The 57,671-nt window shown below is 56.0% G+C and carries 45 protein-coding genes and 3 pseudogenes (1 of these 48 running past the window's edge); 27 read left to right on the top strand and 21 right to left on the bottom strand.

Annotated features, from left to right (window positions below; translation table 11 throughout):
• Positions 1-271, top strand: partial view of a carbon starvation CstA family protein gene (locus PGY33_RS09205; protein ID WP_270478343.1) — the end only. It extends 1,235 nt beyond the left edge of the window; the window shows 271 of its 1,506 coding nt (coding positions 1,236-1,506); its start codon lies off the left edge, out of view; it ends in the stop codon at positions 269-271.
• Between the two features lie 83 nt (positions 272-354).
• Entirely contained in the window at positions 355-1,362 is a 1,008-nt protein-coding gene (locus tag PGY33_RS09200) for an ATPase P (protein ID WP_270478342.1), read from the top strand.
• Between the two features lie 54 nt (positions 1,363-1,416).
• Here PGY33_RS09200 and PGY33_RS09195 read toward each other — a convergent pair whose 3' ends face one another.
• The 4 genes from PGY33_RS09195 to PGY33_RS09180 form a co-directional block, all read right to left on the bottom strand.
• Positions 1,417-1,680 (bottom strand): nitrilase-related carbon-nitrogen hydrolase, encoded by a 264-nt coding sequence (locus PGY33_RS09195; protein ID WP_270478340.1) that lies wholly within the window; start codon positions 1,678-1,680, stop codon positions 1,417-1,419.
• Between the two features lie 204 nt (positions 1,681-1,884).
• Positions 1,885-2,754, bottom strand: a complete 870-nt coding sequence (gene sdaAA, locus PGY33_RS09190) for an L-serine ammonia-lyase, iron-sulfur-dependent, subunit alpha (RefSeq protein WP_215705365.1) — start codon at positions 2,752-2,754, stop codon at positions 1,885-1,887.
• 15 nt (positions 2,755-2,769) lie between these two features.
• Entirely contained in the window at positions 2,770-3,438 is a 669-nt protein-coding gene (sdaAB, locus tag PGY33_RS09185; RefSeq protein WP_110435608.1) for an L-serine ammonia-lyase, iron-sulfur-dependent subunit beta, read from the bottom strand.
• 12 nt (positions 3,439-3,450) lie between these two features.
• Entirely contained in the window at positions 3,451-4,671 is a 1,221-nt protein-coding gene (locus PGY33_RS09180; RefSeq protein ID WP_270478336.1) for a dicarboxylate/amino acid:cation symporter, read from the bottom strand.
• Positions 4,672-5,051: 380 nt separating this feature from the next.
• Here PGY33_RS09180 and PGY33_RS09175 point away from each other — a divergent pair, with 380 nt between their 5' ends.
• The gene (locus tag PGY33_RS09175; protein WP_270478335.1) at positions 5,052-5,942 is read left to right on the top strand and encodes a LysR family transcriptional regulator; all 891 of its coding nucleotides are present in this window, start codon (positions 5,052-5,054) and stop codon (positions 5,940-5,942) included.
• 162 nt (positions 5,943-6,104) lie between these two features.
• On the opposite strand, the gene PGY33_RS09170 is transcribed toward PGY33_RS09175, so the two are convergent.
• Positions 6,105-6,248, bottom strand: a complete 144-nt coding sequence (locus PGY33_RS09170; protein ID WP_158557367.1) for a hypothetical protein — start codon at positions 6,246-6,248, stop codon at positions 6,105-6,107.
• Positions 6,249-6,308: 60 nt separating this feature from the next.
• On the opposite strand from PGY33_RS09170, the gene hcp reads away from it, so the two are divergent.
• The 4 genes from hcp (at position 6,309) to PGY33_RS09150 (ending at position 11,090) form a co-directional block, all read left to right on the top strand.
• Positions 6,309-7,880, top strand: a complete 1,572-nt coding sequence (gene hcp, locus PGY33_RS09165; protein ID WP_270478334.1) for a hydroxylamine reductase — start codon at positions 6,309-6,311, stop codon at positions 7,878-7,880.
• Between the two features lie 95 nt (positions 7,881-7,975).
• The gene (locus tag PGY33_RS09160) at positions 7,976-8,383 is read left to right on the top strand and encodes a flavodoxin family protein (RefSeq protein ID WP_270478332.1); all 408 of its coding nucleotides are present in this window, start codon (positions 7,976-7,978) and stop codon (positions 8,381-8,383) included.
• A gap of 384 nt (positions 8,384-8,767) precedes the next feature.
• Positions 8,768-9,208 (top strand): L-2-amino-thiazoline-4-carboxylic acid hydrolase, encoded by a 441-nt coding sequence (locus PGY33_RS09155; RefSeq protein ID WP_270478331.1) that lies wholly within the window; start codon positions 8,768-8,770, stop codon positions 9,206-9,208.
• Positions 9,209-9,437: 229 nt separating this feature from the next.
• Positions 9,438-11,090 (top strand): putative manganese-dependent inorganic diphosphatase, encoded by a 1,653-nt coding sequence (locus PGY33_RS09150; RefSeq protein ID WP_270478329.1) that lies wholly within the window; start codon positions 9,438-9,440, stop codon positions 11,088-11,090.
• Between the two features lie 51 nt (positions 11,091-11,141).
• Here PGY33_RS09150 and PGY33_RS09145 read toward each other — a convergent pair whose 3' ends face one another.
• Positions 11,142-13,958: a hybrid sensor histidine kinase/response regulator gene (locus tag PGY33_RS09145; protein WP_270478326.1), complete on the bottom strand. Its 2,817-nt coding sequence runs from the start codon at positions 13,956-13,958 to the stop codon at positions 11,142-11,144.
• A 418-nt stretch (positions 13,959-14,376) separates the two neighbouring features.
• Between PGY33_RS09145 and PGY33_RS09140 the strand changes: the two genes are divergently transcribed.
• From PGY33_RS09140 to PGY33_RS14490, 10 genes and pseudogenes are all read left to right on the top strand, one after another.
• Positions 14,377-15,282 (top strand): DUF4349 domain-containing protein, encoded by a 906-nt coding sequence (locus tag PGY33_RS09140; RefSeq protein ID WP_270478324.1) that lies wholly within the window; start codon positions 14,377-14,379, stop codon positions 15,280-15,282.
• A gap of 538 nt (positions 15,283-15,820) precedes the next feature.
• Positions 15,821-16,765, top strand: coding sequence for a substrate-binding domain-containing protein (locus tag PGY33_RS09135; protein ID WP_118479903.1), 945 nt, complete (start codon positions 15,821-15,823; stop codon positions 16,763-16,765).
• Complete coding sequence (locus PGY33_RS09130; protein ID WP_118753651.1) at positions 16,758-18,194, top strand: sensor histidine kinase; 1,437 nt, start codon at positions 16,758-16,760, stop codon at positions 18,192-18,194. Before PGY33_RS09135 ends, PGY33_RS09130 begins: the two co-directional genes overlap by 8 nt.
• A complete protein-coding gene (locus PGY33_RS09125; protein WP_270478322.1) occupies positions 18,191-19,750 on the top strand; it encodes a response regulator transcription factor in 1,560 nt (519 codons plus the stop codon). Before PGY33_RS09130 ends, PGY33_RS09125 begins: the two co-directional genes overlap by 4 nt.
• A gap of 313 nt (positions 19,751-20,063) precedes the next feature.
• Positions 20,064-21,230 (top strand): ABC transporter substrate-binding protein, encoded by a 1,167-nt coding sequence (locus PGY33_RS09120; protein WP_270478320.1) that lies wholly within the window; start codon positions 20,064-20,066, stop codon positions 21,228-21,230.
• A gap of 181 nt (positions 21,231-21,411) precedes the next feature.
• On the top strand, positions 21,412-25,002 hold the full coding sequence (locus PGY33_RS09115) for an S-layer homology domain-containing protein (RefSeq protein ID WP_270478318.1): 3,591 nt from the start codon (positions 21,412-21,414) through the stop codon (positions 25,000-25,002).
• Between the two features lie 239 nt (positions 25,003-25,241).
• A pseudogene (locus PGY33_RS09110) lies at positions 25,242-25,733 on the top strand (IS3 family transposase); the annotation flags it as partial.
• A 227-nt stretch (positions 25,734-25,960) separates the two neighbouring features.
• On the top strand, positions 25,961-26,890 hold the full coding sequence (gene pfkB / locus PGY33_RS09105; RefSeq protein WP_270478317.1) for a 1-phosphofructokinase: 930 nt from the start codon (positions 25,961-25,963) through the stop codon (positions 26,888-26,890).
• Positions 26,891-26,938: 48 nt separating this feature from the next.
• Positions 26,939-27,230 (top strand): annotated as a pseudogene (locus tag PGY33_RS14495) (alcohol dehydrogenase catalytic domain-containing protein); the annotation flags it as partial.
• Between the two features lie 26 nt (positions 27,231-27,256).
• Entirely contained in the window at positions 27,257-27,469 is a 213-nt protein-coding gene (locus PGY33_RS14490; RefSeq protein WP_442865571.1) for a hypothetical protein, read from the top strand.
• Between the two features lie 676 nt (positions 27,470-28,145).
• Here the strand turns inward: PGY33_RS14490 and rmuC are convergent.
• Together rmuC and PGY33_RS09090 are read right to left on the bottom strand one after the other, a co-directional pair.
• Positions 28,146-29,609 (bottom strand): DNA recombination protein RmuC, encoded by a 1,464-nt coding sequence (rmuC, locus tag PGY33_RS09095; protein WP_270478315.1) that lies wholly within the window; start codon positions 29,607-29,609, stop codon positions 28,146-28,148.
• Between the two features lie 11 nt (positions 29,610-29,620).
• Entirely contained in the window at positions 29,621-30,286 is a 666-nt protein-coding gene (locus tag PGY33_RS09090) for a GTP pyrophosphokinase (RefSeq protein WP_117492072.1), read from the bottom strand.
• A 357-nt stretch (positions 30,287-30,643) separates the two neighbouring features.
• Here PGY33_RS09090 and PGY33_RS09085 point away from each other — a divergent pair, with 357 nt between their 5' ends.
• Positions 30,644-31,357 (top strand): M23 family metallopeptidase, encoded by a 714-nt coding sequence (locus PGY33_RS09085; RefSeq protein WP_270478313.1) that lies wholly within the window; start codon positions 30,644-30,646, stop codon positions 31,355-31,357.
• Positions 31,358-31,374: 17 nt separating this feature from the next.
• A pseudogene (locus PGY33_RS09080) lies at positions 31,375-31,692 on the top strand (MobA/MobL family protein); the annotation flags it as partial.
• A gap of 295 nt (positions 31,693-31,987) precedes the next feature.
• Here the strand turns inward: PGY33_RS09080 and PGY33_RS09075 are convergent.
• The 12 genes from PGY33_RS09075 to csaB form a co-directional block, all read right to left on the bottom strand.
• Positions 31,988-32,512 (bottom strand): hypothetical protein, encoded by a 525-nt coding sequence (locus PGY33_RS09075; RefSeq protein WP_270478311.1) that lies wholly within the window; start codon positions 32,510-32,512, stop codon positions 31,988-31,990.
• 142 nt (positions 32,513-32,654) lie between these two features.
• Positions 32,655-33,905: a phosphoribosylamine--glycine ligase gene (gene purD, locus PGY33_RS09070; protein WP_270478309.1), complete on the bottom strand. Its 1,251-nt coding sequence runs from the start codon at positions 33,903-33,905 to the stop codon at positions 32,655-32,657.
• The gene (locus PGY33_RS09065; protein WP_270478307.1) at positions 33,906-34,439 is read right to left on the bottom strand and encodes a hypothetical protein; all 534 of its coding nucleotides are present in this window, start codon (positions 34,437-34,439) and stop codon (positions 33,906-33,908) included.
• Complete coding sequence (locus PGY33_RS09060; RefSeq protein ID WP_270478305.1) at positions 34,439-35,614, bottom strand: phosphoribosylaminoimidazolecarboxamide formyltransferase; 1,176 nt, start codon at positions 35,612-35,614, stop codon at positions 34,439-34,441. The genes PGY33_RS09065 and PGY33_RS09060 overlap by 1 nt, the downstream gene beginning before the upstream one ends.
• Positions 35,615-35,644: 30 nt before the next feature.
• A complete protein-coding gene (locus PGY33_RS09055; RefSeq protein ID WP_270478303.1) occupies positions 35,645-36,358 on the bottom strand; it encodes an IMP cyclohydrolase in 714 nt (237 codons plus the stop codon).
• Between the two features lie 17 nt (positions 36,359-36,375).
• Complete coding sequence (purN, locus tag PGY33_RS09050) at positions 36,376-36,999, bottom strand: phosphoribosylglycinamide formyltransferase (RefSeq protein WP_118360631.1); 624 nt, start codon at positions 36,997-36,999, stop codon at positions 36,376-36,378.
• A gap of 150 nt (positions 37,000-37,149) precedes the next feature.
• Complete coding sequence (gene purM, locus PGY33_RS09045) at positions 37,150-38,190, bottom strand: phosphoribosylformylglycinamidine cyclo-ligase (protein ID WP_117492082.1); 1,041 nt, start codon at positions 38,188-38,190, stop codon at positions 37,150-37,152.
• 161 nt (positions 38,191-38,351) lie between these two features.
• The gene (gene purF / locus PGY33_RS09040) at positions 38,352-39,824 is read right to left on the bottom strand and encodes an amidophosphoribosyltransferase (RefSeq protein WP_118753664.1); all 1,473 of its coding nucleotides are present in this window, start codon (positions 39,822-39,824) and stop codon (positions 38,352-38,354) included.
• A gap of 42 nt (positions 39,825-39,866) precedes the next feature.
• Complete coding sequence (purC, locus tag PGY33_RS09035; RefSeq protein ID WP_110435883.1) at positions 39,867-40,577, bottom strand: phosphoribosylaminoimidazolesuccinocarboxamide synthase; 711 nt, start codon at positions 40,575-40,577, stop codon at positions 39,867-39,869.
• 136 nt (positions 40,578-40,713) lie between these two features.
• Positions 40,714-41,205 (bottom strand): 5-(carboxyamino)imidazole ribonucleotide mutase, encoded by a 492-nt coding sequence (purE, locus tag PGY33_RS09030; protein ID WP_110435884.1) that lies wholly within the window; start codon positions 41,203-41,205, stop codon positions 40,714-40,716.
• 277 nt (positions 41,206-41,482) lie between these two features.
• On the bottom strand, positions 41,483-42,670 hold the full coding sequence (locus PGY33_RS09025) for a glycosyltransferase (RefSeq protein WP_270478298.1): 1,188 nt from the start codon (positions 42,668-42,670) through the stop codon (positions 41,483-41,485).
• 62 nt (positions 42,671-42,732) lie between these two features.
• Positions 42,733-44,955, bottom strand: coding sequence for a polysaccharide pyruvyl transferase CsaB (csaB, locus tag PGY33_RS09020; protein WP_270478362.1), 2,223 nt, complete (start codon positions 44,953-44,955; stop codon positions 42,733-42,735).
• 184 nt (positions 44,956-45,139) lie between these two features.
• Between csaB and PGY33_RS09015 the strand changes: the two genes are divergently transcribed.
• The 5 genes from PGY33_RS09015 (at position 45,140) to PGY33_RS08995 (ending at position 51,760) form a co-directional block, all read left to right on the top strand.
• Positions 45,140-46,585 (top strand): lipopolysaccharide biosynthesis protein, encoded by a 1,446-nt coding sequence (locus tag PGY33_RS09015; RefSeq protein ID WP_270478296.1) that lies wholly within the window; start codon positions 45,140-45,142, stop codon positions 46,583-46,585.
• Between the two features lie 108 nt (positions 46,586-46,693).
• Positions 46,694-48,019 carry an aspartate--tRNA(Asn) ligase gene (aspS, locus tag PGY33_RS09010; protein ID WP_270478294.1) on the top strand — a complete coding sequence of 442 codons (1,326 nt, stop codon included), beginning with the start codon at positions 46,694-46,696 and terminating at the stop codon, positions 48,017-48,019.
• A gap of 368 nt (positions 48,020-48,387) precedes the next feature.
• On the top strand, positions 48,388-49,179 hold the full coding sequence (locus PGY33_RS09005; protein WP_270478292.1) for an HAD-IIA family hydrolase: 792 nt from the start codon (positions 48,388-48,390) through the stop codon (positions 49,177-49,179).
• A gap of 155 nt (positions 49,180-49,334) precedes the next feature.
• A complete protein-coding gene (locus PGY33_RS09000) occupies positions 49,335-50,012 on the top strand; it encodes a response regulator transcription factor (RefSeq protein WP_270478291.1) in 678 nt (225 codons plus the stop codon).
• Positions 50,009-51,760 (top strand): sensor histidine kinase, encoded by a 1,752-nt coding sequence (locus PGY33_RS08995; RefSeq protein ID WP_118753667.1) that lies wholly within the window; start codon positions 50,009-50,011, stop codon positions 51,758-51,760. The genes PGY33_RS09000 and PGY33_RS08995 overlap by 4 nt, the downstream gene beginning before the upstream one ends.
• A gap of 57 nt (positions 51,761-51,817) precedes the next feature.
• On the opposite strand, the gene rny is transcribed toward PGY33_RS08995, so the two are convergent.
• On the bottom strand, positions 51,818-53,362 hold the full coding sequence (gene rny / locus PGY33_RS08990; protein WP_117752096.1) for a ribonuclease Y: 1,545 nt from the start codon (positions 53,360-53,362) through the stop codon (positions 51,818-51,820).
• 506 nt (positions 53,363-53,868) lie between these two features.
• Here rny and pgeF point away from each other — a divergent pair.
• From pgeF to PGY33_RS08975, 3 genes are read left to right on the top strand one after another with little or no spacing between them, the layout of a single operon-like run.
• On the top strand, positions 53,869-54,669 hold the full coding sequence (gene pgeF / locus PGY33_RS08985; RefSeq protein WP_117492101.1) for a peptidoglycan editing factor PgeF: 801 nt from the start codon (positions 53,869-53,871) through the stop codon (positions 54,667-54,669).
• A gap of 17 nt (positions 54,670-54,686) precedes the next feature.
• A complete protein-coding gene (locus tag PGY33_RS08980; protein ID WP_270478288.1) occupies positions 54,687-56,555 on the top strand; it encodes an ABC transporter substrate-binding protein in 1,869 nt (622 codons plus the stop codon).
• 30 nt (positions 56,556-56,585) lie between these two features.
• The gene (locus tag PGY33_RS08975; RefSeq protein ID WP_110435895.1) at positions 56,586-57,482 is read left to right on the top strand and encodes a DMT family transporter; all 897 of its coding nucleotides are present in this window, start codon (positions 56,586-56,588) and stop codon (positions 57,480-57,482) included.
• Positions 57,483-57,671: the final 189 nt, after the last annotated feature.

Genomic DNA, 57,671 nt, shown 5'->3' with positions numbered 1-57,671 from the left:
CGTTCTGTGGGCAGCAGCTATGTACCTGTTTACCGAAAAGAAGAACTTCTGGATTGCAGCTGTTCCGGCTACGTTCATGAGTGCAGTTTCCTGCACCTATTTCATCCTTGCACCGGAGTGCCTCGGCAGCCTGCTGAACAGCAAGACAGTAGCCGGCACGGTAATTTACAATACCGCAGTGGCGTACCCGATCGGTATTGTATTCGCGGCACTGCTGCTCGCACTGTTCATACGTGCGACCAAGAAGCGCGGCGCAAAGAAATCTGCTTGAATATAATAGCATTGCTGCAGCCGGCCGTTCCTTTGTGCGGTCGGCTGCGGCCATCCATAACGATAATTGCGGGGTGACGGAAAATGTTGAAACCTTATCCGCTCAGCGCGGGACGTATTGATGACGCGTCGCTTGCTGAGGATAAAAAAACCTGTCGGAAAATCGGTCCGTGCGGCATCGGCAGGCATGCCCTTTATTTGAACAGCTTTTTTATTGACCGGCGGTATTATGTTCCGTTTTCCGTGGTAACGCGTGTGTACAAGCGCGTTGCGATGAGCAAGGGCGGCTTTTCCGGCAAGGGCATTTTCGCCACGCTGTCCTATCTGGTCGTGGAGTTCGACGGCGGACAGAAGGTGTGCAATTTCAAGTATGAGCAGCAGGTCGATGATTTCCTGAGCGTTATCCGAGCTGAGCACCCGTCTATTCCGTGTGTCAGCGCGGCGGCCGAGCAGCGCATTGCCGAGGAGAAGACCCGCCGGGAGGAAGAGGAGCGCAATCGTCCGCCGATGAGCGCACAGGCGGAGAAAACCGTGCAGGCACTCGATAACGCAATCGACTATCTGGAGCGCCGTCCTGAGCTGACCGAACGACTGAGCGCAGCCGCAAAACGCCGCCGGAACTTTCAGTGTACGAACGGCAGCTACCGCTGGGCCGCTATGGCGATCACACTGCTTGGATTTGCGGCGCTGGCTTACGGTATCGTTTCCTTCATGCGTCACGGCTCGTTTTCGATTTATTTTACGCTGTTCGGCCTTGCCGCGATATTCACGTTTGCAGGTTTCAGCGTCCTGCCGACAGCACGCAACAACCGTGCCTCCATCATGCAGAATGATGCACAGGCACAGGAGAAAATGCAGGCTTACCTTGCGGACTATCTGAATTTCCCGCTGCCGGCTCGCTATGCACATCCGGTTGTGCTGCGCCGCATGCAGCGTGCCGTCATGGATGGCCGCGCAGTGACCGCTGCGCAGGCGCTCGACGTTGTGAAGGCTGACCTGAAGGCGCTGAATGCGGATGTCACCGTCTCGCAGGCGGAATACGATGAGGTTGTCGCCATCAAGCCCATGTTCCTCAATGCGGAGTATCAGTGATAATCAAATGATACAAAAATCCCTCCCGGTTTATGATCGGGAGGGATTTTTGGCTTATATGATGTACATATCCGGTCTGCGGAGCGGCAGATAGTCCGGATTCCTGCGGATTTTTTGCACCTCCTGCAGATTGATATCGCAGAGGAGCAGCTGCTCCGTGTCGTTTGCTTTGACAAGCACCTTGCCGCTCGGATGAATGACGAGCGATTCGCCGGCAAACTGCATTTCGCCTTCTGTGCCGACACGGTTGCACATGGCGGTCGAAGCAGATGACAATGCCGACGTTGCCGAACGGCGTGCGGAACACCTTGAAGCCATCGTTGGACGGCGTGTAGTAATCCTGCTCGTAGAAGTTGATATTCTGTGCGATGTGTACCATTTTTGCAACATCCTGCACGGTTCCGTCCGGCATTACCCATAGAGATGCGTCATTATATCATTTCATTTGGCAAATGAAATGCGAAAAGGACATTCCCGAGGGGTGGGAATGTCCTGCGAAAAAGAGTATCGATATGATCTGATTTAAGAGCACAGTCCGCATTTCGCGCATGCAGACGGTGTGGCAGCGCAGCCGCCGAGGGCAGTCTCGCGCAGCTCGATGGGGATGCGGCGGCCGACCGCGTACATGGTATCGAGCATTTCATCGAACGGGATAAACTGGTGAATGCCCGCGAGCGAGAGCTCAGCGGCAACGAGCGCGTTGGCTACGCCTGCCGCGTTGCGGTTCTGGCACGGATACTCGACCAGACCGCCGACTGGATCGCAGACCAGACCGAGCATGTTCATCAGCACGGTGGAGGCCGCGTCAAGGCACTGCTCAGGCTTGCCGCCCATGAGCTCGACAGCTGCGCTGGCCGCCATTGCGGAAGCGATGCCGACCTCAGCCTGACAGCCGCCGACCGCGCCTGCAACGGTTGCGTTGCGCATGGCGAGGTAGCCAATCGCACCGGCGTTGAACAGGGCGTCAATCAGCCGTTCGTCCGAGATGTTGTAGCAGTCCTGCAAGGCAAACAGCATGCCCGGCAGAACACCGGCGCTGCCTGCGGTCGGCGCGGCCACGATAAGGCCCATCGAGGCGTTGACCTCGAGCACGGCCATCGCGTACTGCGCCGCCTTGTGCAGTACATCCCCGCAGATGGAGCGGCCTTTGGCCGCGTGCTGCGCCAGTTTTTTGGCTTCGCCGCCAATCAGGCCGCCCATGGACTTGACCGGCGTTTTGAGCGGTGTCAGCGCGGATGAGCGCATGATTTCGAGCGCCCTCTTCATACGGTGCGTGACCTCATCACGCGTGGTTTCGCCCAGCTGGCACTCGCGGCGGCGCATGATCTCGGAGATGGGGAGCTGCTGCTGCGTGCAGAGTGCAAGCAGCTCGGATGCGTTTTTGAAATCCATAATCTGCTCTCCTCCTTACGGTTCGATGATCATGACGTCGTGGACGTTGGGATTGTTTTTGAGCGGTTCCTCAATGCCCTCGGGGAAATGACCGTCCGACTCGACGATCGTATAGGCGGTGTTGCCCTTGGACTCGCGGAACAGGCGCATGAATGCAATGTTTACACCCTTGTCGCTGAGCACCTTGGTGATGTGCGCCACGACGCCCGGCTTGTCCTGCTGAACGACGATGACCGTGCTGTATTCACCGGTAAAGTCAACCTCAACGCCGTTAATGCGCGCGATGCGGCACTTGCCGCCGCCGAGCGACTCACCGCGGATAGTCATCACCTGACCGGCGGCATTCTCCATGCGGATGTCCACGGTGTTCGGATGAACATCGGTCTCGGTCTCACACGGCGTGAATGAGTAGGACAGACCGCGCTCGGTCGCAATCGAAAACGAATTGCGGATGCGGGTGTCGTCGGTCGAAAAGCCCATGATGCCGCCGAGCAGGGCGCGGTCAGTGCCGTGGCCGTGGTAGGTCTTGGCGAACGAGCCGTACAGGGTGAAATCCACCTTTTTAAGCGGCGGCGCGATCATCTTGTGCGCCAGATACGCGATAACGGCTGCGCCGGCGGTATGGGAGCTAGAGGGACCGATCATATTCGGTCCCAGCACATCAAAAACACTGATAAAGGACATAGGGGATTCTCCTTACTGAGCGGAGGATTTGCAGATAAACCTGCGGTAGATGGTCTCCACGATCACGCCGATCGCGTTGTCGCCGGAAACATTGCATGCGGTGCCGAACGAGTCCTGCGTGATGTACAGTGCAACCATGATGGCGCAGATCGGGCCGCTCGGGTCGCCGGCCTCGGTGCCGAAGATCATGTACAGGAACGGCAGGGCGGTCATAATGGAGCCGCCCGGCGCACCGGGAGACGCCACCATGGCAATGCCGAGCGTCATGATGAACGGGATAACGGTGCCGATGGAGATCGGCAGCTGGTTCATCAGGCAGACGGCAGTCGCACAGGCGGTAATGGTAATCATCGAGCCTGCCATGTGGATGTTTGCGCACAGCGGAACCGTAAAGTTGCGGATTTCCGAGGAAACGCCGTCTGCTTCAGCGCACTGCAGGTTGACCGGAATGGTAGCCGCAGAGGACTGGGTGCCCAGTGCGGTTGCGTAGCCCGGAATCTGGTTGCGGATGAGCGTAAGCGGGTTCTTGTGGCTGACCAGACCTGCAATTACGAACTGGATGCAGATGCAGATCAGGTGCATGATGATAACAACGATGAATACCTTCCACAGAATACCGAGGATGGCAAAGGTCTTGCCGGACTTGGTCATATCGGTGAACGTGCCGCAGATGTAAAGCGGCAGCAGCGGAATGATGACCTTGTGCAGTACGCAGTCAATGATGCCGGAGAAGTCGGAAACGCCGTTGTACAGCGTGTCGCCGATGGTCTTGCCGCGCAGGCTGGACATGCACAGACCGAGCACAAACGCCGTAACAACAGCGGACAGCGTGTTCATCAGCGCCGGAATTTCCAGGCTGAAGTACGGCTCCAGCGAGTTGCCTGCGGTTGCGGCGATCTTGTCGAGCGCGTCCGCACTCATGAAGTGCGGGAACAGGGTGTCGGCTACAAAGAACGAAGCCGAGCCTGAGATCAGGGTCGAGCAGTAAGCGATGGCAACCGTGATGAGCAGCAGCTTGCCCGCGCCGCTCTTGAGGTTAGCAATGCCCATGGTAACATACGCGAGGATCATCAGCGGGATGATAAACGACAGGAACTGGCTGAAGAACGACGAGAGCGTTACCACAAAGCGGCAGAAGCCTTCCGGCAGGAACTGGCCGAACAGGATGCCGACAATGATGGCGATGATGAGCTTGGGCAGTAATCCGAGTTTGAATTTTTTCTTTTCTTTCATTTCTTTTTCCTCCTTTTTGGCGGGCAGCACCACACAATTTGAACTGCGGCACTTTGCGGAAAGTGCACCTGTTCGGTTATGCGATGTTACCCTTTGCGGTGCAGACCGTTTGTTTGCCCCTCTTTGGTCTGCTGCCGTGGAAGTCTGCCGAGATTTTTGCCTCCGGACACAAAAAGAACCGCTTATTTTAGGCGAAATGCTGTAAAATAGGACGCGGTTTTTGTGTAAAAAGGATAAATAAAAAATCGGTGGTAAACCTCCAATTTCTTTCTTGACCTCTTTGCAGATTTAGTATATTCTGTTTAATGGGTTAAGTCAAATTCATATATTTTATCATTTCGATTTAAAATATTGATAATATAGGGGAGAGAGGGAAATTCATGGAGCTTCGGCAGCTTGCAACCTTTATTCGGGTAGCACAGTTTAAGAGTTTTTCACGCGCAGCAGAGAGCCTCGGCTACTCACAGTCGGCGGTAACGGTGCAGATACGCCAGCTGGAGGAGGAACTGGACACGCGTTTGTTCGACCGCATGGGCAAGCGTATCGCGCTGACCGACACAGGCGAGCGTTTTCTCAGCCATGCGTGCGATGTGATGAATCAGGTCAATCAGGCGCGCATGTCGGTCACATCCACGGCAGAGCTGCACGGTTCGCTGCATATCGGCACGATTGAGTCGCTTGCATGTCTCAAGCTGCCGACGGTGCTGCATCTGTACCGTAAATTCAACCCGAAAGTGTCTATCCGCATCACGGTCGGTGAGCCGGAAGAATTGATTGAGCATATGGAACGCGGCGAGCTGGACATGATCTATGTGCTTGATGAGCCGCTGTACAGCAACAACTGGAACAAGCTGATGGAGCAGCGCGAGGAAATCGTATTTGTGGCGTCTGCATCGCTGCGCGAGGAGCTGGGCGGAAAAGAGCTGACGATTGAGGAACTGCTCACGCAGCCTTTTTTCCTTACCGAGCAGGATAATTATCGCCGTGTACTCAACCGCCGTCTTGCCGCGCGGCGGACCATCCTTACGCCGTCGCTCGAGTGCGGTGATACCTCGCTGCTCATTCGCATGCTTGAGATTGATCGCGGTGTATCCTTTCTGCCGTGGTACGCAGTCGAGAACAGCGTAAAAGAGGGAAGGCTGATCCGTTTGTCGGTCGAGGACTGCTATATTTCGCTCTACCGCCAGATTTTCAGCCATAAGGAGAAATGGCGCACACGCGAAATGGATGAATTTGTCCGCGTGGCCAAGCTGGCGGACGAGGATGAATAGGAGCATATAACAACATCCCACTTGCTGAAGCACAGCAATGATATGTACCCCCAATACTGGGTGTCCAGTATTGGGGGTACATATCAAAATCCGGTCAGCCTTTTTATCTCAGTAGACGATGCAGGAATGTGATTGTCCTGGTGCACGAATGATTTTGGAAGATTACCCAAACCAATCCCACCGAAACGCTTCGGTGGACAGAGTAGATGCCTTGCCGTCGAGTGCAATCTCGCTGAGCAGGATACCAACGATCGGTGCGATACCGAACCCATGTATCTGGAGGCGCAGAAGCAGCTGAAGAAACAAAAAACAACGCATACCTTCTGACAAATTTGGCAACACTACTCGTAAAAGGAGTGTGTTTTCATGTCAGATATGTTTTGCTTTCAGTGCCAGCAGACCGCAGGCAACAAGTGCTGCGTGAGCGTGGGTGTCTGCGGCAAGCAGCCGGATACGGCAGCGCTGCAGGATGAGCTGGTGTACGAACTCATTCGCTTGGCCGAGGCGGCAGTTGCGGCCGGTCAACGCACACAAATCGTCGACCGACTGCTGATGGACGGCCTGTTCATCACCTTGACCAATGTCAATTTTGACAATCAGGCGATTGCGGAATTCACCGAGCGGGTACGCGCGGAACGAGAGAAATTCGGCGGAAAACCGTGTGCGGTCGTGGAGCTGTGGAAGGGCGACACGGATACGGTTTCGCTGCGTTCCACGCTGCTGTTCGGCATGAAAGGCATGGCCGCCTATGCACACCACGCGATGAATCTTGGCTACACGGATGACGAGGTGAGCGCGTGGTTTTACAAGGGCCTGTGCGCGGTCAATCGCCCGCATTCGATCGAGGAATGGCTGGCGCTGATCGTCGAGTTCGGGCAGGTGAATTTCCGGTGCATGGAGCTGCTCGATGAGGCCAATACGGGCACATTCGGCACGCCGCAGCCCGCAAAAGTGCCGACCGACATCAAAAAAGGCCCGTTCATCGTGGTTTCCGGGCACGACCTGGGCGACTTAGCGCAGCTGCTCGAGCAGACGGCGGGAAAGGGCATCAACATCTACACGCACAGCGAAATGCTGCCTGCGCACGGCTATCCGGGACTGAAAAAACATCCGCACCTTGCGGGCAATTTCGGCACGGCATGGCAGAGCCAGCAGACGGAGTTCGAGAACATTCCCGCGCCGGTGCTGTTCACCACCAACTGTCTGATGCCGCAGCGCCCAAGCTATCAGGACCGCGTGTACACGACTTCGGTGGTGGGCTATGCGGGTCTGCGCCATATCGAGGCGGATGCGTGCGGCCGCAAGGACTTTTCGCCCATCATCGAGCAGGCGCTCGCGCTCGGCGGGTACGAGCACGACCACAGCATGAGCGGCATCAACGGCGGGCATATGCTGATGACGGGCTTTGCACACGGCGCGGTGCTGGCTCACGCGGAGGAGATCATCTCGCTCATCAAGAGCGGCAAGGTGCGGCATATCTTTCTGGTCGGCGGCTGCGACGGCGCGCATCCGGGCAGAAATTACTACACCGAGTTTGTCAAATCCACGCCGATGGATACGCTGGTTCTGACGCTTGCGTGCGGCAAATACCGCTTCAATGACCTCGATCTGGGCGAAATCGGCGGCCTGCCGCGCATTCTGGATATGGGCCAGTGCAACGATGCGTACAGCGCCATCAAGGTTGCGCTTGCACTGGCGGATGCGTTCGGCTGCACGGTCAACGACCTGCCGCTCACGCTCGTGCTCTCGTGGTACGAGCAGAAGGCGGTGTGCATCCTGCTGACGCTGCTTGCGCTCGGCGTGAAGAATATTTACCTTGGACCGACGCTGCCGGCGTTTCTGTCGGAAACCGTGGTCAAAACACTGGTGGAGACCTACGATCTGCACCCGACCACCAATCCGCAGCAGGACCTGGATGCGATTTTGGGAAGGGGATAAACCGGCGAGCTTTTTGGACGCTACGGAGCGTTCCTTGTTTCCCTCTCGTTTGCTTGCTGCAATAGGTTTCAGCAAACGAAAGAGGAAAGAAAACAATGAAATTTACGGCATTCAACGGCAGTCCAGCGGGCGAAAAGAGTGCCGCTGGACGCATGCTCGGGGTCTTTCTGGCGGGCGCGGCTTGTGCCGGAGCGGAAACCGAGCTGTACCATCTTGGCGATTACAGCATCGGACAGTGCGTGCAGCACGATGACATGGAGAAGCTGCTTCGCGCATATCAGTCTGCGGATGTGGTCTGCTTGGACTCGCCAGTGTACTCGTGGAACATGACGGCGCTGCTCAAGAATTTTGCAGACCGGCTGATCCCGTTCAAAAGTCCGCTGCTGACCGAGCAGGCCGGCTATGAGTTTGCGGCACAGGGCGAGGTCACAGCAGAGCCCCGTACACAACTGGATGCGCCGCTGATGTCCGCCGCAGAGTATGTACAGTTTCTGGGTATGTAAGACAAAGGGAAACGGTTCTTGCCTTCGGGAAAGAGCCGTTTTTGATGTGCGCCATAGTATCTGACGGAATGATATGGGAAGTGAAGCTCGATCAGGCTATGCCGAAAAAGCAATACTATGTCGATTATCGGCAGGGATTTTTGTGTATCAGGATGGTATATTGGAAGTCAGTGTGGTATAGTTAGGGTGAACTAACTATGGATTGACACTGGAATCCCATAAAAGCAAAGAGATGAAGGAATTATGCAAAGCAAACAGCAAAAGCAAATCAAGGTATTTCTGATACAGACCTTCGGCGGAAGCAGGGGCGGCTCGCTGTTTTCACGACAGGAAAAAATGCTGGATAGGTTAATCAAAACCGCAGCAAACAGGTCCAAAAACCAGATGAAAACACTGATGCAGACCATTCTGCCGCGCATTGCACTGTACAAGGTGCTGCAGACAGAGCTGCCTGCGGAGGAAACCTTTACGCACATGCGGACGTACATGATGGACTGGGTGGCGGCAGAAAAGCACGCTTTCACGGCGAAAATGGAGTTTGTGCCGGGATTTTATCGGATTTACAGCTATTGTTTTCTCAAAATCATGCGTACCTCCGACCTGTGGGAGAGCACACAGGAACACGACAAAACGCACTTTTCCGCGTCGATTACCAAGTGTCTCTGGCACACGGCGTGCCAGGAAAACGGCTGTCCGGAGCTGTGTCCGCTGTTTTGCGACGTGGATGACGTGACCTACGGCGGACTGCACAAGCTCGGCTTTTCGCGCACAAAAACGCTGGGCTGCGGCGGTGACTGCTGCGATTTTCGGTTTTTCAAAAGGTAGGTGAGCAGACGGAGAAGCGGACTTCGGCAGGATTTTCGGTGCAGCGGCGGAATCCGTGCTGTCAGCTCCATCGCCTACGCAGTGCGGCCGCAGATGGTTTTGAGTCGGATTCCTCTTCCATACCTTGCGATTTCCCCGGTTAAATGATACAATCAAACCACAAGGTTTCATTCCATTAAACGGATTCCGAAGGGGAGCCATCCCTTATCACATAAAGGAGCATCAGTGCATGAACCCAGTTTTTGTTATCGGACACCGCAATCCGGATACGGATTCCATTTGCTCTGCAATCTGCTACGCGCACCTCAAGCGCAGGCTGACCGGCGGAGAATACATAGCTTGCCGCGCGGGTCACGTCAATGCGGAGACCAAATTTGTGCTCGAACGCTTCGGCGTGGAGCCGCCGCGCTACATCAAGTCGTTTGAGCCGCGCCTGAGCGATGTGCAGTACCGCGAGGTGCCGGGCATCAGCGAGGAGCTGTCGCTGCACCGTGCATGGGATTACATGAACGAAAATGATATTCAGACGCTGGCCGTTGTCGATGAGGATCGCCGCCTGAAGGGTCTGCTGACGCTGGGCGATATCGCGCGCTTCTACATCGAGGATCAGGACGCCAATGCGCTGGCGGAGGCCAAGACCAGCTATCGGAATCTGGTCGATGTGCTGGACGGCACGCTCGAGGTTGGCGACATTGACCAGCGGTTTGAGCAGGGCAGCGTGGTCGTTGCGGCGGCTAATCCGGACGTACTCGAGGACTACATCGGCAAAAACGATATGGTTATTCTCGGCAACCGCTATGAAAGCCAGCTGTGCGCCATTGAGATGAGCGCCGGCTGCATAGTCATCGGTCTCGGCTCCAAGGTTTCGCGTACCATTCGAAAGCTGGCCTCGGAAAACGGCGTTTCCATCATCGCCACCCCGTATGATACCTACACCTGTGTCAAGGTTATCGGTCAGGCGGTTCCGGTGCGGCATGTGATGCGGAAAAAGAGACTTATCACCTTCGAGCCGGAGGAAACGGTTGAGGATGTAAAGCGCACGGTTTCCAAGAAGCGTATCCGCTATTACCCGTTGATGGATGAACAGGGACGATATGTCGGTATGTTCTCACAGCGCAACCTGCTGGATTTGGAGCGTCCGTCGGTCATTCTGGTTGATCACAACGAGCGCGATCAGGCCGCCGAAGGCATTCGTTCGACCAATATTGTTGAAATTATCGACCACCACCGCATTGACTCGGTGGAAACCAGCGGACCGATCTACTTCCGCAATCAGCCGCTCGGCTGCACTGCGACCATCATCACGCAGATGTACCATGAGCACAACGTGGAGATCGAGCCGAAAATCGCGGGTCTGCTGTGCTCGGCAATCCTGTCGGACACGCTGATGTTCCGCTCGCCGACGTGTACGCCGCTTGACCGCATGGCTGCAGAAGAGCTGGCGAAAATCGCCGGTCTGGACATCAAGCAGTATGCAACAGAAATGTTCCGTTCCAGCTCACGTCTGCTCGATCGCTCGATGGATGAGCTGTTCCACATGGATTTCAAGTATTTTCAGGTGCAGAATCAGAAGATTGCGATTTCGCAGGTGACGAGTGTCAGTGAGAACGAGCTGTCCGGCATCCGTGATAAAATGCTCGAGTACATGGAAAGCTGCCTGGCATCGAGCGGTCTGTCCATGCTGTTCGCTATGCTGACCAACATTATCGAGGAAAAGACAGAGCTGCTCTACGTCGGCAAGGGCGCGCAGCAGCTGGTCCGTGCGGCCTTCAAGACCGACTGCGGCGAGCATTCGGTCGTCCTGCCCGGTGTCGTCAGCCGCAAGAAGCAGATGGTAGCGCCGCTTGTCGGAGCGATGGAGCACGATGAGGAAATAGAGTAAGATTTGCAGAGTAAAAGCGGAAGAAACCTTGGTTTCTTCCGCTTTTTGTATTTAATTTAGCTTTTTCAGCTGCTCAGAGATGGTTCGTTTCATCGTCTCGGCATCAAGCGGCTTAGAAAGATGCGCGTTCATGCCTGCGGCGAGACACTTCTCGCGGTCCTCCTTGAAGACGTTGGCTGTCATGGCGATAATCGGAATGGCTTTCGCGTCCGGCCGGTCGAGTGCCCGGATAGCTTTTGCAGCCTCCAGACCGTCCATCTCGGGCATCATCACGTCCATGAGAATGGCATCAAAGCTGCCCGGCTCGGAGTCCCGGAAGGCTGCAAGCGCCTGCCTGCCGTTCTGCACCGGAACGGTCTGTACACCGCTGTCGTGCAGCAGGAAGATTGCAATCTCCATGTTGAGCTCATTATCCTCGGCAACGAGCAGCCGCGCGCCGGAAATATCTGACGGTGTCTGCGGCGAAGCTGCTGCGGTCGCGTCACGATCGAGTTCAAAAGGCAGTACGATGGTAAACCGGCTGCCTTCACCGAGTTTGCTCTCCACCGAAATGGTGCCGCCCATTTGCTCGATGAGCTGATGCACGATAGACATGCCGAGTCCGGTACCCATATAGCTTGAGCGGGGGGACTCGTCCGCCTGCTCAAACGGATTGAACAGATGGTTTTTGATGAAATCCTCGGACATGCCCAGACCGGTGTCCTCGATGATGAATTGACAGGTGATCTTCGCATCCGTCCGTTCGAGCATGTGCATCTGCATATGGATGGAACCGCCGGGCTTATTGTATTTCACGCAGTTGGTGAATAGATTCATCAGGATTTTTTTCAGATGCAGCGCACTGCTGCGGACGTAAATACCGGAAAAATCGTCATGCTCACCGGTGACGGTAAGACCGGCGGCTTCCGCCTGAAACAGCACCGAATTGGTAATGCTGCCGCAGACTTCATCCAGATTCATGGATTCGCGCCGCAGAACAACGGTGCCGTTTTCCAGCTGAGCCATATCCAGAACATCGTTCACCAGAGACAGAAGCAGCTGAGAGGACAGCTCGATTTTATGCAGACAATCGCGTATGCGCGCGTGGTCGTCCTTATTTTTGCGAATGATAGTCAGCATGCCGATGATGCCGTTGATAGGTGTGCGGATATCGTGCGACATGTTGTTCAGGAACGTTGTTTTGGCGGCGTTGGCAGCCTTGGCCTGCGTGAGCGCCTCCTGCAGCTCTGTCTGGCTCTGCTGCAGCTTGAGGTTCAGCTCCTGCGCCTGTTTGGCGGACTGCCGGGCCTTGCGGAACAGACCGAACAGCAGCAGAGAGAGCAGGATGAACACAGCAGAGGCAGTGGTCAGATTGTCCTTGACAAAGTCCGCAGCGGTGACCTTTTCGGGCGCACTGTCGTACATGGCAAGTGCACCGGTCAGCAGGGAAGAAGGCATGGTTTTGAGCGTTTTGTTCAGGATGGACAGCAAAGCCGTATCGCCCTGCCGTACGGCGAACGAGGTCTTGCTCGGCTGTGTGAGGAACACGCGGTACAGCGTTTTGTCCTTCATATAGCGCGGCAGCTGACCGGCACGCATTACATAGCAGTCCGCACTGCCGGTACGCATGGCTTTGATCGCGTCATTCGCTGAAGGGTATTCGAGGATCGTCCACTTGGGATAATTATAGGAAAGGTACTGCTTGAGCGAAAAATCGTTCTTGGGGATGGCAGCGGTGTTTGGCTCAAGCTCATTAAAATAGTTCTTCGTGGTAAGCGCCGCCTGACTGAAGCTCAAGACGGTGTTCGACAGTGCAAGACCGTTCTCTTCGGCGGCACGCGGGTTCTGGCTGGTGTGGAAAATCAGGTCGATCTCACCGTTCTGCAGTGCCTGCAGCTGCTCAAGCTGCGTGTCAAAGCCGTGCAGGTCGAAATGCAAGGCGTTATCCCCCAGACAATTCGTCGCATATACGACATAATTCGTGAGAACACCGGTAACATCACCGGTTCGGATATCAAAGTTGCTGATGCCGGTGTCATGATTCAGAAAACCGATGCGGATGGCGCCATGCTGCCGGAGCCAGTCCTGCTCCTCGGTCGAGAGGAGCTCGACCGACTGGGCAGACAGATAGCGCTGATACAGATCATCCTGATAGAACGGCTTGTCGTGTGCAATACGGCGCATGGCATTATCGAGCGCTTCCTTGAGATCGGGACGGCTTTTGCTGATCACGAAGTAAACATCCGAGCTGCCGAACGAGGTGATCGCGGACAGGCCGTATTCCTGCCACTGGGGACTCTCGACCGAGATAAAACCGTCGATTTCGCGGCGGGCGATCTTGGCGGCTGCGTCCTCGTCGCTGGTGATGGTCACATGCTCGGTGTGCAGACCGTGGCGCGTCTCCCATTCGCAGAACTGCGTGGTCGCGATACTTTCGGACAGCATGCCGATGCGCTTGCCGTTCAGGGTGGTCAAATCGGATACGGAAATATTGGCAGCGGCGAGATTTGCATACAGGTAATATTTTTCCTCGCCCATCGGCAGATCGGAAAACAGCATGGTCTGGGCACGGCCCTCGGCGTAGGATACGCCGGCCATCAGGTCGATTTCGCCCTTTTGCAGCATGTTCAGTGAATCCAGCCAGTTTGCTTCGATGTAATGATAGGTCCAGCCGGTATATGCGGCGACGGACTGCTGATATTCGTAGCCATAGCCGCTGCGTTCGCCGTTTTCGCAGGTGATGTTGTAGGCGGAATCCGGATACCATGCAACTCGCACGACAGAGGAATCCTGCACAGCGGCGGCTGTGCCCTGCAGCAGCGGCATAAGCAGGCAGAGGCACAGCAGCAGACAGCTGTACCGTTTCAGTCTGGTTGTAATTTTGTTCATATACTCCTCCGTAAGCCGGAATGCGTCCGGCATTTCTCTGTAAAAGAAAAAAGATGCACTGCTGCATCGGTAATGCATCTGTGCATCTCAAACGAGGCAACTGGCTGCCATTTTACAGGCCCTGTGAAGCTGGCTTCGCAGTCATTGCGAAAGCGGCTTCTTAGCTTTGCGCCGCAGGCTTTCGCCTGGTTTGCTGAATGTTTATTTGTTTATTATATTCTATTATAGGTGAAGAACGACAGGGTTGCAAGAGAAAGACGCAAAATCGACCGCGATTTCAATAGAATGCGGTATTAAAAATTGTTTGATTGATATACAGAACGGAGGGGACCAAATCGCACGGCATCTCGTCTAATCAAGTAACAAGAGAAAATACAGCGGCCGTGCGCCGCACCGCTCAAGAAACGAGGTGTCTGTTATGAAAAAACGATTGTTCCCCCTGTTCCTTGCACTTTTGCTGCTGCTTTCCGCCTGCGGAGCAAGCGTCGGCAATTCGGCATCGGCGGCAGCCGGTGACAGCGGCAGTATGCCGGGTGACATGAACGGCTGGACCGAGGAAGCGTCGGCAGATACCGCTGAGAGCGGTGCGGACTTTTCTGCGGTGAGAAAGAATGCCAAGCTGATTTTGAACGCTAATCTGACGCTCGAAACGCAGGATTTCGACAAAGCCTCTGCAGATATTGAGAAAATGGCAGCGGATGCAGGCGGCTATCTTGAATCGAGCAGTCTTTCCGGCGATGCGGGCAGCCGGCATGCAAGCTATGTCCTGCGCATTCCGCAGGAGAAGTTTGAGGCGTTTTACGAGCAGCTCGGCAGCAGCGTGCATGTGGTGTACAGCTCGCGTTCGAGCGAGGACGTGACCGAGCAGTATACCGATATCGAAACCCGTCTGGCAACGCTGACCACCAAGCACGAGCGGCTGCTAGCGCTGCTCGATCAGGCGGATAAGATGGAGGATATTATCTCTCTCGAGAACGCGCTGGCCGACTGCGAATACGAGATCGACTCGCTGACCGGCTCTAAGCGCCATTACGATGATCTGGTCGGATTTTCGACCTTCTATGTGGATCTGAAAGAGGTTCAGACGCTGACCGCAACGCCAGAAGGCAGCGGCTTCGGCGCACAGCTCGCGCAGGCGGCTAAGACCGGAACACGCGGTCTGGTTAACGCGGTTCGCGCGCTCATCGTCGGTGCGGTGATGTTCTGGCCGGTGCTCCTGCTGGCTGCTGCCGGAGGCGGCGCTGTTGCGGTCCTGCGCCGTCGGCGCAGGAAGGCGCGCGAAGCCGAGCAGACGGAGATTCCGACAGAAAAAGATAATCGGTAATACAGGTGCAAAAGGAGCGCAGATGTTTGCAATCTGCGCTCCTTTTGTCGATACTTGTCGATTCGCTGCGGCTATGATATACTGATTATGCTACCGCTCCCCAAAAGGTAGAGAATGGGGGTGTGCACGATGTCTATCACTTTGTCTTTCCTTATTTCTGTTGTGGCGAGTGTAGTTGCATATTACATTTGCAAATGGCTGGACAGAAACAGTAACCGGTAGTCAGCCTGAGGAATAAGTCGCCTCATACCAAACGGCATAGAAAAGCCCCGGTGCTGGAACACCGGGGCTTTTCGCGTGCACGATGTGCACTTTTGTCTTTCCTTGTGTAATCATATTATACCGCATATCAACAGCCAATGCAAGTAGATCCGACTGCGCCGGAAGATATTTCTCTGTCCAAGCGAGGAAATATGCACAATATCATGGACGCTTATTTGGATAGTTTTTATACTATGGTTAAATACATTTGGCTCATTCCTTCAAAGTATGATATGATTAAATCATTCAGGAGAGAAAGAGAAACGGAGAGAAAACCATGAAACGATGGAAAGGGGCGGCATTGCTGCTGCTCTGCACAGTTGTGATGCTGCGGCTGCTGCAGGGATTGGCACAGCCGGAAAAAGAGAATGCCCATGTGCCGGTGCTCGGCATTGTCACCACGGCGGCAGAGGATGACCGGCGCGAAGCGCAGTCCGAAGCGCTTGTACATGCGGCGGAGGAACATGGCTTCAAAGTGCTGGAAATGCCGGTCGAGCGCACGCAGGAGGCACAGATTGAAGCCGTGCGTGCGCTGATCGTGTATCAGGTGGACGCAATCGCATTTACGCCGCTGGTGGAAAGCGGCTGGGACAACGTGCTGCGCGAAGCAAAATCCGCCTCTGTGCCGCTGCTGTCGATAGACCGCGCGATACGCGGCGTGGATGATGTGCCGCTGCAGCATATTGGATTTGATTATGCGTCGCTCGCCGAGCAGGCGGCGGATGCGCTTCTGCAGCAGCGCATGCCGCGGGACGGTGTACTGGAGCTTTACGGCACAGTAAATGCTTCGGACGCAAGAGAGATTGCACGCGGCTGCCGCGAGGCTCTGGAGGAACACGGATTGACCGTAACCTACAGCTTGTGCGGCGACGGCATGCGCTCGCGCGGCTGCGAAATACTGGAGGAGATGGAGGACCATCTGGACGAAATCGGCTACATTTTCGCCCAGAATGACGCCATGGCGCTCGGTGCAGTGGATTATCTGCACAGCCACGGCCGTAAACCGGGCAAGGATGTGCTGATTTGTGCGTTTGGCGGCGGTGCAGAGCTGCGCGCGCTGCAGAAAAAAGGGGAGGTTGCCGTAATCGGCGCACTGGATGATACGCAGCTGGCTGAACTGACCGCAGACGCAGCCCAGCAGATTGCGAAGGCACCGTGGAAGCCCTATATCGCTCTGGCGGATACCGCCGTGCTGACGGAGGAGGGAACGGCCGATGCGTAAAACCCATCACAGCCTGCACGGCTTGCTGCGGCAGTCGCTGCTGCGCAGCGTGGTCTGCATGATCCTTCCGGTGTGCGTGCTGGCCGGTCTGCTGGTTGTTCTGACACAGCGCTATGGCGCGGATATTGCATTGACGACCCGTGCCTCCGAGGTTCGTACTGTGCTGGTGCAGGACCTGCCGGATGAGGTGTGGAACGTGGTTTCCGGCCGCATTTCCTTCGAGGATGGACGGCAGCGGATGCTGATTGACAGCGCTCTGCACGAGCTGAACGACATGCTGGACAGTGCCGGAGAGGACGAGGCACAGTATCTCAACGCGGCGCTGCGCGCCATCCGCACGATCGACAGCTACGTTGATCAGCTGGAAACGCAGATGGACGCCGGTGCCGCGGTCAGCCGCAACGAATCGCTGTACCGCGAGATTCACAGCGTCGGCCATCTGGCGGGCAGCATGCTTGACCGCTATATCGAGAATGAGATCGCCCGCATGGGCCGTTTCAACGCCCGCATTCAGCACGGACTGGGTGCGGCAGCGCTTGCACTCATTGTGCTGGTCGGCGTGATGGTCTGGCTGACTATTCGGGCATCCGACAATCTGGAAGGCGCGATCGGTGCGTCGTTGCGGCAGCTGGAGCAGTTTGCCAACCGCATTGCCGCCGGTGAGCTGACCGAGCGCGTCCCGCCGACTGAGATCGACGAGCTGCATCTACTGACACACGATCTCAATACAATGGCGGAGCAGCTGGGTGCGCTCATTCATGAGCGGGTCGAGCAGGAAAAGACCATCAAAAAAGCCGAACTGCGGGCGCTGCAGGCGCAGATTACGCCGCATTTCATGTACAATACGCTGGAAACCATCGTCTGGCTGGCTGAAGAGGGCCGCAACAGCGAGGTTGTCGAGATGACGATGGCGTTCACCGGCTTTCTGCGCATCTCGCTCAGCCGCGGCGCGGATTACATCACGGTCGAGCGCGAGGAACAGCACGTTGCAAACTATCTGCAGATTCAGTCGGTGCGGTACGGCAGCATCATGCGGTATACGATTGATATTGATCCCGCGCTGCACGAGCGGTATATGCTGAAAATCGTGCTGCAGCCGCTGGTTGAAAACGCGATTTATCACGGCATTAAGCGCAGACGCGGCAGAGGACAGATTACCGTGACCGGTCGCAGGCAGGCAGGAGGCATGTACTTCGCCGTGGAGGACAACGGCATGGGCATGACACCGGAGCGTCTTGCCGAGGTACGGACCTCGCTGCAGAATGGCGCGCCGCTTGACCCGGACGGCAAGGGCGGCTACGGTCTGCGCAATGTAGAACAGCGCCTGCGGCTGTATTACGGCTGCGGACTGACGATTGAGAGTGAATACCGGCACGGCACACGCATCAGCTTCACCGTACCGGACGAACAGGAGGGGAAAACGCTATGATGCGTGTATTCATTGCGGATGATGAGGAGATCATCCGGGACGGCATCCGCAACTGCATTGAAAAGGAGCAGGGACGCTTTCTATTTGCAGGTGAGGCGCCGGACGGCGAAATGGCACTGCCTATGCTGATGGAAATGAAGCCGGATGTGCTCATTACGGACATCCGCATGCCGTTTATGGACGGTCTGGAGCTGGCAAAGGTTGTACGGCGCACCATGCCATGGCTGCGTATTGTGTTCCTCAGCGGACACGATGAATTTGAGTATGCACAGAAGGCGGTTTCGCTGCACGCGGATGCGTATCTGCTCAAGCCGGTCAGCTCGGCGCAGCTGCTCGAAACGCTCGGACAGGTTGCCGAGCAGATTGAGCAGGAGCAGCAGCAGCTTCGCTCGGCAGGCGTAAACAGCCGCAGTGAGCGCGAGGAGGACGTACTGCGTGAGCATTTTCTCAACGACCTGCTCTCGGGCAGCGTACCGACTGCAGAGGCGGCTGTACAGGGAGAACGCTGGGGGCTGCTGCTGACAGCAAAGCAGTATCTGGTGTGCATCGTGCGTCTGCCGGAAAATGCCGTGCAGGAGCAGGTGCGCGCGCTGACCGAGCGTTTGTGCGGCGAGGAAAGCGAGGTCTGCGCCTTTTTCCGCGGCAGCCGCCGGCTGGTGCTTCTGTTGCGCGGAGAGACCGAGGAAACTGTGCGCGAAACCGCCTACGAGTTCTGTCAGAACCTGCGGCACGAGCTTTGTCGGGTGCTGGGCTGGAACGCACTGTGCGCGATTGGCGCACCAGTCTCCCGTGTCAGCGCCCTGCCGGAAAGCTACCGCACAGCGAAGGATACACTGCTGCAGGCCTCCGCATGTGCGGAGGACGGCGTATTCGGCAGCACGGACTTTGCCGGTGTGCAGCACGAGTTCGATTTCTCGGCGGGCGGCTCGCTGGCGGACAAGCTGCGGCATGCCGCCCCCGAGGACGTGCCGCGTATTGTCGAGGGCTACTTCGGTGGCTCTGCGGCGCAGGACGTGCAGAGCGTGCTGTACCGATATTATCTGCTAATGAACCTGCTCGTCACGGCCTCTCAGCTGGCTGATGAGGTGCAGGCAGGCAGCATTCCGCCTCCGGAGGATCCGCAGGCGGTGCTCGGTCAGGCGGCGACGCTCGAGGGCACAAAGGCCTGTGCCGCCGAGGTGCTCGGCCGCATGACTCGTCTGTGTTATCGCCATCAGAATGTGCGATACAGCGCGGAAATCAGCCGTGCAAAGGAGTTTATCCGCGAAAACTATGCGGACAGCGGTATTTCACTGCACATGGTGGCGGCAGAGGTCGGCTTTAGTCCGAACCATTTTTCCACCGTGTTTTCGCAGGAGACTGGTCAGACCTTTGTCGAATATCTGACCGCTGTCCGCATCGAGGCGGCAAAGCATCTGCTGACCGAGGGCAACAGCCGCATGAGCGATATTGCGTTCGACGTCGGTTATCAGGATTCGCACTATTTCAGCTATTTGTTCAAAAAGCACGTCGGTGTTTCGCCGCGCGAGTACCGCAGCCGGTCGGAAGAGAGATGAGGCAATACCGCACAATTAAAGCTGCGGCGCTTTGCGGAAATTTTGTGCCCTGACTTTGTTGTGATTTTGCGGTAATACATCAAGTATTACCGCAAAACCACGCCTCGTCAGTCCGTAAAATTTACTCGCAAATCGCTCTTGCTTAATTATGCGGTACTGCCTAAAATAATATCGTAAGAAATTCACCGTTCAGGAACGGCCTTCTTGAATGGTAAAATTTTATCGGATGATGGACGGTAGAGCGAAGCCGCTTAAACTGTTATAGTATAGGGGCAGAGAAAAACTGCCCGCCTTTTGTGTCGAGGTGGAAGCTATGAAAAGAATATGTTTTCTTCCTGTTGTTCTGCTGCTGACCGGACTGCTCTGCGGCTGTACGGGTCAGCAGCAGAACGATCCCTCACCGCAGGAGCACGATCATGCGATGGAGGAGGGGACAGAAACACCGACATATGACCATCTTACCGTTTACAGTCCGCTGCCGGAGTCGGAAACGCTGCTGTACTGCAGTGCCTTCCGCAAGGATACCGGCATCACCGTGGACTGTATTCATCTTCCTGCCGGAGAAATGACCGCGCGGCTCGAGCAGGAGCGGGACAACCCGCAGGCTTCTGTGCTGCTGGGCGGCTCGGCGGATAACTATATTCAGCTGCGAGAGGCCGGTCTGCTGGAGGCGTATCAAAGTCCCGAGCTGACCGATGTGCCCGAAGCCTATCAGGATGAGCAGGGCGTGTGGAATCCGATCTACATCGGTACGCTGTGCTTCGCCTGCAACACCGACTGGTTTGCACGGACGGGAACGCCGATGCCGACCTGCTGGGACGATTTGCTGTCGCCTGCACTGGCAGGACAGATTGTGATGGCAACTCCGAAAAGCTCGGGTACCTCGTATACCACGCTGGCAACGCTTGTGCAGATGCGCGGCGAGGACAAGGCGTGGGAGTATCTTCAAAAATTAGACCAAAACGTCGGTTTGTACACCCGTTCGGGTGTGGAGCCGGCAGAGCGGGTAAAAAACGGCGAATATGCCGTCGGTATTGTGTTCTCGCACGACGCCTTCCGCGCGGCGCTGGATGGCTATCCCATTGAGGTGCGCAGTCCGGCAGACGGCACCGGCTATGAGATCGGCGCGTGCGCGCTTGTGCGTGGTGCACCGGAGCAGGAGCGCGAAAACGCCCGCATCTTTATCGACTGGCTGACCTCTTCCCGCGGAGAGGAATGCTATATCGAAGCGAAAAGCTGCCGCCTTCCGGCAAACAGCACCGCCCGCGCAGCGGACGGACTGCCGCCGCTGGACGAGGTCAAGCTCATCACCTACGATCTGGAGTGGGCAGGCGAGAACCGAACGCGGCTGATTTCGTACTTCGACACGCATATTTACAGCGCGCGAACCTTAAGGCAACACCGCACAATTAAAGCGGCGGCTCCTTGTGCAGGCTCCGGTCGCACTGCCGCGGTGCTTTGCAGAAATTTTGTGTCCTGACTTTGTTGCAGTTTCACGGTAATACATCAAGTATTACCGCAAAACTGGGCCTCGTCAGTACGCAAAATTTACTCGCAAATCACTCTTGTTCAATTATGCGGTATTGCCTTAACTTAAAAGGTTTAACATAGACGCGGCGGTATGGCAGCAGCCGTACCGTGAAGAGAAAGGAGAAAAGAAAATGGCTAAAAAATCTTCGCGTATGCGGCGGCTGCTCAGCGGTGTGCTGTCGGCCGTGATGCTGGCAACACTGGTGCCGAGCACTGCTTTCGCAATCGGAAGGACGGATACCGGCTCCTTCCTGACGGGTCCGTACCTGATGACCCCGAAAACAAACGGCATGGTTGTCGTTTGGGAACTGGATAAACCGATGAAGTCCACCATTACCTACGGTACGAGCGATGCGGACAAGAAAACGCTCGAGGTTCCGGTAGAGGAGGGCGAAAAGTTTAAGGGTGAGAGCATGCACATGTATCGTGCCCGCCTGACCGATCTGACTCCGGGTACGACCTATACCTACAAGGTTGAGACCGAGGACGGACAGACTGTGGAAGGTCACTTCCGCACGCTGCCCGAAAATTCGAATGAGATCCGCTTTGTGGTTGTCAGCGACAGCCATCGCTTTGAAACGGCAACCAAGGTTTCCGACGTGATCGCACAGTTCGATCCGGACTTTATCCTGCATACCGGCGATATGGTAGAGGGCACCGGCTCTCAGAAGGATCAGTTCCCGTACTGGTTCCAGAATGTCGGCTCGTTCCTGCACAATGTGCCGGTTATCTACAACAGCGGCAACCACGATTACGGTGCCTACTTTGATGAGTATGTCACCAAGGTGCAGAAGGAGCAGTATAAGTCCAACGAGACCGGACGCAACGTAGCGTTTGACTGCGGTCCGGTGCATTTCGATATGCTGGACAGCAACCCATGGTCCCTGTTCGAGCTGAACTCCACCGCAGGCGGCGGCGAGGCGGATGCGGCAACCAAGGCCGTTGTAAACGAGTCGCTCGACTGGCTCAAGGCCGATCTTGCAACCGACAATGCCAAGAAGGCTGACTTCCGCGTTGTTACCATGCACCATCCGTTCGAGGATGACCTGACCCGCAAGTACGTTCCCTCCATCGTGGAGAACGGCAACGTGAATATCATGTTCAGCGGCCATACCCATCTGTATTCCCGCTATGCTTCTGCTGACCCGAAGCGCGGCGCGGATACCCTGTATGTAACCCAGGGCGATGCCCGCATCGGTGACGGCAAGATCGACACCGGCAAGCCGGATCAGCGCCTAAACGACAACTATCCCAACCTGCTTGCAACCGGCAAGGGCGATATGCTCGAAGTAACCGTCAAGGACGGTCTGCTGACCTATAAGAACCTGGGTCTGAGCAGCGACGGCGAGAAGGTATTTGAGACGGTTACGCTGTCCAAGGACGGCGCCAAGCTGGCGTACAGCGATATTTCCATCACCCCGGACACCGTTCAGTCCAACGGCACTGTTACGGTATCCGCAAAGGTGACCAATGTCGGCAAGGGTCTGGCGACCGCCTCCATGTGTGTCAAGGACAACGGCACCGACCGTTGGCTGTATGAGTTCGGCAAGAGCGGCAAGGAGCGTGTTGTCGGTCTGAATCCCGGAGAGTCCGCAACGCTGAGCGCACCGCTGACGCTTTCTGCACTCGGCACGCATACCCTCAAGCTGGACAGCTACACCAAGACTGTCAATGTTACCTTCCGCAAGGCGACCTACACCTACAGCAACCTGCGCCTGCAGCTTGGCAGCGGCACGGTAAGCGAGCCGACCAGCGATGTCATCTACGCCAAGGCGGATGTGCAGAACATCGGCAATGAGGACGGCACCGCAGAGGCAGTGCTGTACATCAACGGCGCAGCCGTTACCTCGCAGAAGACTGCGCTCAAGGCAGGCGAGACCCGCACGGTTGAGTTTGCCTACAAGGCACCGGCAGGCGGCAGCTATGCCGTCAAGGTCGGCAACTCGGCAGAGAAGACCGTTGCCGTGCTCGGCTCCATGCAGGGCACCCCGATCGTAAAGGATAAGTCCGGCAAGGGCAACGACGGCATCATCCGCGGCAATCCGACGCTCGTTAAGTACAACGGCGGCTGGGGTCTGTCCCTGGACGGCGTGGATGATTATGTGGAAATTCCGGATAACAAGAACTATGTGGTAGACAACGGCGTTACCGGCATGGTTTGGGCAAACATCGACCGTCTGGCAACGGGCGATGAGTGGGACCACAACCCGCTGCTGATGAAGGGCGCTTCCATCAGCTACGGCACCAACTACCTGTTCCGCATGGCAGTCCGCAAGACCGGCATGGTTACCTATGGCATTGGCTTTAACAACGATAACGGCGAGTACTTCTGGAACGACGACGAGAATATGGGCGGCGGCGTTACCCTCGGCAAGTGGGTACAGTACACCGGCGGCTTTGATCGTGCAACCGGCGGCGACAGCTACGAGGATACCAAGGCAAGCGGCCACATCGATGCACCGGATTTTGATTCTGAGATCCGCAACTGGGAAGGCAAGTCCATGTACTCCGGCTTTGCATTCCACCGTCATCTGCTGACGGGCCGCGGCCGCGGCAAGACGCACACCATGCTGACGGGCGACATCGGCCAGCTCCGCTTCTACACCACCAAGCTGACCGCAGAGGAGAATAAGCAGATTTACGCAAATCCGACTGCAAAGGGTCCGGAAAGCGACAAGCTGGTCGTATGGCTGGATTACGCACCGGAGAATATCGTCACCAAGGGCACGCACACCACCGAGTGGCGCGCAATGACCGGCAGTGCAGCACAGTTTACCTATAACGCAGAGATTACCGGCGCGGCTTCTGCAACCGCAACCGTTGAGACCTCGGACGACGGCAAGACCGTAAAGGCTTCCCAGTCCGCAGAGCTGAAGAACGGCAAGAACACGGTTGATATTTCCGCACTGGGCAGTGCAAAGTATGTTCGCGTTACTACCGTACTGAACTCCTCTGTTGCAGAGAAGTCCACCGATATTCCGGTTATCAACGCGTACACCGTCAAGGCCGGCAATACCAATACCTGGGCAACGCTGGCAGACTGGAACGAGGGCACCTTCACCGATGCAGTAGGCTACGAATCCGATGATGTATTCAACGATTACTCTGTGGATTACGACAACTACGGCACCGTGGGCAAGAATGTTAAGGTCATTGAGGGTACGGTAAGTACCTTTACCGACATCGCGGGCCACTGGGCAAAGGATGCCATCGAATATGTGACCGATAAGGCGCTGTTCAACGGCACGACCGCAACCACCTTCTCCCCGAACGAGGGCATGACCCGCGGCATGTTTGTCACCGTGCTTGGCCGTATGGCAGGCGCAGATATCTCCGCGTACAACACCCAGAGCCAGTTTGCCGACGTAGACAGCAAAATGTACTACAACGCATACGTCAACTGGGCAGCAGCCAATAAGATCGTTTCCGGCGTGGACGCTTCGCATTTCAATCCGAATGCGCTCATCACCCGTGAGCAGGCTGCGGTTATCATGGACAATTACCTGACCGCCACCGGCACCAAGGTAGAGGAAACCGGCAGTGCAGCTGCATTTGCCGACAGCGCAAGCATCCGCGCTTACGCGAAGGACGCTGTAACCAGAATGCAGAAGGCTGGTCTGCTGAGCGGCAAATCGGGCAACCGTTTTGACCCGCAGGGCACGGCCACCCGTGCACAGGTAGCTGTTATCATGCAGAAGCTGTGTGAAAAGACCGGTAAATAAGCCGATAAGATGAGAAAGGGTCTCCCGCCGAATGGCGGGAGACCCTTTGCGTTCGGAACAGGAAAAACCAGGAGAGGTTATTGAACAGCACCCCATTTGTTAGACAGTGTGATATACTATCTAACCGATGGGGTGATTTTAATGCCAAAAGGAGTACTGAACAAACGATACACACCGGAATTCAAGAAACTGGTGGTCGAAACGATGCTCGAGGTACGGCTATCGCCGTATCACAGCGGAAGCTAAATCTGAAATGGGTAACGGATGTGACGGAGTTCAGCCTGTTCGGGAAAAGCTGTATTTGTCGCCCATTCTTGACTTGCACAGCAGTGATTTGGTCAGTTATACGATTTCGGATCGACCTGTATTAAGCATGGTGACAACGATGTTGGACAAGGCATTTGCAAAAATTCCGGACAACACAAATCTAATCCTGCACGCGGATCAGGGTTGGCAGTACCAGCACAAGCAATACCAGTGGATGCTTCGTGAAAAAGGGTATCCGTCCAAGCATGAGCCGGAAGGGCAACTGTTTAGACAACGCTGTGATTGAGAATTTTTTCGGACTGCTCAAGAGTGAACTGCTGTATCTGCAAAAAATTCAGTCCATGGAACACTTCAAGCAGGAACTTATTGACTATCCGGACTACTACAACAACCGCAGAATCAAGGCAAAATTAAAGGGCTTGTCGACTGCGGTTCACAGCCAACAAGCCCTTTCGGCAGCTTGAACAATTTTTACTTCAAAAGATTGTCTAACTTTTTGGGGCACTCCATCTGCATTGCCGCTTTTTTTGCACGCAGAACAGAATTTACAGGGAGAATGTGCTCTTGTGATTCCTTACAAAAACGAAAGGGATTATTTGTTGAAATAACAGATTGACGCTTATATGGACTGTTGTTATTTTGATTATAGCTTTCGTTTCAACAGTTTCAAATATCTGAAAGGGGTCATTCCATGATCTATACGGTAACACTCAACCCCGCATTGGATAAAACGGTAGAAATTCCGGGTATGGCGCTTGACACGGTCAACCGCATCACGGAAATGCGCACGGATCCCGGCGGCAAGGGCATTAACGTGAGCAAAGTGATTGCCAAACTGGGCGGCGAGAGCCGCGCCGTCGGCATTCTGGGCGGTGAGAGCGGCAGAATGCTTGAAAAGCTGCTCGAAAACGAGAATTTCACCACGCAGTTCCGGTTCGTTGAGGGGCAGACCCGCACGAATATCAAAATCATCGACCGGATCGGCCACACGAATACCGACATCAACGAGCCGGGTCTGACCGTCACGAATGCAGATTTAGATGCGCTGCTGAACGACCTTCTGGCAGAGGTGCACGCAGGCGACATTGTGGTGCTGGCGGGCAGCTTGCCGAAGGGCGCACCGCAGGAAACCTACCGCGTGTGGACGAGTGCATGCAAAAACGCAGGTGCGCGGGTGTTCCTCGATGCGGACGGCGCTTTACTGGCGGAAGGCTTAAAGGCTGCGCCGTACCTCATCAAGCCGAATGATGATGAACTGTCGCGTCTGGCGGGCAGAAAACTGGAAACCATCGAAGAACTGACCGCAGAAGGTCAAAAGCTGCTGGAGAGCGGTATCGAACGGGTGGTTATCTCGCTAGGCGGCCGCGGTGCGCTGTATCTGCGCAAGGGCAGCACGATTTACGCTGAGGGACTCAAGATTCCGGTCGGCAGTACGGTCGGTGCGGGTGACAGCGTGGTGGCCGCGCTGGCGTATGCCGAGTCGCAGGATATGAGCGAAGAGGACGCTGTCCGTCTCTCGACTGCAACCGGAGCCGCGAATGTCATGTGCAGCGGCACACAGGCCGCCGAGCGCTCGGTTATCGAGGCGCTGCTTCCGAAAGTACGCTTTTCCAAGCTGTAATTGTTGAAATCTATCGTGTTTTAAGATATGGTGAAGAAGAGTTTTATTATGAAAACAAGAGCTGTACGTCTGCATGCTGCGAATGATCCTGCGTCTGGACACCTTTGAACTGCCGGAAATCCGCGATGATGAGATTCTGGTCAAGGCCGTATCCGACAGCATCTGTATGTCCGCCTACAAGTGTGCCATCCTCGGCACCGGGCACAAGCGCGTGCATCCCGATGTAGCTGAGCATCCGGCCGTCATGGGGCACGAGTTCACGGGCGATATCGTCAAGGTTGGCGCGAAGCATCAGGATAAATTCAAGCCGGGCATGAAGTTCACGCTGCAGCCCGCGCTTACTGCGAGGCGTCTCTTGCGGAGACGATGAGTTGCTCGGTCGGTGCGTTTAACGCCGCTTATCACACCAAGATGGGTGTTTATCACCGCGAAATGGGTATTGAAAAGGGCGGCACCGGCTTCGACGATGTATTCTGCTATGCACCGGTCGCAGCCGTGGTAGAGCTGTGCAGCGCCGTGCTTGGCCGCGACTACGCTCAATCTGTCAAAGCTTCCGGGCGGCAAAAAAAGGTGCTGTAACAGTGAGAAAACCCTGTCTGTTGTTGGACAGATAGGGTTTCTTTGGGGGTTAAAGTCAGATATTCGGCTCATACGCCGATACGGCGGCAGTATCTGTATATTGCCCCTCGCAAATCGGAACAAAAACTTTTAACAGAATCGGAAAATAAGAAAAACCGGTTATTTCAAACGAAATAACCGGAGGCTGTCGAAAAACTAACGTTTTCCGAGCAGCCTCTCGATCGAAACCACGCTTTCGATCGAATTCCGAAGAAAAACCGCGCCTTGCAGGCACATTTTTTCTTCCCTTGTATAAATTCCGAGATACATGCTCTCGGAATTTATGAATTTGCTCCGCAAATTCTATTTTATGCGTGCTGCCGCACGAAGTACGAGAGTCGAAAAGCTCAGCAAAAGCTGGGCTTTTTCTCGTATATGAGGTAAATGAAATAGGTAATGCAAAATGATAGAGCGAGGGAAATTAGATTGCGGCGTAGTAGAGATTGTGGACACACAAAATTTGGGATGGAGTCGTTGCGAAATCTACCCCTGGACGCAGAAAAACGGCGTGACCATTGTGGTCACACCGTTCTCTGCCCCTCGCAAAGCTAAATAGTACTTTATCACTATTAAGCCTTGCTCTGCGGTGTTTTCTTTTGCCGAGAAAGCGGTTGAGAATCTCTTTCCGCTCAGCGCTTCACTCTTCTTCCGAATCGGTGCCGATATCCAGAACCTTCTGCGTTTCGCTCTCGCTGAGTTCAGTAACGCCCTTCAGCTTGCGGCGGATAGCGCGCGTGCGCGTACCGACCAGCTTATCCAGCTCGCGGCTCGCCTGATCGAGTCGGTTCTGCGTCTGCGTCAGGCAGGCTTCAAACTTGTCAAACTCGGTCTTGACCGCACCCAGAACGCTCCAGACCTCACCCGAGCGCTTCTGAATCGCAATCGTGCGGAACGACATCTGCAGGCTGTTCAGCAGCGCCGCCATCGTGCTCGGACCGGCCAGATTGACATGATAGTCGCGCTGCAGAATCTCCACCATGCCGCGGCTGACAGCTTCGGCGTACAGTCCCTCGAAGGGCAGGAACATGATGCCGAACTCGGTCGTATGCGGCGGTGCAAGATACTTGTCGTGAATGTCCTTTGCCTCGGATTTCAGAGTGGCGATCAGCTGCTTGACGCATGCGTCAATCTGCTCGCGCGAGCCTTCCTCGTACGCATCACGGAGCGCCCCGTAGGTGTCTCCCGGGAACTTGGAGTCGATCGGCAGCCAGACAAAGCTGCCGTCCTCAACAGGCAGCTTGACCGCATACTCGACCACATTGCGGCTGTTCGGCACGGTCGCCACGTTGGTCTCGTACTGCTCGGGCGCGAGAATGTCCTCGAGGATCGCGCCCAGCTGAATCTCGCCCACAATGCCGCGGGTCTTGACATTGGTGAGCACCTTCTTCAAATCACCGACACCCTGTGCCAGCGTCTGCATCTCACCGAGGCCCTTGTAAACCTGCTCCAAACGCTCGTTGACCAGCTTGAATGACTCATTCATGCGCTCAGACAGCGTTTTCTGCAGCTTTTCGTCTACAATTTGACGCATATCGTCCAGCTTTTTGTTGTTGTCCTCCTGCATGGCACGCAGGTTTTTATCCACTGTAACGCGGATGGTTTCCAGATTCTGTTTTGTCTCACCCGTGAAGGTGTGCAGATTTTTATCTACCGTTTCGCGGATAGTTTCCAAATCCTGTTTGGTTTCGCCGGTGAACGTGTGCAGATTCTTGTCCATCGTGCTGCGGATGGTTTCCAGATTCTGTTTTGTCTCACCCGTGAAGGTGTGCAGGTTTTTGTCCACGGTTTCGCGGATATTGGTCAGATTCTGCGTTGTTTCCGCCGTAAAGCCCTGCAGACGCGTCTCAAACCGACCGAGCTGATCGGTCAGACCGCTCATTTTGTCGCCAAGGCTCTTGTCCATCGCGGAAAGCTGATTGCTCTGTGCTTCCCGGCCTTCGCGCAGGTTTTGTGTCACGAGCGTACCGAGCGCAGTAATGGATGCGGTTGGGTCAATTTGCTGCGGAAGCTCCGGCTTTTCCGGCTTGCGGGTCAGCAGGACGATGACCAGTCCCAACAGAATAACAACCAGAATCAGGGTTATAATGGGTATGTATTGCATAATTTCTCCTTTTACAGCACTTTCAGTTCTTTTGCGATACGCTGCATCTCCTGATCGGTCTCCGCAATAACATCCGCACACTTCTTTAAATCATCGGATACATGCTCCGGAATCTCCACATCGGATTTATAGCGCAGCTGGTGCTCCAGGCTGGCCCAGAAATCCATCGCCATCGTGCGAATCTGCAGTTCTATGCGTACCGGTTGCGTGCGTTCCGCGAGGAAAATCGGCACCTCGAGGATCAGATGCAGGCTGCGGTAGCCGTTCGGCTTGGGATTGGCAATGTAGTCCTTCTTCTCGATCAGCGTCAAGTCATCCTGCCGCATGAGCATGTCCGCTACTGTGTAAATATCCTCGATAAACGGACAGATCACGCGGATACCGCCAATATCGTTCAGATTGTCTATCATGGACTGCAGCGTGATCGGGAATCCGCGCCGCTTGAGCTTGCTGATAATGCTGCGCGGGCTTTTGATGCGGCTCTTGATGGCATCAATCGGGCTTGGCTTGCCCGAAATACGCGACTCATCGCTTAGAATATCCAGCTTGGTCTTGATCTCACGGATGCCGGATTCGTACAGCAGCATCATCTGCTGCATCTGCATCGCGGATTCGATCAGCAGTTCCTCGTCGTGCTGCGACAGCCGGTCAATCGCGAAAAAGTCAGCCAGTTCCATAGTCTTTACCCTCCTTGCGTTTCTCTTTTCTTTGTTTATAGCAGTTCAGATGAATAATGCAGCAAAAGCAGTGTGTACAGCGCGTAAAGAGCAAGGAAATTTTACGCAGGCATGCTGTCGCATGTCAAGTGAAATTGACGATGGTATTTGCGTGCTGTATGCGCGCACTTGTTGCAGTATTTGTCTGAACTGCTATAGTATACCACATTCGGCGATTGGGTACAATCCGCAGACGTCCCCCCTTTTGTGGGCTATCCGGCATCTGCCGATGAAGTGTCCGCTGTGCGGCAAATTTTCGGCGGCGCGTATATTTTCCGCAGCAGCCGACCATACTGTCAGCAACGGAGGTAAAGGGACATGAAGCAATATCAATCCAAACACACCGCGGCGCTCTCTACCCGCGGATTCTACACCATTCTTTCGCTGTGTGCGCTCATCATCGCCGCATCCGCATGGGTGATCTGGGGCAATGCACACCGGCAGAACGCGGTCGAGCCGGACACCGGCATGCCTATCATCGCACCGGCCGACTCGACCGCCGAAGCACCGACCGAACCGGCCACCGTTCCGCAGCAGGAGCAGGAACCCGAGTCAGTGATCGAGGAACAGCCGGTCGCGGCGGCAGAGCCGGAACCGGCGGTGACGGTCAGCGCACCCGTGTATGTGCGGCCGGTGTCCGGAGCTGTGCTGACGCCGTTTTCGGGTGACACGCTGTTGTTCCAGCCGACCATGGGTGACTGGCGTGTTCATGCCGGCACAGACTTCTCTGCCGAAGCCGGCGAAACCGTGCTCGCACTGACCGACGGCACTGTACAGCAGATTGCCGAGGACGGTCTGTACGGCACCTGCGTGACACTGACGCACAATAACGGCCTGACCTCGTCGTACTGCGGCATGGACGATGTACGCGTGCAGGAAGGGCAGGTTGTCTCCGCCGGTGAGGCGCTCGGCGTGTGCGCGGACAGCATTCCCGCAGAATCCGCACTCGGCACCCATGTGCATGTGCAGGTGACGCAGAATGACGTGCCGATTGATGTACTCACGCTGCTCGATGAGGATGAGCCGGAGTAAATCGACACAGACTGTGCGTGATCTGCTCTGAAATCCTGCTGCCATCGCATGCGCCATCGGAGTATGCAGACCGTGAAACCCTCTGGAACGTGGTGGAGAAAGCCGAACGCGGAAAGAAAGCACAGCTTGCGTACAGTTTAGACATTGCCTTGCAGAACGAGTTTTCCATGCAGGAGAACATCGCTCTGGCAAGGCAATTTTTGTTGGAGAACTTTGTGAGCCGGGGTATGGTAGTGGACTTTGCCGTTCATTCTCTCGACAAGGAGGACGTCGGCATTTTCAATCCGCACTTTCATGTCATGTGTCCCATTCGCCCTTTGGACGAACACGGCAGATAGGGCAACGAGCAGCGGCAAGGACAAGTGGATTCTGGATGAGGATGCTGCCCAGATTGTCAAGCGCGTCTTTGACCTCTGCATTGACGGCAAAGGCCCAGAGCAGATTTCGCGGATTCTTGAAAGGGACCATGTGGAAATCCCCGCACTGGCAGAACCCATGATTGCAGAATCTACCCTTGGACGCAAAAAAACGGCGTGACCTTAACGGTCACACCGTTCTCTGCTCTAACCGCAGGACTTATAGTTCCTTACGACGGTTAAGCATTACTCTGCGGTGTTTTCTTGTTTGCAATTAGCCGAGCTTCGGGAACAAGTCCTGCTCGATAACAGCGTCGAGCGTCATGCCTGCATAGGCAATCTGCGCCAGACCGTCGATGAAGCGGGAGACTGCCGCAATCAGCACGGAAATGTTATCCGCCACAAACGGAATGATTTTCTCGAGTTCGAGAGAGCCGTCCACCAGTGTGTTGTGCTTGAGGTAAATCTGACCGGCCTCCTCAAAGAAGCCGAACGAGCCGAGCGCACAGAAGTTGTTGCAGTAATCGCATGCATGACGAAGCTGCACCTTGTTGCTTTCCGGGGCACCCTGAAACAGCGTAACGAAGAACTGCAGCAGACCCATGTCCTCTGCGGGCAGCTGCATCGGGATGAAGCAGGCTTCAATCACAACGTCCTTGGCAACCTTGCCCTGACGCATTGCCTCGCAGCGCAGAATGGTCGGTGCGTCGTCCTTCTGCATGATTTCCGCACGGAAGCCGTTCTGGTTGAGAACATCGTTCATGCAGCCTAAAATCTGATTTTGCTGTTCGATTTTCATTCTTTTTTCCTCATTCTTTCATGAATAATTGAGAATTGAGAATGGAAAATGGAAAATTGCGGAACGCGCATTGCGCGTATTGAATAATCCGGCACAGCCGGATACCGCCATTCTCCATTCTCCATTTTACATTTTCAATTTTTTACTTTACGCCGATATCGGTGCGATAATGCGCCTTATCGAAGTGAATCTTCTTGACATCGGCATACGCCTTGAGGATCGCTTCGTCGAGCGTGGGGGCAACTGCCGTTACGCCAAGCACGCGGCCGCCGCTCGTGACCAGCTTGCCATCCTTGACAGCGGTGCCTGCGTGGAATACGAACGAATCCGTCACATCGTCCAGACCGGTGATCTCCTTGCCCTTTTCGTAGGACTTCGGATAGCCGCCGGACGCCATGCAGACACAGCAGGCGGCGTTGTCCGCCCACTTGATGTCAATGTCCTCGAGCTTTTCGTCGATAACGGCATTGAAGATGTCGAACAGGTCGGTGTCCAGTCGGGACAGGACAGCCTGCGTCTCCGGGTCGCCGAAACGAGCGTTGTACTCGATAACGCGCGGGCCCTTCGGGGTCAGCATCAGGCCGAAATACAGCACGCCCTTGAACGGACGGCCTTCCTTCTCCATGGCCGCGACGGTCGGCTTGAAGATGGTCTCCATGCACTCGGCGGCAATGTCGTCGGTATAGAAGCGGGACGGCGAGAATGCGCCCATACCGCCGGTGTTCGGGCCTTCGTCATGGTCGTAGGCACGCTTGTGATCCTGTGCGGACGGCATGGTCTTGAGGTGCTTGCCGTCAACGAAGGCGAGCACGGAAACCTCCGGACCGGTCAGAAACTCCTCGATAACGACACGCGCACCGGCACCGCCGAATGCACCGCCGTCGATCGCGTCCTTGACTGCCTCGATGGCTTCTTCCTCGGTCATAGCAACGGTAACGCCCTTGCCGAGTGCAAGACCGTCCGCCTTGACAACAATCGGCGCACCGTTCTTCTTGATGTACTCGATCGCGTCTGCGGAGTTCTCAAAAACGGCGTAGCCCGCGGTCGGGATGTTGTATTTCTGCATTAAATCCTTCGCAAAGGACTTGCTGCCCTCGATGATGGCAGCGTTCTTGCGCGGGCCGAAGGCACGGATGCCTGCGGCCTCGAGTGCGTCTACCATGCCGAGTGCAAGCGGGTCGTCTGGTGCTACCATAACGAGATCCGGCTTGTGCTCCTTGGCGAAAGCAACCATGCCGTCAATGTCGGTTGCCTTGATGGCAACGCACTCTGCCTCAGCGGCAATGCCGCCGTTGCCCGGCGCACACCAGATGTGGTCCACCTTGGGGCTCTTCTTCAATGTATGGACGATGGCGTGCTCACGGCCGCCGCCGCCGATAACCAAAACTTTCATTTATTGTTCCTCCGTTTGTAAATACACACGCTGTGCGCGGAACATTTCTACAATAAGTGCAACATAGCCGATCGGCAGGAGCGTGTTTGCCGCCTTTGCCGCCAGCGGCGCCAGATAGTCATTCAGCCAGCCGGGCGCGATGAGCAGCGTAAGGATGCAGCCTGTGCTCCAGACCACCAGCAAAACCCATTCGGGCAGGGTGCTGCGGCCGATCTTGTGCATCTGGTCTTTGACACCCATCAGCAGCATGCAGCCGGTGAGCAGCAGCGGCACGAGCGCCGCATACTGCAGCACAATCCGCAGCAGACAGGGCGGGATGACTGCCGGACCGAGGATGAGCTTGAACGCCATCGTCACGTCCGCGGCAATGCTTGCGCGCATGTACCAGCGGGACGCATTCTGCACGGACAGCGCACCGGCAGACACCAGCGCGAATGCCAGCATCTGCAGTGCCCAGTTGTTCTGCGCGGCCAGACCGAGCAGCAGTCCGCCGGATACGGCTAAGTAGGCATAATAGCCTTTCAGCAGTTTCATTAGTGATGGAACAGACGCATGCCGGTGAACGCCATCGTGATGCCGTACTTGTTCGCGGTCTCGATTACGTTGTCGTCACGGATGGAGCCGCCCGGCTGTACAATGTACTCAACGCCGGACTTGCGTGCGCGCTCTACATTGTCGCCGAACGGGAAGAATGCGTCCGAACCAACGGTTACGCCGGTATTCTTTGCAATCCACGCCTTCTTTTCCTCAGCGGTGAGCACCTCCGGCTTTACCTTGAAGGTCTTCTGCCATACGCCTTCAGCCAGTACGTCCTCATACTCGTCCGAGGTGTAAACGTCGATCGCGTTGTCGCGGTCCGGGCGGCGGATACCGTCAACAAACTGCAGACCGAGAACCTTCGGATGCTGACGAACAAACCAGTTGTCGGCCTTGTTGCCGGCGAGTCGCGTGCAGTGGATGCGGCTCTGCTGACCTGCGCCGACACCGATGATCATGCCATCCTTGACGTAGCAGACCGAGTTGGACTGCGTGTACTTGAGCGTGATGAGCGCAAGGATCATGTCGTGCTTTGCGCTCTCCGGCAGATTCTTGTTCTCGGTAACGATGTTGGTGAGCAGGCTCTCGTTGATCTCGTAGTTGTTGTAACCCTGCTCGAAGCGGATGCCGAAAATGTCGCGCTGCTCGATCGGCTTCGGCTCATAGTTCGGGTCGATCTTGACAACGTTGTAGCCGCCCTTGCGCTTGGTCTTGAGGATCTCGAGGGCCTCAGCGGTGAAGTCCGGCGCAATGATGCCGTCGGAAACCTCGTGTGCGAGGTAGGAAGCGGTGTCTGCGTCACAGGTGTCGGACAGCGCCGCCCAGTCACCGTAGGAGCACAGACGGTCAGCGCCGCGCGCGCGGATGTACGCACATGCGATGGGAGACAGCTCCTTGTCGGTGTCAACAAAGTACATCTGCTTCTCAATATCGGTCAGCGGCTTGCCGAGCGCCGCACCGGCCGGAGAAACGTGCTTGAAGGACGCTGCTGCCGGAAGACCGGTCGCCTTTTTCAGCGCACGGACGAGCTGCCAAGAGTTGAATGCGTCACAGAAGTTGATATAACCCGGCTTGCCGTTGAGTACCTCAATCGGAAGCTCGCCCTCGGTCATAAAAATGCGGGCCGGCTTCTGGTTGGGGTTGCAGCCGTACTTTAAGGCTAATTCTTTCATAAATAGTCCTTTCTGCTCATCAGACCGCAGTTATTCTGCGTTCTTGTTGCGGATTTCCTGCTCAACTTCGCCGGTCTCGAGATCGACGTAGCGCACGAACAGCGAAACCTTGTTCTGCTCGTTCAGGCTGTTCCAGAGCAGGTTGGTGAACTCGTGAATGGGCAGCTCGATGCGGATGCACTTCGGCTCGCCGCGGAACGGCGGCAGCGGATCGCCGTCGCACTGATAGGTATGGATGAAATGGCCCAGACCGGCAACCGGCTTATCGTACTCATAGAAGAAACGCTTGTTGGCGGTGCGGTCCGAGGTGAAGTTCTTGAGGATGGACAGGCTGTAGGAGCCGTCCGGATTGACAACGCCCGAAATGCGGGAGGTGTAGTTGGGCGCGTCCGGTTCAAACTCGCGGGTACGGAGCGCTTCGAAGTAGCTCTTGCCCTGCTTGAGATAGTCCACGATGGTATCGGTCTGGTCGCCGTTGGTAACGACCAGGGTGCCGTTGTACAGGCGCACCGGATGATAGATGATCAGCGAGGGATCGACCATCTTGGACGGGTCAAATGCCTCGGTGCGGATACCGTCCTCGGTTTCGGTGAACACGCGGTTGCGGCTGTTCTCCGAGCGGCCCATGATGAAGTAGGCGATAACATTCTTTTTATTATCCGGGGTGCGGCCGAGAATGATGCCGCGGCCGGGATATGCGTTGCTCATCAGCTCCTGGCTGATGTCAAAAACATTCTTGCTCATAATGCTGTCACTCCTGTTCAGTTTTTATGGACGATAGCGCCGTCCACGCGTAGTCTGCCTGCGCAGAAGTCGGATACTGCCTGCGGCAGAAGAATCCACTCCGCGTTCTGCATGACGCGTTTCTGCAAGGTCTCCGGTGTGTCGCCATCTTCCACTTCAACGGCCTTCTGCGCGATGATTGCGCCGCCGTCTACCACTTCGGATACAAAATGCACGGTCGCACCGGTAACCTTTACCCCTTTTGCCAGCGCGGCTTCATGCACGCGCAGACCGTAGAAGCCCTCTCCGCAGAAGGAGGGGATGAGCGAGGGATGTACGTTGATAATGCGGTTTTCGAAATGGCGGCAGAAGCTGTCCGGCAGGACGGTCATGAAGCCTGCGAGCACGATCAGACCGATGTCTGCGTTCTCCAGCAGAGCGGTAAGCGCCTTGCCGTACTCTTCCGCGTCGGAAAAGTCCCTGCGGCGCAGCACCTCGGAGGGAATAGCCGCTTTTGCGGCACGCTCGAGTGCATACGCCTTCGGGTTGGACGAAACCACGAGCGAAATCTGTCCGTTTTCGATCTTGCCCGCCTGCTGTGCGTCAATGAGCGCCTGCAGGTTCGTGCCGCCGCCCGAAACCAAAACTGCAATTTTTGTCATTTATTTTTCTCCAAAAAACAAATGAAATGGAGAATTGCGGATTCGTGCAGAGCGCGATTATTCAACACATCGCTTTGCACTGAACCACACAGCGCGGACAAAACCCGCGCAAGGATAGCGCCAATTCTCAATTCTCCATTTTCAATTTACTTAAACGAGTTCTACGCCCTTTTCGGCGCCGTTTACGCACTCGCCGATAACATAAGCCTGCTCGCCTGCAGCGGAAATTGCTGCAACCGCGCGGGAAGCGTCCTCAGCGGCAACGGCCAGAACCAGACCGGCGCCCATGTTGAAGGTGTTGTACATGTCGCGCTCCGGAATCTTGCCGGTCTTTGCGATCAGGTCGAATACCGGCGGAACCGGCATAGCAGCCTTCTCAATCTTGGCAACGATGCCTGCCGGCAGCATGCGCGGTACATTCTCATAGAAGCCGCCGCCGGTGATATGGCTGATGCCCTTAACCTCAACCTTGCCCATCAGGGACTGGATCGCCTTAACGTAGATCTTGGTCGGGGTCAGCAGCTCTTCGCCGAGGGTCTTGCCGAACTCGTCGATGTAGCGGCGAACCGACTTCTCGTTGATGCCGAGCGTCTTGCGAACCAGAGAATAGCCGTTGGAGTGTACGCCGGAGGAGGCAACACCGATCAGCGCGTCGCCGGCCTTGATGCCGGTGCCGTCGATCATCTTTTCCTTATCGACCATGCCGACAGAGAAGCCGGCCATATCGTACTCGTTTTCCGGATAGAAGCCCGGCATTTCAGCGGTTTCGCCGCCGATCAGCGCGCAGCCTGCCTGACGGCAGCCCTCTGCGATACCGGAAACCATCTGTGCGATCTTCTCCGGATGGTTCTTGCCGACTGCAACATAGTCGAGGAAGAACAGCGGCTGTGCACCGCAGCAGGCGATATCGTTTACGCACATGGCAACGCAGTCGATGCCAACGGTGTCATGCTTGTCCATCAGGAACGCCAGCTTGAGCTTGGTGCCGACGCCATCCGTACCGGAAACGAGGATCGGATCCTTCATGCCCTTGAACTCCGGACGGAACAGGCCGCCGAAGCCGCCGAGCGTACCCATAACGCCCTTGGTAAAGGTGCTTTCTACCATCGGCTTCATCAGCTTGACCGCTTCATAGCCTGCGGTAACGTCAACGCCGGCAGCCTTGTAGCTTTCAGAACGGCTTACACTCATGTTTTACATCTCACTTTCATTTATCGTATGAACGGGAAAAATGGAAAATTGAGAATTGAAAATGGAAAATTGCGGATTCGCGCAATGCGCGATTATTTTATGCGGCGCGGTGCGCCGTACCGCAATTCTCCATTCTCCATTTTCCATTCTCAATTCAAAAGTTAGTCTTTGTTAGCGGGGAGCGGAATCTCGATCTCGAACATGTTCTTATCCACCTGCTCGGGTACCGGAATCGGGTACTCGCCGGAGAAGCATGCATCGCAGAAGCCCAGCTTGCAGCCGACTGCGATCTTGCGGCAGGCCTCGAGCGACAGGAAACCGAGCGAATCCACGCCGATGATCTCGCGCATCTCCTCAACCGTGCGGTTGTGGGCGAGAAGCTGGTTGCGCTCCGGAATATCCGTGCCGAAGAAGCAGGGATGACGGAACGGTGGCGCCGAAATTCTCATGTGAACCTCAGCCGCGCCTGCGTCGCGCAGCAGCTTTACCAGACGGCCGCAGGTCGTACCGCGGACGATGGAGTCATCGACCATGATCACGCGCTTGCCCTCAATGGCGGTGCGCAGGGCGTTCAGCTTGAGACGCACCGAGCGCTCGCGCTTGTCCTGGCCCGGCTGGATAAAGGTGCGGGCGATATAGCGGTTCTTGATGAGACCCACGCCGTACGGAATGCCGGAGAACTTTGCGTAGCCGATCGCTGCCGGAATACCGGAATCCGGTACGCCGATAACCACGTCAGCGCCGACCGGATGCTCGATGGACAGGTACTTGCCGGCCTCCTGACGGGCCAGCTCAACCGATGCACCGTCGATGATGGAGTCCGGACGGGCAAAGTAAATGTACTCGAATACGCACGCGGAGGACTTGCACTCGATACCGCAGTGCATGGAGCGCAGCTCACCGTTTTCGACAACGCAGACCTCACCGGGTTCTACATCGCGGATGAACTTTGCGCCGAGCGCGTCCAGAGCGCAGGTCTCGGAAGCGAAAATGTAGCAGTCGTTGTCCAGCAGGCCGATACACAGCGGACGGAAGCCGTGCGGGTCGCGTGCCGCGATCAGCTTGCGCGGAGACATAACGACCAGAGAGTAGGCACCCTCGATGCGGTGCATGGTGTTCATAACGGCTTCTTCAATAGAGCCGCACTTGAGGCGTTCCTTAACGATGGTGTATACCAGCACCTCGGTGTCGTTCGAGGAACGGAAAATGCCGCCGTCCAGCTCAATCTCGCGGCGCAGCTCGCCTGCGTTTACGAGGTTGCCGTTGTGCGCAACCGCGAGATTGCCCTTTACATGGGTGATGGAGATCGGCTGCGCATTCTCGCGGCGGGTATCGCCGGTGGTGGAGTAGCGCACATGACCGATAGCCATCGAGCCGGGCATGTTGTCCAGAATCTCCTGATTGAACACGGCGCTGACCAGACCGGTGTCCTTATGGCAGTGGATCACGCCGTTTTTGTTTACGGCGATACCGGCAGCCTCCTGACCGCGGTGCTGGAGAGCAAACAGTGCGGTATACGCGTCGTGCGCGGCGGAAATCTCCTTGCCTTCCGGCGCTGCGATACCGAATACACCGCACTCCTCATGCACCTTGTCAAACGGAGTGCTGCTTTTTCTTAAAATACGATATTTCATTCTTCAGCCTTTTCTTGTCCGAATCTTGCCTTGCGGATGGGCTTACTTGCCCATAACGCGCTTCATGATTTCCTGATATGCCTCCTCGACACCGCCCATATCACGACGGAAGCGGTCCTTATCCAGCTTCTCCTTGGTGGTCTTGTCCCACAGGCGGCAGGTATCCGGAGAGATTTCGTCCGCGAGAACGATCTTGCCGTCCGCAGTCTTGCCGAACTCGAGCTTAAAATCAACGAGGATGACGTTCAGGGTATCGAAGTACTGCTTCATAACCTCGTTTACCTTGAAGGCCATTGCCTTGATGGTCTCGATCTCCTCACGGGTAGCAGCCTTCAGTGCGATCGCGTGGTAAGCGTTCATGAGCGGGTCGCCAAGCTCATCGTTTTTGTAGGAGAACTCGATGGTCGGCTCGTCGAATACGATGCCCTCTTCCACGCCGAAACGCTTCGCAAAGGAACCGGCGGAAATGTTGCGGATGATGACCTCCAGCGGTACAATGGAGACCTTCTTTACCAGGGTCTCGCGCTCGGAGAGCTGCTCAACAAAGTGGGTCGGCACGCCCTGCTGCTCGAGCAGCTGGAACATGTGATTGCTCATTACGTTGTTGATAACGCCCTTGCCGGTAATGGTGCCCTTCTTCTCACCGTTGAATGCGGTTGCATCGTCCTTGTAGTCAACGATTACGAGATTTGCATCGTCGGTAGCAAATACCTTCTTAGCCTTGCCTTCGTACAGCTGTTCTTTCTTTTCCATGTCCAATTCCTCCATTTGTATAAGTAGTGTTAATTTGAAACAATGTTGTTTGCAGGTTGTACATCGAAGCTGCCAATGGGAGCGGCCCCAATGCCTTTACCTTGCGGGGATGCGGTATCAGAGATACCTATATAGATTACGCGAACTGAGCGCGAACCTTTTCGTCCTTTGCGGTAACTTCCGCTGCCATATCGGCCTTGAACTGCGCGAGCTTCTGTGCCAGTGCGTCATCCGACAGGGCGATCATCTGTGCTGCGAGGATGGCGGCGTTGTCTGCGCCGTCGATCGCAACGGTTGCCACCGGAATACCCTTGGGCATCTGCACGATGGAGAGCAGGCTGTCCATGCCGCCCATCACGCTGGTGGCCATCGGCACGCCGATTACCGGAAGCGTGGTGTAAGCCGCCAGTACACCGCCGAGGTGTGCGGCCTTGCCTGCCGCCGCGATGATAACGCCGAAGCCTTCGGCTGCCGCGTTCTTCGCCAGCTGCTCGGCAGCTGCCGGGGTGCGGTGCGCGGAGCAGATGCGGACCTCAGTCGGAATATCGAACGATTTCAGACGGTCAACACACTTTTCCATTACCTTGAGATCACTGTCGGATCCCATGACAACGAGAACTTTTTTCATTTGTTATTCCTCCTACAAAAACAAATGAGGGCACGGGTATACCCGTGCCCTATAATCGCTCATTTATGTGCACCGATGCCCGAGAGAATGCACGAATGCCCGAGAACGAAAAACTGTTCAGCTGCAGTCTGGTTCAAAAATACGCTGCCGGTCATGTGTACACCTCTTTCTTAAAACCAACGGTGACGATACATATTTATTTTAGCTAATTTAACTTGTTAATGCAAGTATTTTACCCGCTTTTTTCGGGATTCGTGTAAATGCCCAAAGATAAATTTTACTCCTCTGCACTTTCGTGCAGAACGCCCTTTTTATAAAGCACCTCTTCCATCTGGTGCACGCGCTCGGTCCACGAGCACTGCGCGCCGTAGGCAAGGCGTTTTTCCGTCCATGCCGGACGTTTTTCCTTGGCAGCGGCATCGCACAGCGGCAGGAACATCTCGGGATTGCGGGCAATGTAGACCACATCCTTGAAATCCTCGACCTGCAGCGGCTCGCGCGTGGAAACGATCGGCTTGCCGGTTGCCAGATATTCGTAGAACTTGAGCGGCGAAACGTCCTTGGAGAGCGCACCGGCACGGAATACGTTCAGGCAGACGTCCATCTGCGCCAGATATGCGGGCAGTTCGGGCTGCGGCACCAGACCGTGGAATACAATGTTCGGGTACTGCTTGAGGTTGGTCAGGTCAACACCCGGCAGCGTGCGTCCGATCAGGAAAATCGTCGCGTTCGGACGGCTCTTCGCCAGCTTTTCGATCAGTGCATAGTCGATGCACTCCTGCAGCATGCCGACAAAGCCGTAGATCGGATGCGGCAGATCCTTCATGTCCTCCGGGCAGGGAAGGGTGTCCTTCTCGGTCTGTACACGCGAGAAAATCTCGTAAGCCGCGCCGTTCGGGATCATCTGGGTGGTCGGGTTGATCTTTTCCAGTGTCTCTGCCAGACCGACCGCAGTTGCGAATACCTGATCGGCAGGCTTGGCCAGATCGCATTCCATCTTGTCCACAACCTTGGGATTGATGTGGCCCTTGTATGCGGAATGACGGTCTACACAGTCATATACCAGCTTGGAGTGCGGCAGGTGCTCCACAATATCGCACGAGGACGGCGAGTAGCACCACAGCACGGTCTCGTCACCGAAGCCATGCTCGCGCATCTTTTCGCGGATGAACGCCGCCTGCCGCTTCTGGTTGATTTTGTTGATCCAGCGGAACTTGTTGAAAAACGGCAGTACCGGCGGCAGTGCGTAAACAGTGATGTTTTCGTGTCCCTCGACCTTTTCGCCGGGCTGCTTGTACTTTTCGATATAGGCGGAGGCTTTTTTGTCCTTGAGCGGTGCGATGAGCGACACCGGGGGATCAAAATACAGGATTTCGCTGTTGCGCAGACGGCTCATCACGTTCTGCTTGCGCGTCGGCAGAGGATGGTAGTTCGTTGTCGAAAGACAGACGATGTGGTTCTTCATATCTATATAACCCCTTTAGTGGATTGTTTTATCATATATCGCAAGGTAGCCCGCCCTGCGGTTTAGTTTTCGGAAATGTTCAGCAGCTTCGCTGCACCCTTCACATTCTCGGACTCTCTTTCTCTCAGCATTTCCGCGGTGCGGTGCACCTCGTTATCGAGCGCACCGGAGACGCACTCGTCGATGAGGCGGCACAGCGGCTCCGCCTTGACGGACGAAAGCTGCAGACAGGTGCGGCTGCCGATATATTTCAGGAAGCCGTCCACCTTGATATCGTAGCTCATGCCGACGACCGGAACGCCCTGACCGGCGGAGAACATCAGCGAATGCAGTCGGATGCCGACCACGGTTTTCATGCGGGAGAGGATGCCGATGGTGACTTCGATGGGCTGTCGGGTACGCACGGCGTGCCACGGACAGTGCAGCAGTGCGCCGACACGTTCTGCGGGCATGAGGTCGCTCGGAAACTCGATGGGTACGAAAACCGGCGTCAGGCCGTGCTTTTCATAGGCGTAGTTGGCTGCAGCCGCGATTTCGGGCAGAGCCGTGTCCAGACCCTTCCAGTTGCGCAGACCGAAGCCGATATACTTTCCGTTCGGGTCAATGCCGCTCTGCTCGAGGGCGATATTGACGATTTCACGCGGCGCCGGCGTCAGAATGATGGTCGGGTCGGCGGAAACACGGATATCCGGCCGGGTAACGCCCATTTCGGCAAGCAGTGCGCGGGAATTGTCATCGCGCAGCGTGATGCGGTCAACCGATGTATCAATGGTTCTGGCGGCCATCCGGCGGTTGCCCGGACGGTTGATCGGACCGATGCCGCAGCCGTACATCATTACCTTGCAGCCGCGCTTTTTGGCGGCGTACAGCGTGTAGCAGTAGTACCAGATCGAGCGGGTGGACGTGACATCCTGCATGAGCGAGCCGCCGCCGTTGATATACAGCGCGGCATGGCGGAACCTGCGCAGGACGGAGAACACATTAAAAGTATAGATGGCGTTCGTGCGGTAGATCAGGCGCGTTTCCTTCGGTCTGCGCGACATAACGCAGATGGTGCGTTCGGGATCGAGCTGGCGCATCTCCTGCACAATGGCCTCGAGGATGGCATCGTCACCGGCGTTGCCGCGTCCGTACGCGCCGCAGATGACAATGCTCTCACGCTCGTTTTTCGGACGATGGAACCGTGCCAGCAGGTGACGGTAGTTTTCCATCTGGCGTTCGCACATCTTGTCGCGCGAGAAATCGCGGGAGGCTTTTTCGTACAGCGCATCCGCAAATTTCTGCCGCAGCGCGGCATCGTTGCCCAGACGGACCAGATATTCCGCCAGCCGCTTATCGTCCCCGACCGGGAAGATATAGCCGTTTTCGCCGGTGTCGATGAGCTCGGGCATGCCGCCGACATCCGAGCAGATGGTCGCGCAGCCGGCACAAACGCCCTCGAGAATGGAGTACGGGAAGGTTTCGGACACCGAGGACAGCAGGTTGATATCCATCGCGCGGAAGAACGGCATGACCGGTGATACCCAGCCGCAGAATGTCACGCGCTCGCGCACGCCGAGCTGGTCGCACAGCTTTTTGAGCATGTCCTCGTCCTCGCCGTCGCCGGCGATGAACAGGCGCAGCTGCGGCGCGGATTTCAGCGCCTCGGCAAAGCCGCGGATGGTGGTCGCAATATCCTTGACGGCGGTCAGACGCGCGGCAATGCCGCACAGCACGTCGCCGTCCTCAATCTCGGCACCGTAGGTGTCCCGCAGATAGGCCACACGGTCAAATTCGCCCTTCGGACGGTCAAAATCCATACCGTTGTAGATTTTTACAATGCGCTCCGGGTCAAAGCCGCGCTCGATGAGCGTGCGCGCCATACGGTCCGCGACCGGCTGATAGAAGTCGAGAAAGCGCAGGGCAATGGCATTCGCCGTGCCGAGCGTGTACTGCTTGAGCGGACTGCCGAGGTAGTCCAGCCGGTAATCCGAGTGCACGGTCGTGACGATCGGCACCTGACGGCTGCGGCGCACCATGGCTCCCATCAGGTTGGCACGGCCGCCGTGGCAGTGAATTATATCGGGCTTGAACGCATCTACCAGGTCGCGCATGGTCCGTGCCGCGCGGAATGGATTGTGCCGCTCGATCACGCGCACATCAATGCCGCGTTCGCGCGCTTCATCCGCAAACGGACCTGCGCGGAACGAGATAAGCATCACATCGTTATTGCGGTTGAGTCCGGTCACGGTATTCATAATCTGGGTCTTGGCGCCGCCTACATCGCCGCCGCCCATTACATGCATGATTCGCAAAGTCAAATACCTCCACTTGACAAGTATAATCAGTATACCATGAAAACAGGGGGATTGCAAAACTCGGACGCGGTAAATGTCGTCTTTTTCGGCAGTATTTTGGCAAACGAAGTTTGTTTTTTTGCTCAGAACATGGTATACTGATTTTATCTGACGGAAAGTGAGGGTTTTTCTTTTGTCCTCTAAAAATACCATGACGCGCGATGCCATGCTGTTCCTGCCGGCCAAGGTGGTCGAGGGACTGCTCGTCATCGGGTGTTCCTCGCTGTATTCCCACATCTTTGTGGAGGGTGCGGTCAGTGCATTCAACCTGACCAACACCACGATACAGCTGCTGTACCTCATCCTTGCGGGCTGGATGGCGAATTCCGCCACCCGCTATGTCGGTGAGGAGTACCGCGCCGATGAAGGACGCGGCCTGTTCTCCACGGTTTCTACCATCTATGTGGGATTGTGCGTGCTTGTTGCCATCGGCTGCTGCATTACGGCGGCTGTGACGCAGAGTCCGGTCTATCTGGGCGGCGCGCTGATGTTCTGCACCTACACGGCGTTTCAGGTGCTCAATGCGGCGCTGATTCAGCTCGGCAGAGTAAAAGCGTCCATCCTGTGGTCGCTGACCTCGGCGGTGCTCAAGCTCGCGGTTGCATTCGCGCTTGTCGGCGGCAAGTCGAATTATCCGTCGCCGTTCCCGGCTATCTTCGCCAATACCATTGCGGACGGCGTAGCCACCATCGGTGCGGTGTTTGCGCTTAGCCTGCCGGTTGTTGTGCGGCTGAAATATTTCTCCAAGCCGCTGCTGAACAGGTTCCTCAAATACGGCGTACCGCTGATGGGCGTTTCCATTTCGGTGGCGCTGCTCAACCAGATCGACAAATACCTCGTTGTCGGCTTTTACGGCAACATTCTGTACGCATACTACTCGAATAACAACTCGATCGCGAGCGGTCTGTTCACGATGATCTCGGTCGGCATTATGCGCGGCGTGTATCCTGCTGTGCTGCGCGGCTGGCGTGAGGGCGGCAAAGCCGCAGCAAAGCCGCTGCTCGATCAGGGCGTGCGGCTGTATCTGCTGATCGCCGTGCCTGCGGTTGCAGGTCTGACGGCGGTTGCGCTGCCGCTCAGCCGGTTCCTGTTCCCCGCGAAGTACGCTGCCGGTGCGCCGGTCATCGCGTATACCGCGCTTGCCATGCTGTTCATGGGCCTGACCGAATACGCCAACAAGGCATATGAGCTGGAGCAGTCCACCGTACACGTTCTGCAGAACAGCGCGATTGCAGCGGTTATCAAGGTGGTTTCGAGTGTCATTCTGCTCAAAACGCTTGGATTTACCGGCGGTGCGCTCGGTTCGGTGGTCGCATTTGCGTCCTATTTTATCATTACCTGTGTGCGCGTGCGCAGCCGATTCCTGTTCCGCGTGGCATCGGTCAGCCTGGTGCGCATCATCGTTTCGGCGCTGCTGTGCGGTGCGGCGGCCTTTGCATGCACGCTGCTGCCGGTCGGCAATCTCATTCGCCTTGGCGCGGCTGTCGTGGTCGGTGCGGGCGTTTATGCAGTGTGCATTATCGTCAGCGGTGAGGGCCGCGAGGAAGTACAGGCGGTGCTCCGCCGGCTGAAACGATAAGAAAAATTGTCGAAACAGCGTGGATTTCACTGGTAAAACCTTGTCACGGCATTAAATCCATGCTACAATAACTCTATCTGAAAATTGTAAATAGAGAGGCGTAATATTATGGAAATGATTCATGAAGCGGGTCAGTACGTTGACACCGTAAAGCGCGTCTGCGAAGCAGTCGGCAGCGAGGTCACGTTCCGCGGCACGGTTCACCGTGTACGCGATATGTCTGACTTTTCTTTTGTTGTAATGCGCGTTGAGCGCGGTCTGATCCAGTGCACCTTCCAGGGTGACGAGATCGGCGGCATCAAGCGTTCGGACATCAAGGACGCAATGGTACTCGAGATTACCGGTACCGTTCGTGAGGAGCCGCGTGCAGAGCATGGCGTTGAGGTCGTTCTGAGCGCACTGTCCATCCTCGGCAAGCCGTACGACCAGCTGCCGGTACCGCTCGGCAAGAAGTATATGGGCCTGTCCCTCGATGTTGATCTGCCGCTGCGTCCGATCACGCTGCGTCATCCGCGCAAGCAGGCGATCTTCCGCGTACAGGGTGCGATCGCTGACGGCTTTGCACAGTACATGCAGTCGCAGGGCTTCACCCACATCCACACCCCGAAGATTGTAGTTGCAGGCGCTGAGGGCGGCGCAAACCTGTTCAAGCTGGATTACTTCGGCACCCCGGCTTATCTGGCACAGTCCCCGCAGTTCCACAAGCAGTACCTTGCCGGTGCATTCGGCCGTGTATACGAGATCGGCTCGGTTTACCGTGCAGAGCGTCACAACACCTCTCGTCACCTGAACGAGTACATGGGTCTGGACTTCGAGATGGCCTATATTGATTCCATGTACGATGTAATGGCAATGGAGACCGGCATGCTGAAGTCCGTTATGGCTTACGTTAAGGAGCACTGCGCTGAGGAACTCGCTATGCTGAACGCCGAGGTTCCGGAGATCAAGGAGATCCCGACTATCCGCTTCCACGAGGCCAAGCAGATCATGGAGGAGAAGTTCGGTCACAAGTCCAAGAACCGCTACGACCTCAATCCGGACGAAGAAGTGCTGCTGTGCCAGTGGGCAAAGGAGGAGCACGACTCTGATTTCGTATTTGTAACGCACTTCCCGTCCGCAAAGCGTCCGTTCTACGCGAAGGACGACCCGGAGGATCCGAAGCTGGCGCTGTCGTTCGACCTGCTGTTCCGCGGTCTGGAGATCACCACCGGCGGTCAGCGTATCCACGATTATCAGGAGCAGATGGACAAGCTGGCGGCCCGCAAGATGAACGCCGAGCTGTTTGAGTCCTTCACCATGCTGCACAAGTACGGCATGCCGCCGCACGGCGGTCTGGGCATTGGTCTGGAGCGCCTGACCATGCAGCTGCTGGGGCTGAACAACATCCGCGAGGCTTCTATGTTCCCGCGTGATATGAACCGCCTCGAGCCGTAAAGGCTTGCGCTTCGTTCCAAAGGGCTGTGCCCTTTGGAACGAGGGGACACCCTTGACAGGCTTGCGCCTGTAAGGGCTATTGCACCCAAAAGGACTCGGAATTATCGATTCCGGGTCCTTTTGGGTGTTTGTTAAAAATGACACAGCGGCAGAGCCGCCTGTGTCCTTTGGTATACGCCCGGAGAAGAAAATCTTCACTCTCCACTCCTCGCTCTCCGCTCTCTTTTCAGCTCTTTACGAGGATTTAACATTTTTTCCTCGGTTGGCTCTTGACGTTCGCGGAAATTTTACGCATAATAAGAATGGACAAAAAGATTTCCGGCTATGCTGTTTCAGCATGGGTCGCCTACCGAAAGGAGATCAGCATAATGAACGAAGAATTAGAGCTGCTTCGCGACAAGAAGGGCTTCATTTGCGATATGGACGGTGTTATCTATCACGGCAACCGTCTGCTGCCCGGTGTACCTGAATTTGTAGACTGGCTGCAGCGTGAAAACAAGAGCTTCCTTTTCCTGACCAACTCCTCCGAGCGTTCGCCGCTTGAGCTGCAGCAGAAGCTGGCCCGCATGGGTCTGGAGATCGGTGAGGAGCATTTCTACACTTCCGCGCTGGCTACCGCGAAGTTCATCGCCAGCCAGAAGCCGCACGCATCTGCGTATGTTATCGGTGCGCCCGGTCTGGTTGGTGCGCTGTACGAGGCGGGCATCGTGATGAACGATGTTGACCCGGATTACGTTATTGCGGGCGAGACCAACACCTACAACTATCAGACCATCCTCAAGGCCGTTGATCTGATCAACAAGGGCGCGCGCCTGATTGCTACCAACTCCGATTTGACCGGCCCGTCCGAGCAGGGCATCATTCCGGCGTGCCGCGCACTGGTTGCGCCGATCGAGCTGGCCACCGGCAAGACGGCATACTATGTCGGCAAGCCGAACCCGCTGATGATGCGTACCGGTCTGCGCCTGCTGGGCGTGCATTCGCACGAGGCGGCCATGATCGGCGACCGCATGGACACCGACATCGTTGCCGGCATCGAAACCGGTCTGGACACCGTTCTGGTGCTCTCCGGCTGCACTACCCGCAAGGATGTGGAAAATTACGCATACCGTCCGCACTTTATTCTGGACGGCGTGGGCTGTATCCCGCCGCAGGCGTAAAGAAGCCGTCTAAATCGAACTATACAAAAGCCTTTCCGAAAAAATTTCGGAAAGGCTTTTTTCATTGGATAAAGAATGGACAATTCTATGCTATACTAAATACAGGAAAAGGATAGCCGTAACAGTGAGATACAGATAGAGAGGGGGCACCTCAAATGGCAGGACACATTCTTTTAGCAGAGGATGACAAGGCGTTATCCGCGCTGATGCAGGATTTCTTTCGGGCGGCAGGCGTAGCGGTGACACCGGCGTATGACGGCGAACAGGCGCTCGTGCTGGCACAGGAGCAGTCGTTCGACCTGCTGGTGCTGGACGTGATGATGCCGCACCTGAACGGTCTCGAAGTATGCGAAGCCGTGCGGCAGGAGAGCGACGTACCGGTTATTTTTGTCACGGCACTCGGGCAGGAGGGTGACACGCTGGCAGGGTTCCGCGCGGGCACGGACGATTATATCACCAAGCCGTTTTCGTTTCCGGTGCTGGTGGCAAAGGCGCAGGCGCTCATGCGGCGGGCCCGCGGTCTGCGGCTGGGCGCGAGTGAGCTCGGCTACGCGAATATCCTGATGGACACGGCGTCCGGCACGGTAACGGTGGACGGCAACCCAATAAATCTGCGTCCCAAGGAGGCAAAAATCCTCGAGCTGCTGCTGCGCGAACAGGGACGCACGGTGTCGCGCGACCTGCTCATCGAGCGGGTATGGGGCACGGATTTCGACGGGGACGAGCGCATGATCGACCGGCACATTGCCAGCCTGCGTAAAGCGCTCGGCACAGCGTCGCAGCATATCCGTGCGGTGTACGGCAAGGGCTACCGATTGGGGGGATCAACATGAAAAAGCGGTTTCGTAAAATCGGCATCGCGGCAAGGCTGACTGCGATCGTGGCGGTGATTCTGGCGGTGTTTGTGGTGCCGTGGGTGTGGCAAGTGGCAAAGCTTGCGCAGGATAAAGCTCGAGAGGAAGCTAATGCCAGCATGAGAGCAAGTACGGGATTGCTGATGAGTGACCTTGAAGTTCTGAAAGGCGATGCAGCGCGCTACCCGGCAGAAGGCACAGCGGAATACGATCTGCTGCGCGCCAACCTGTGGAGAGATGGTATAGATACGCCCTATATCATACGGTATTATGATGAAAATCATAAGCGGGTTCTGATTAGATCGCCGCTGATGCTGAAGTATCGTCCGGCAACAGGCTGCTGCTATGGCATTGATTTAAGTGATTTCTCCGAGCAATCGCTGCGTGAAATGAACGAGGCATTCAATCACGATCACGACCTTGAGCCTATAATTACAGTCTATGGCCGACAAGTCAAGACAGATACACAATTTGTCTTTTTCCCGAATCGAATTCAGATTGTTTATGAGGAATGGACGGCGCAAACACCGGTTGAGGAAACAAATCAGTTCTGCTCCGACGGAGGCGAGTACATAGGTGCATACATACCGGGGAAATGGCCATTTCGCACGGACGAAGTGATGGAGGGCTACTTTGACGCACTGCGCTATCTGGATACCGAACTGCGGGCGATAGACGGCGAAAACATACCGGACGAAGAATGGGCAGAAGTACGGGCCTCGAAACGGTATGTCGGCACGTTTCAGGGGATGCCGTATGATGACGAGGTGCTTCTTGCTACGGCGGCGCTGGTCAATCGAGAAAACGCATACGGTACTTGTTTTCGCCTTATGCTGCCTATCACGATTGCGCTGTACTTGATTTTCCTGTTCCTCTTTTATAAAATTGTGCGTCGAATGGTGTCCGACCCACTGGTTGATACGGCAAGAGAAGCCAATAGGGTATCCATTCTCGCATTCGACGAATTCAAACCTGACCTGAACCGCGGAGACGAAATCGGCGAGCTAAACCGTGCGCTGAGCGAAATGGCGGCGACTCTGCACACCCGCTGGGACAGCGAACGCGACCTCGAGGACAAACGACAGCAGTTTGTCTCGGCGGCAAGCCACGACCTGAAAACGCCGCTTGCGCTCATCGGCGGGTACGCCGAGGCCATCGCGCAGGACATTTCACCGGAGGAAAACGCGCGCTATCTTGCCGCCATCGAGCAGGAAACGGCGCGGATGAACGGCCTTGTGCGCGAAATGCTGGATTACACCCGTCTGGACCGCACGGACGAGCTGAAAAACCGCAAAACGCTCAATCTGACCGCACTTGTAAACGATATGCTGACCGAGTATGCACCGCTGTTTGAAAAACGCCGTCTGACCGTCGATATTGCGGACGGTGTGCGCATCCGCGGCGACGAAACGCTGCTGCGGCGTGCCGTCGGCTGTCTGCTGGAGAATGCCGCCAAGTATTCGCCGGAAAACGGGCGCGTGTCCGTTCGGCTGACGAACAGCCGCAATCACCTGCTGACCGTCGAGAACGACTGCGAACCCATTCCGGAGACCGAGCTGCCGCGCCTGTTCGAGATGTTCTATCGCGGCGATAAGGCGCGCGACCGCGCAGGCGGACACGGACTGGGACTGGCCATTCTGCAGAAAATCCTTGCGCTGCACGGCCTGACCTGCAAAGCGGAAAATGTGAAGAACGGTGTACGGTTCATCGTCTGCAATAAAGATTAAAAGCGGAAAAAGGGCGAAAAAATCCCCTGCAAGAGCGATACTTGCAGGGGATGCTTTTTACTTTGCGTAGTCGATCGCACGCGTTTCGCGTACCATGTTGACCTTGATCTGGCCGGGATAATCCAGCTCGTTCTCGATCTTCTTGGCGATTTCGCGGGCAAGAAGCACCATCTTGTCGTCCGAAACCTTCTCCGGGTTGACAATGATGCGGATCTCGCGGCCTGCCTGAATGGCAAACGAACCGGAAACGCCGGGCGTCTCGTTGGCGATGCTCTCAAGCTTCTCCAGACGCTTGATATAGTTCTCCAGGTTCTCGCGGCGAGCGCCCGGACGTGCAGCGGAGATGGCATCGGCTGCCTGAACCAGACATGCTACGATGGTCTTTGCCTCCACATCGCCGTGGTGTGCCTCGATGGCGTGGATGATCGGCTGGGATTCCTTGTACTTCTTGGCAAGGTCTACGCCGATCTGAACGTGGCTGCCCTCAACCTCGTGGTCGATGGCCTTGCCGATATCATGCAGCAGGCCTGCGCGGCGTGCCGGAACCGGATCGAGACCCAGTTCGCTGGCCATCATGCCGGCAATGTGAGCCACCTCGATGGAGTGCTGCAGGACGTTCTGACCATAACTGGTGCGGTAGCGCAGGCGGCCGAGGATCTTGACCAGCTCGGGATGAATGCCGTGAATGCCGGTCTCGAAGGTAGCGCGCTCGCCTTCGCTCTTGATGATCTGCTCCACCTCGCGGCGAGCCTTGTCAACCATTTCCTCAATGCGGGCCGGATGGATACGACCGTCAACGATCAGCTTTTCGAGTGCCAGACGTGCGATTTCACGGCGAACCGGATCGAACGAGGACAGGGTGATCGCCTCGGGCGTATCGTCAATGATGAGGTCTACGCCGGTAAGGGTTTCCAGCGTGCGGATATTGCGTCCCTCTCGGCCGATAATGCGGCCCTTCATCTCGTCGTTCGGCAGCGGAACAACCGAAACGGTTGCCTCGGATACCTGATCGGCGGCACAGCGCTGGATTGCGGTCGAGATGATCTCACGGGCGGTCTGCTCGCTCTCGTCCTTCAGGCGCTGATTGATCTCGCGCAGCTTGACGGCTGCATCGTGGGTCGCTTCGTTTTCAATGGACTGGACGAGCATATCGCGTGCTTCGTCGCGGGTCATGCTGGCAATCTGTTCCAGCTTTTCTACCTGCTCGAGCTTGATGCGCTCGAGTTCTTCCTTTTCCTTCTGGCTTGCGTCCAGCTGGCGGCTAAGGTCATCATTCTTGCGGTCGAGCATATCGCTCTTCTTGTCCAGTGCTTCCTCGCGCTGAATCAGGCGGCGCTCAAGCTGCTGGGTCTCATTGCGGCGTTCCTTCAGCTCGCGGTCGGCTTCGACGCGCTGCTTGTGGATTTCGTCCTTTGCCTCGAGTATGGATTCGCGTTTTTTGGTCTCGCCGGCCTTGATCGCTTCGTTGATGATGCGGGTGGCCTCGGTCTCGGCAGAGCCGATCTCTTTTTCCGCAACGCTCTTGCGATACAGGAATCCGATGATTACGCCTACTGCGAGACACACGATACCGGTGATGATCGGTATGATGATGTTGCTCATGTCTGTTGGTGTGTCCTCCTATTTACGAATTTTGGGAGACGGCACAAAACCAAGACAATACCGCAGATCTGCGGTGCTGTTTCTCAACAGAGCGACGGTTCGGCAGAAAACAGGCTGATTCCGCGGTGAAACACGCGCAGCACGCATGAGCACTGCACGAAGAATAAAGGCGGAATACGCCGAAAAAGCGAAGCTTCGCTCGAAAAAATCAGAGTTTTGCGCTGTCAAAAGAAAAATGCGGTTCCGATAGAAATAAAGCTATCGGTTCAATCAGATAATGCCTTTGAAAAAAGCCGTGCTCACCATTGGCACCGGCTCTGTTACAGCAGGTATTATACTATGTTTAATTGTAAAGCCTATTCGTCAAACTGTCAAGAAAAAGACAAGCTGACATACGCGGTTTTTGGCGTTTTTTGAAAACGGCCGGTGTGCGCTCTTGTGAACGGCAGGGCGATTTGCTATAATAATTCTGTATTCCCTCATGGAAGAGACGAGGAGGAACGATTATGAACGAGTCTATGTGTCGCGTACAGCGCGGTTCTTTCGTATATTATACCTGCCGACGGATTCCGGTGCGGCATGCCTTCACCACCAAATTCGGCGGTGTGAGCACGGGCGCGTGCGAAAGCCTGAATTTAGGCTTCAACCGCGGTGACGAGTTGGAGAATGTGCGCGAAAACTATCGCCTGCTGGGCGAGGCGCTTGGCGTGGATGAGACGCGCATGACGCTCACCAAGCAGATCCACGACACGCAGGTGTCGGTCGTGACCGAGGACAAGGTCGGCATGGGTCTGCACCGCCCGATGGAATGGCAGTCGGACGCGATCGTGACCGCACTCGCGGACACGCCCATCATCGGCTTTTACGCGGACTGCGTTGTCACCTTATTATATGATCCGGCGACGCATACCGCAGGCGTGTGTCATTCCGGCTGGCGCGGCATGGCGGCAGGTATCCTGCCGAAAACCGTCGATGTGATGGCGGAGCAGCTCGGCACAAAACGTGAAAGCCTGATCGCCGTGCTCGGTCCGTCCATCCGGCAGGAGTGCTTCGAGACGGATGCGGATGTGCCGGAAGCGATGGAAGAGCTGCTCGGTGCACAGGTGCATCCGTTCATTATGGAGAAAGGTCCGAAATTCCATGTGGACCTGCAGGGCATTGGCGTAAAGCTGCTGCAGGATGCTGGACTTTCGGCAGAAAATGTGATCGACAGCGGCATCTGCACCATGTGTCATTCGGATGAGTTCTGGTCGCACCGCGTAACGCACGGCGTGCGCGGCGTGCAGGGCGGCATGATCTGTCTGTAAGCGAAAGGATCAATACAATGAAAAGTTGGAAAAAACGTGCGCTGGCACTGACAATGGCGGCTTTGGTCGTGCTCAGCGGCTGCACGTTCCCATTTGGACAGGGAAACGACGGCGACGGCGCACCGGTAGACAACGTGGATGTGTCGGACGCGTATTTCGGTCTGGCGTGGTATCGCTCGGGCACAACGCTCAATCCGGTCATGGACGGCACCGAGGTCAACAGCATGCTGCGTGAGGCGCTTTACGAGGGCCTTTTTGAGATAAAAAGCGATTTTACACTCGAAAACGAGCTGTGCGAGGATTATACGAGCGATGGAACCACGTTCAGCTTTACGATAAAAAAGGGCATCAAGTTCTGGTCGGGTGCGGAGCTGACGGCAAGTGATGTTGCCGAAAGTCTCAAGACTGTGCTGGAAAACGAAAGTTCGCCGTACCACAACCGACTGACCGAGGTTTCCTCGATCGAAGCGGTGACAAAGCGCATGGTCCGCATTACGCTTGCGTCGCCGAACGTCAACTTCCCGAAACTGCTGGATATTCCGATCTATCGGGCGGGTACGACTGACGAAGGAGAGTTCGCCGAGGGCACCGGACCGTACAAGCCGGTTCAGAACGGCGCCGCATGGACGCTGGAGGCCAACGAGAACTGGCACGGCGGCTTTCTCGGCACCATTCGGCACATTACGCTGGTCAAAATGACGCGCGCGGATGCGGCGGACACCAGCTTCCGCACCGGCGATGTATCCATCATGCGCAGCGCCCGTATTGCGCCGGACGACCAGAATATCGCATTCACCGGCGAGGTCGATACCGTTCCGGTGAGCAGTGCTATGCTGCATTATATCGGTTTGAATTACAATAACAGCCAGTTCACGAATGCAAAAGTGCGGCAGGCGCTTTCTATGGCGATCAGCCGTCAGGGTCTGTGTGCAACCCAGCTGCAGGATTATGCCGATCCGGCGGTGCTGCCGATCAATCCGCAGCCGGCGGACACCGGCGTGTCGTACAGCCTGTCGGCGGATTTGATGACTGCGGCACAGCTGCTGCGCGAGGCGGCACAGGAGGGTGCGGCTTCGGCAGGCGGCAGCGGCGGCAATACCGATTCTTCGGACGGAGATTCGGATTCTACGGACAATTCCGATGATGATTCGGACACTTCTTCGGACTCTTCCGAGGAGGACGGCTACTACGACGAGGACGGCGACTTTATCTATTATACGAGCGGCCGGGCAAGCGATACCGATTACAAGGTGGATTTTCTGACCGTGCGCACACCGAAAAACCGGACCGATTCGACGGTTTCGGACGGGGAAGTTGTGCTTTTGGACAATGAGAATACGGACTCCGGCGATTCGACCGATTCTACGGACGGTTCCGGCTCGACCGATACTGCAGTAACCGATACGATAGTGATGGATGCGGCGACCGTGCAGCTTTCGTTCCGCCTGCTCGTCAACTCGGACAACGCGTTTAAGGTAGCGGCGGCAAAACAGGTCGCGGCTTCGTGGAATTCACTGAACGGCGTCAATGTCACGGTGGATGAGGAGCCGTATGATACCTATGTTTCCATGCTGCAGAGCGGATCGTTCGACGCGTACTACGGCGAAACCCAGCTGACGCCGGACTTCGATCTGCGCCCGCTGCTGTCTCCGCAGGGCGGACTGAACTATGGATCGTACTCGAGTGAGGACATGAGCAATGCCATCACGGCGTACCGCAGCGGCGAGAATACGGAGGGTCTGTACACGACATTTCTGAACGAAATGCCGCTCATTCCGCTGGCATTTGAGCGGCAGCAGGTTGTGCTCAGAAGCGGTCTGATCAATCATTTCAATCCGGCACCGTATAACGCATTCGCAGGACAGGAGAACTGGGTCAAGCCGTAACCGCCTGTTTTCGCTGAAAAGGAGAATATCATGCAGGAAAATAGCAGAATACAGGGGCATTTGTTCGGCGCGTTCAGCGTGCTTGTCTGGGGCACGACATTTGTCTCCACCAAGGTGCTGCTGCGCGCGTTCACGCCGCTGGAGATTATGGTAGCGCGGTTCACGCTCGGCTTCCTGGCACTGCTCATCGTGGGCAAGGGCCTCATGCGCCCGCAGAAACGGTGGCATGAGGGATTGTTTGCACTGGCCGGTCTTTCGGGCGTTACGCTGTACTTTTTGATGGAAAATATTGCGCTGACGTACATTTCCGCGTCGCTGGTCGGTGTTATCGTAGCGGCAGCGCCGCTGTTTACCGCGCTGATCGCAGCGGTCGTGCTGCACGAAAAACTCAGCAAATGGTTCTTTTTCGGCTTTGTTTGTGCGATGGCGGGTGTCGCGCTCGTGTCGCTCGCGGGCGTCAGTGAGCTGCATTTCAGCCCGATTGGTGCACTGCTCGGCGTAGGCGCGGCTCTGGTCTGGGGTGTGTACTCGGTGCTCGTGCGCCAGCTTGGTCACATGGGCTACCGTACCATTCCGCTTACCTGCCGCATTTTTGGATACGGTTTGCTGTTTTTGCTCGTTCCTGCGGTGATTGAAGGGTTTCCGTCCGGTTTGAGCGTGTGGACGCAGCCGGTTCATCTGGCAAATCTGCTGTTTCTGGGCCTTTGTGCGTCTGCAACGTGCTTTGTGACGTGGAATCGCGCGGTTTTCCTGCTCGGTCCGGTGAAAACCAGCGTGTACATTTATGCAACGCCGGTTATTACAATAGTAAGCTCAGCGTTGATTCTGCACGAAACCATGACGCCGATCATGTGGCTGGGCACGGTTTTGGCGCTCGGCGGTCTGATTTTGTCCGAACATCGGGAGAAAGAGAAAACGACGGCATGAGCCGTCGTTTTTCGTTTGCAGCAAAATTTTTTGCAAAAAACGAAAAAAGTATTTGACAAATGCTCTGGGATTTGGTATCCTATTAAAGCTGTCTCTGAGAGACAAGCGCAAAACCGAAAAGTTTGATTTAGAACGACTTGATTCTTCAAAAAAGAATTTGAAAAAAGTTCTTGACAAACGCTTCTGGTT

Source organism: Butyricicoccus sp. AF18-9LB (genome assembly GCF_027684505.1).
In the GTDB taxonomy this organism is placed as follows: domain Bacteria; phylum Bacillota; class Clostridia; order Oscillospirales; family Butyricicoccaceae; genus Agathobaculum; species Agathobaculum butyriciproducens.
Note: the sequence above shows the minus strand (reverse complement) of the source record. Positions and strands in the feature narration are given on the sequence as shown.

Coding starts and splice junctions, on each gene's coding strand:
- PGY33_RS09115 (WP_270478318.1), top strand. CDS start 21,412: ATGGCTAAAAAATCTTCGCGTATGCGGCGGCTGCTCAGCGGTGTGCTG.
- PGY33_RS08995 (WP_118753667.1), top strand. CDS start 50,009: ATGAAAAAGCGGTTTCGTAAAATCGGCATCGCGGCAAGGCTGACTGCG.
- purF (WP_118753664.1), bottom strand. CDS start 39,824: ATGAAATATCGTATTTTAAGAAAAAGCAGCACTCCGTTTGACAAGGTG.
- sdaAA (WP_215705365.1), bottom strand. CDS start 2,754: ATGGATTTCAAAAACGCATCCGAGCTGCTTGCACTCTGCACGCAGCAG.
- PGY33_RS09075 (WP_270478311.1), bottom strand. CDS start 32,512: ATGAAAATCGAACAGCAAAATCAGATTTTAGGCTGCATGAACGATGTT.
- PGY33_RS09120 (WP_270478320.1), top strand. CDS start 20,064: ATGAAAAGAATATGTTTTCTTCCTGTTGTTCTGCTGCTGACCGGACTG.
- PGY33_RS09055 (WP_270478303.1), bottom strand. CDS start 36,358: ATGAGCAAGAATGTTTTTGACATCAGCCAGGAGCTGATGAGCAACGCA.
- PGY33_RS09005 (WP_270478292.1), top strand. CDS start 48,388: ATGAACGAAGAATTAGAGCTGCTTCGCGACAAGAAGGGCTTCATTTGC.
- PGY33_RS09140 (WP_270478324.1), top strand. CDS start 14,377: ATGAAAAAACGATTGTTCCCCCTGTTCCTTGCACTTTTGCTGCTGCTT.
- pgeF (WP_117492101.1), top strand. CDS start 53,869: ATGAACGAGTCTATGTGTCGCGTACAGCGCGGTTCTTTCGTATATTAT.
- PGY33_RS09145 (WP_270478326.1), bottom strand. CDS start 13,958: ATGAACAAAATTACAACCAGACTGAAACGGTACAGCTGTCTGCTGCTG.
- purD (WP_270478309.1), bottom strand. CDS start 33,905: ATGAAAGTTTTGGTTATCGGCGGCGGCGGCCGTGAGCACGCCATCGTC.
- PGY33_RS09085 (WP_270478313.1), top strand. CDS start 30,644: ATGAAGCAATATCAATCCAAACACACCGCGGCGCTCTCTACCCGCGGA.
- PGY33_RS09200 (WP_270478342.1), top strand. CDS start 355: ATGTTGAAACCTTATCCGCTCAGCGCGGGACGTATTGATGACGCGTCG.
- PGY33_RS14490 (WP_442865571.1), top strand. CDS start 27,257: ATGAGTTGCTCGGTCGGTGCGTTTAACGCCGCTTATCACACCAAGATG.
- PGY33_RS09155 (WP_270478331.1), top strand. CDS start 8,768: ATGAAAACACTGATGCAGACCATTCTGCCGCGCATTGCACTGTACAAG.
- PGY33_RS08975 (WP_110435895.1), top strand. CDS start 56,586: ATGCAGGAAAATAGCAGAATACAGGGGCATTTGTTCGGCGCGTTCAGC.
- PGY33_RS09150 (WP_270478329.1), top strand. CDS start 9,438: ATGAACCCAGTTTTTGTTATCGGACACCGCAATCCGGATACGGATTCC.
- hcp (WP_270478334.1), top strand. CDS start 6,309: ATGTCAGATATGTTTTGCTTTCAGTGCCAGCAGACCGCAGGCAACAAG.
- PGY33_RS09195 (WP_270478340.1), bottom strand. CDS start 1,680: ATGGCTTCAAGGTGTTCCGCACGCCGTTCGGCAACGTCGGCATTGTCA.
- PGY33_RS09065 (WP_270478307.1), bottom strand. CDS start 34,439: ATGAAACTGCTGAAAGGCTATTATGCCTACTTAGCCGTATCCGGCGGA.
- rmuC (WP_270478315.1), bottom strand. CDS start 29,609: ATGCAATACATACCCATTATAACCCTGATTCTGGTTGTTATTCTGTTG.
- purE (WP_110435884.1), bottom strand. CDS start 41,205: ATGAAAAAAGTTCTCGTTGTCATGGGATCCGACAGTGATCTCAAGGTA.
- PGY33_RS09160 (WP_270478332.1), top strand. CDS start 7,976: ATGAAATTTACGGCATTCAACGGCAGTCCAGCGGGCGAAAAGAGTGCC.
- rny (WP_117752096.1), bottom strand. CDS start 53,362: ATGAGCAACATCATCATACCGATCATCACCGGTATCGTGTGTCTCGCA.
- PGY33_RS09090 (WP_117492072.1), bottom strand. CDS start 30,286: ATGGAACTGGCTGACTTTTTCGCGATTGACCGGCTGTCGCAGCACGAC.
- PGY33_RS09180 (WP_270478336.1), bottom strand. CDS start 4,671: ATGAAAGAAAAGAAAAAATTCAAACTCGGATTACTGCCCAAGCTCATC.
- PGY33_RS09175 (WP_270478335.1), top strand. CDS start 5,052: ATGGAGCTTCGGCAGCTTGCAACCTTTATTCGGGTAGCACAGTTTAAG.
- csaB (WP_270478362.1), bottom strand. CDS start 44,955: ATGCATGTAATGGGCGGCGGCGATGTAGGCGGCGCCAAGACCCAGATT.
- PGY33_RS09025 (WP_270478298.1), bottom strand. CDS start 42,670: ATGAAGAACCACATCGTCTGTCTTTCGACAACGAACTACCATCCTCTG.
- PGY33_RS09060 (WP_270478305.1), bottom strand. CDS start 35,614: ATGAAAGAATTAGCCTTAAAGTACGGCTGCAACCCCAACCAGAAGCCG.
- PGY33_RS09125 (WP_270478322.1), top strand. CDS start 18,191: ATGATGCGTGTATTCATTGCGGATGATGAGGAGATCATCCGGGACGGC.
- purN (WP_118360631.1), bottom strand. CDS start 36,999: ATGACAAAAATTGCAGTTTTGGTTTCGGGCGGCGGCACGAACCTGCAG.
- PGY33_RS09130 (WP_118753651.1), top strand. CDS start 16,758: ATGCGTAAAACCCATCACAGCCTGCACGGCTTGCTGCGGCAGTCGCTG.
- PGY33_RS09000 (WP_270478291.1), top strand. CDS start 49,335: ATGGCAGGACACATTCTTTTAGCAGAGGATGACAAGGCGTTATCCGCG.
- PGY33_RS09135 (WP_118479903.1), top strand. CDS start 15,821: ATGAAACGATGGAAAGGGGCGGCATTGCTGCTGCTCTGCACAGTTGTG.
- pfkB (WP_270478317.1), top strand. CDS start 25,961: ATGATCTATACGGTAACACTCAACCCCGCATTGGATAAAACGGTAGAA.
- purC (WP_110435883.1), bottom strand. CDS start 40,577: ATGGAAAAGAAAGAACAGCTGTACGAAGGCAAGGCTAAGAAGGTATTT.
- PGY33_RS08980 (WP_270478288.1), top strand. CDS start 54,687: ATGAAAAGTTGGAAAAAACGTGCGCTGGCACTGACAATGGCGGCTTTG.
- aspS (WP_270478294.1), top strand. CDS start 46,694: ATGGAAATGATTCATGAAGCGGGTCAGTACGTTGACACCGTAAAGCGC.
- purM (WP_117492082.1), bottom strand. CDS start 38,190: ATGAGTGTAAGCCGTTCTGAAAGCTACAAGGCTGCCGGCGTTGACGTT.
- sdaAB (WP_110435608.1), bottom strand. CDS start 3,438: ATGTCCTTTATCAGTGTTTTTGATGTGCTGGGACCGAATATGATCGGT.